This is a genomic window from Streptomyces sp. CBMA152, assembly GCF_014596475.1.
Lineage (GTDB): Bacteria > Actinomycetota > Actinomycetes > Streptomycetales > Streptomycetaceae > Streptomyces.
On record NZ_MECJ01000020.1, the window covers coordinates 1 to 57508 of the forward strand.

49 protein-coding genes and 7 pseudogenes are annotated in these 57508 nt (G+C 69.0%); 23 read left to right on the forward strand and 33 right to left on the reverse strand.

Going from position 1 to position 57508, the window contains the following annotated elements; genetic code table 11:
* Positions 1-153: 153 nt before the first annotated feature.
* From BG418_RS18465 to BG418_RS18480, 4 genes are all read left to right on the forward strand, one after another.
* Entirely contained in the window at positions 154-795 is a 642-nt protein-coding gene (locus BG418_RS18465) for a DUF2867 domain-containing protein (protein WP_188275015.1), read from the forward strand.
* A gap of 67 nt (positions 796-862) precedes the next feature.
* The gene (locus BG418_RS18470; protein WP_188275016.1) at positions 863-1480 is read left to right on the forward strand and encodes a DUF2867 domain-containing protein; all 618 of its coding nucleotides are present in this window, start codon (positions 863-865) and stop codon (positions 1478-1480) included.
* Entirely contained in the window at positions 1464-1925 is a 462-nt protein-coding gene (locus tag BG418_RS18475) for a DUF6463 family protein (RefSeq protein ID WP_223185063.1), read from the forward strand. Before BG418_RS18470 ends, BG418_RS18475 begins: the two co-directional genes overlap by 17 nt.
* Positions 1926-1965: 40 nt before the next feature.
* A complete protein-coding gene (locus BG418_RS18480) occupies positions 1966-2994 on the forward strand; it encodes a hypothetical protein (protein WP_188275017.1) in 1029 nt (342 codons plus the stop codon).
* A gap of 88 nt (positions 2995-3082) precedes the next feature.
* Here BG418_RS18480 and BG418_RS18485 read toward each other — a convergent pair whose 3' ends face one another.
* On the reverse strand, positions 3083-3751 hold the full coding sequence (locus BG418_RS18485) for a ubiquinone/menaquinone biosynthesis methyltransferase (RefSeq protein WP_317453690.1): 669 nt from the start codon (positions 3749-3751) through the stop codon (positions 3083-3085).
* A 137-nt stretch (positions 3752-3888) separates the two neighbouring features.
* Positions 3889-4365 (reverse strand): hypothetical protein, encoded by a 477-nt coding sequence (locus BG418_RS18490; protein WP_188275019.1) that lies wholly within the window; start codon positions 4363-4365, stop codon positions 3889-3891.
* A gap of 118 nt (positions 4366-4483) precedes the next feature.
* Here BG418_RS18490 and BG418_RS18495 point away from each other — a divergent pair, with 118 nt between their 5' ends.
* Complete coding sequence (locus BG418_RS18495) at positions 4484-4771, forward strand: hypothetical protein (protein WP_188275020.1); 288 nt, start codon at positions 4484-4486, stop codon at positions 4769-4771.
* Here the strand turns inward: BG418_RS18495 and BG418_RS41225 are convergent.
* From BG418_RS41225 to BG418_RS18520, 6 genes and pseudogenes are all read right to left on the reverse strand, one after another.
* Positions 4766-5143: a DUF6463 family protein gene (locus BG418_RS41225; protein WP_223185066.1), complete on the reverse strand. Its 378-nt coding sequence runs from the start codon at positions 5141-5143 to the stop codon at positions 4766-4768. The two genes, BG418_RS18495 and BG418_RS41225, sit on opposite strands and share 6 nt — an antisense overlap.
* 107 nt (positions 5144-5250) lie before the next feature.
* A complete protein-coding gene (locus BG418_RS40920; RefSeq protein WP_317453691.1) occupies positions 5251-6480 on the reverse strand; it encodes a hypothetical protein in 1230 nt (409 codons plus the stop codon).
* Positions 6481-7469: 989 nt separating this feature from the next.
* Positions 7470-8039: a hypothetical protein gene (locus BG418_RS18505; protein WP_188275021.1), complete on the reverse strand. Its 570-nt coding sequence runs from the start codon at positions 8037-8039 to the stop codon at positions 7470-7472.
* Positions 8040-8320: 281 nt separating this feature from the next.
* Positions 8321-10123, reverse strand: a complete 1803-nt coding sequence (locus tag BG418_RS18510) for a ricin-type beta-trefoil lectin domain protein (RefSeq protein WP_188275022.1) — start codon at positions 10121-10123, stop codon at positions 8321-8323.
* Between the two features lie 1161 nt (positions 10124-11284).
* Positions 11285-12019, reverse strand: a pseudogene (locus BG418_RS18515) (DUF1365 domain-containing protein).
* Positions 12016-13028, reverse strand: a pseudogene (locus BG418_RS18520) (NAD(P)/FAD-dependent oxidoreductase); the annotation flags it as partial. The pseudogenes BG418_RS18520 and BG418_RS18515, both read right to left, overlap by 4 nt.
* Positions 13029-13295: 267 nt before the next feature.
* Here BG418_RS18520 and BG418_RS18525 point away from each other — a divergent pair.
* From BG418_RS18525 to BG418_RS18545, 5 genes are all read left to right on the forward strand, one after another.
* Positions 13296-14867: an SDR family oxidoreductase gene (locus tag BG418_RS18525; RefSeq protein WP_188275023.1), complete on the forward strand. Its 1572-nt coding sequence runs from the start codon at positions 13296-13298 to the stop codon at positions 14865-14867.
* A 32-nt stretch (positions 14868-14899) separates the two neighbouring features.
* Complete coding sequence (locus BG418_RS18530; protein ID WP_188275024.1) at positions 14900-16303, forward strand: deoxyribodipyrimidine photo-lyase; 1404 nt, start codon at positions 14900-14902, stop codon at positions 16301-16303.
* 814 nt (positions 16304-17117) lie between these two features.
* Positions 17118-17348 (forward strand): hypothetical protein, encoded by a 231-nt coding sequence (locus BG418_RS18535; RefSeq protein ID WP_188275025.1) that lies wholly within the window; start codon positions 17118-17120, stop codon positions 17346-17348.
* 500 nt (positions 17349-17848) lie between these two features.
* Complete coding sequence (locus BG418_RS18540; protein ID WP_188275026.1) at positions 17849-18256, forward strand: CGNR zinc finger domain-containing protein; 408 nt, start codon at positions 17849-17851, stop codon at positions 18254-18256.
* 133 nt (positions 18257-18389) lie between these two features.
* Complete coding sequence (locus BG418_RS18545; RefSeq protein WP_398999334.1) at positions 18390-18929, forward strand: GNAT family N-acetyltransferase; 540 nt, start codon at positions 18390-18392, stop codon at positions 18927-18929.
* A 535-nt stretch (positions 18930-19464) separates the two neighbouring features.
* On the opposite strand, the gene BG418_RS18550 is transcribed toward BG418_RS18545, so the two are convergent.
* Positions 19465-20889: an MFS transporter gene (locus tag BG418_RS18550; RefSeq protein WP_188275028.1), complete on the reverse strand. Its 1425-nt coding sequence runs from the start codon at positions 20887-20889 to the stop codon at positions 19465-19467.
* Positions 20890-21086: 197 nt separating this feature from the next.
* On the opposite strand from BG418_RS18550, the gene BG418_RS18555 reads away from it, so the two are divergent.
* Positions 21087-21653: a TetR/AcrR family transcriptional regulator gene (locus tag BG418_RS18555; protein ID WP_188275029.1), complete on the forward strand. Its 567-nt coding sequence runs from the start codon at positions 21087-21089 to the stop codon at positions 21651-21653.
* A 277-nt stretch (positions 21654-21930) separates the two neighbouring features.
* On the opposite strand, the gene BG418_RS18560 is transcribed toward BG418_RS18555, so the two are convergent.
* From BG418_RS18560 to BG418_RS18570, 3 genes are all read right to left on the reverse strand, one after another.
* A complete protein-coding gene (locus BG418_RS18560) occupies positions 21931-22440 on the reverse strand; it encodes a hypothetical protein (protein WP_188275030.1) in 510 nt (169 codons plus the stop codon).
* 563 nt (positions 22441-23003) lie between these two features.
* Positions 23004-24122 carry an acyl-CoA desaturase gene (locus tag BG418_RS18565; RefSeq protein ID WP_188275031.1) on the reverse strand — a complete coding sequence of 373 codons (1119 nt, stop codon included), beginning with the start codon at positions 24120-24122 and terminating at the stop codon, positions 23004-23006.
* A 7-nt stretch (positions 24123-24129) separates the two neighbouring features.
* Positions 24130-25185 carry a ferredoxin reductase gene (locus tag BG418_RS18570; protein WP_188275032.1) on the reverse strand — a complete coding sequence of 352 codons (1056 nt, stop codon included), beginning with the start codon at positions 25183-25185 and terminating at the stop codon, positions 24130-24132.
* 86 nt (positions 25186-25271) lie between these two features.
* Here BG418_RS18570 and BG418_RS18575 point away from each other — a divergent pair, with 86 nt between their 5' ends.
* The 4 genes from BG418_RS18575 (at position 25272) to BG418_RS18590 (ending at position 29857) form a co-directional block, all read left to right on the forward strand.
* On the forward strand, positions 25272-26411 hold the full coding sequence (locus tag BG418_RS18575) for a CdaR family transcriptional regulator (RefSeq protein WP_188275033.1): 1140 nt from the start codon (positions 25272-25274) through the stop codon (positions 26409-26411).
* A gap of 876 nt (positions 26412-27287) precedes the next feature.
* On the forward strand, positions 27288-27458 hold the full coding sequence (locus tag BG418_RS18580; protein WP_188275034.1) for a hypothetical protein: 171 nt from the start codon (positions 27288-27290) through the stop codon (positions 27456-27458).
* Positions 27459-28156: 698 nt separating this feature from the next.
* Positions 28157-28675 (forward strand): hypothetical protein, encoded by a 519-nt coding sequence (locus BG418_RS18585; RefSeq protein WP_188275035.1) that lies wholly within the window; start codon positions 28157-28159, stop codon positions 28673-28675.
* A 210-nt stretch (positions 28676-28885) separates the two neighbouring features.
* On the forward strand, positions 28886-29857 hold the full coding sequence (locus tag BG418_RS18590) for an SDR family oxidoreductase (protein WP_188275036.1): 972 nt from the start codon (positions 28886-28888) through the stop codon (positions 29855-29857).
* Here BG418_RS18590 and BG418_RS18595 read toward each other — a convergent pair.
* Both BG418_RS18595 and BG418_RS18600 read right to left on the reverse strand, forming a co-directional pair.
* Positions 29848-30876, reverse strand: a complete 1029-nt coding sequence (locus BG418_RS18595; protein ID WP_188275037.1) for a YafY family protein — start codon at positions 30874-30876, stop codon at positions 29848-29850. The genes BG418_RS18590 and BG418_RS18595 overlap by 10 nt on opposite strands.
* A 413-nt stretch (positions 30877-31289) precedes the next feature.
* A pseudogene (locus BG418_RS18600) lies at positions 31290-31496 on the reverse strand (MerR family transcriptional regulator); the annotation flags it as partial.
* Positions 31497-31598: 102 nt separating this feature from the next.
* Here BG418_RS18600 and BG418_RS18610 point away from each other — a divergent pair.
* Positions 31599-32048: a transposase gene (locus BG418_RS18610; protein WP_398999319.1), complete on the forward strand. Its 450-nt coding sequence runs from the start codon at positions 31599-31601 to the stop codon at positions 32046-32048.
* Between the two features lie 106 nt (positions 32049-32154).
* On the opposite strand, the gene BG418_RS18615 is transcribed toward BG418_RS18610, so the two are convergent.
* Positions 32155-32322: a hypothetical protein gene (locus BG418_RS18615; protein ID WP_188275039.1), complete on the reverse strand. Its 168-nt coding sequence runs from the start codon at positions 32320-32322 to the stop codon at positions 32155-32157.
* 18 nt (positions 32323-32340) lie between these two features.
* Here BG418_RS18615 and BG418_RS18620 point away from each other — a divergent pair, with 18 nt between their 5' ends.
* Positions 32341-33084: a hypothetical protein gene (locus BG418_RS18620; protein WP_188275040.1), complete on the forward strand. Its 744-nt coding sequence runs from the start codon at positions 32341-32343 to the stop codon at positions 33082-33084.
* A 24-nt stretch (positions 33085-33108) separates the two neighbouring features.
* Here BG418_RS18620 and BG418_RS18625 read toward each other — a convergent pair whose 3' ends face one another.
* Positions 33109-33576: a hypothetical protein gene (locus tag BG418_RS18625; RefSeq protein WP_188275041.1), complete on the reverse strand. Its 468-nt coding sequence runs from the start codon at positions 33574-33576 to the stop codon at positions 33109-33111.
* A 1147-nt stretch (positions 33577-34723) separates the two neighbouring features.
* Between BG418_RS18625 and BG418_RS18630 the strand changes: the two genes are divergently transcribed.
* Positions 34724-36430: an RICIN domain-containing protein gene (locus BG418_RS18630; protein WP_188275042.1), complete on the forward strand. Its 1707-nt coding sequence runs from the start codon at positions 34724-34726 to the stop codon at positions 36428-36430.
* A gap of 12 nt (positions 36431-36442) precedes the next feature.
* Here the strand turns inward: BG418_RS18630 and BG418_RS18635 are convergent.
* Positions 36443-37046: pseudogene (locus BG418_RS18635) on the reverse strand (transposase family protein); the annotation flags it as partial.
* A 72-nt stretch (positions 37047-37118) separates the two neighbouring features.
* Here BG418_RS18635 and BG418_RS18640 point away from each other — a divergent pair.
* A complete protein-coding gene (locus tag BG418_RS18640; RefSeq protein ID WP_188275043.1) occupies positions 37119-37502 on the forward strand; it encodes a hypothetical protein in 384 nt (127 codons plus the stop codon).
* A 97-nt stretch (positions 37503-37599) separates the two neighbouring features.
* Here the strand turns inward: BG418_RS18640 and BG418_RS18645 are convergent, their stop codons facing one another.
* Positions 37600-38199, reverse strand: coding sequence for a YdcF family protein (locus tag BG418_RS18645; protein WP_188275044.1), 600 nt, complete (start codon positions 38197-38199; stop codon positions 37600-37602).
* A gap of 188 nt (positions 38200-38387) precedes the next feature.
* Here BG418_RS18645 and BG418_RS18650 point away from each other — a divergent pair.
* A pseudogene (locus BG418_RS18650) lies at positions 38388-39490 on the forward strand (transposase); the annotation flags it as partial.
* 27 nt (positions 39491-39517) lie between these two features.
* On the opposite strand, the gene BG418_RS18655 reads toward BG418_RS18650, so the two are convergent.
* The 4 genes and pseudogenes from BG418_RS18655 to BG418_RS18670 form a co-directional block, all read right to left on the reverse strand.
* Positions 39518-40270, reverse strand: coding sequence for a DNA alkylation repair protein (locus BG418_RS18655; protein WP_317453693.1), 753 nt, complete (start codon positions 40268-40270; stop codon positions 39518-39520).
* Positions 40267-40686, reverse strand: coding sequence for an SRPBCC family protein (locus tag BG418_RS18660; protein ID WP_188275045.1), 420 nt, complete (start codon positions 40684-40686; stop codon positions 40267-40269). Before BG418_RS18660 ends, BG418_RS18655 begins: the two co-directional genes overlap by 4 nt.
* A gap of 11 nt (positions 40687-40697) precedes the next feature.
* A complete protein-coding gene (locus BG418_RS18665; protein ID WP_188275046.1) occupies positions 40698-41159 on the reverse strand; it encodes a MarR family winged helix-turn-helix transcriptional regulator in 462 nt (153 codons plus the stop codon).
* 76 nt (positions 41160-41235) lie between these two features.
* Positions 41236-41950, reverse strand: a pseudogene (locus BG418_RS18670) (IS5 family transposase); the annotation flags it as partial.
* A 240-nt stretch (positions 41951-42190) separates the two neighbouring features.
* Here BG418_RS18670 and BG418_RS18675 point away from each other — a divergent pair.
* Positions 42191-42436, forward strand: a complete 246-nt coding sequence (locus tag BG418_RS18675) for a hypothetical protein (protein ID WP_188275061.1) — start codon at positions 42191-42193, stop codon at positions 42434-42436.
* A 16-nt stretch (positions 42437-42452) separates the two neighbouring features.
* Here BG418_RS18675 and BG418_RS18680 read toward each other — a convergent pair whose 3' ends face one another.
* The 8 genes and pseudogenes from BG418_RS18680 to BG418_RS18720 form a co-directional block, all read right to left on the reverse strand.
* On the reverse strand, positions 42453-42869 hold the full coding sequence (locus BG418_RS18680; RefSeq protein WP_188275047.1) for a hypothetical protein: 417 nt from the start codon (positions 42867-42869) through the stop codon (positions 42453-42455).
* Positions 42870-42891: 22 nt separating this feature from the next.
* Positions 42892-43926, reverse strand: a pseudogene (locus BG418_RS39975) (IS110 family transposase); the annotation flags it as partial.
* Positions 43927-44178: 252 nt separating this feature from the next.
* Positions 44179-45093: an SDR family NAD(P)-dependent oxidoreductase gene (locus BG418_RS18695; RefSeq protein WP_223185070.1), complete on the reverse strand. Its 915-nt coding sequence runs from the start codon at positions 45091-45093 to the stop codon at positions 44179-44181.
* A 184-nt stretch (positions 45094-45277) separates the two neighbouring features.
* Positions 45278-47245, reverse strand: coding sequence for a potassium transporter Kup (locus BG418_RS18700; protein WP_188275050.1), 1968 nt, complete (start codon positions 47243-47245; stop codon positions 45278-45280).
* 123 nt (positions 47246-47368) lie between these two features.
* Complete coding sequence (locus BG418_RS18705) at positions 47369-48436, reverse strand: vWA domain-containing protein (protein ID WP_188275051.1); 1068 nt, start codon at positions 48434-48436, stop codon at positions 47369-47371.
* Positions 48437-48512: 76 nt separating this feature from the next.
* Positions 48513-48884 (reverse strand): hypothetical protein, encoded by a 372-nt coding sequence (locus tag BG418_RS18710; RefSeq protein ID WP_188275052.1) that lies wholly within the window; start codon positions 48882-48884, stop codon positions 48513-48515.
* A gap of 557 nt (positions 48885-49441) precedes the next feature.
* On the reverse strand, positions 49442-50128 hold the full coding sequence (locus BG418_RS18715) for a recombinase family protein (protein WP_223185071.1): 687 nt from the start codon (positions 50126-50128) through the stop codon (positions 49442-49444).
* A 51-nt stretch (positions 50129-50179) separates the two neighbouring features.
* Positions 50180-50887 carry a TetR/AcrR family transcriptional regulator gene (locus BG418_RS18720; protein ID WP_188275053.1) on the reverse strand — a complete coding sequence of 236 codons (708 nt, stop codon included), beginning with the start codon at positions 50885-50887 and terminating at the stop codon, positions 50180-50182.
* Positions 50888-51126: 239 nt separating this feature from the next.
* Between BG418_RS18720 and BG418_RS18725 the strand changes: the two genes are divergently transcribed.
* Both BG418_RS18725 and BG418_RS18730 read left to right on the forward strand, forming a co-directional pair.
* Complete coding sequence (locus BG418_RS18725; RefSeq protein ID WP_188275054.1) at positions 51127-51714, forward strand: flavodoxin family protein; 588 nt, start codon at positions 51127-51129, stop codon at positions 51712-51714.
* Between the two features lie 51 nt (positions 51715-51765).
* Entirely contained in the window at positions 51766-52755 is a 990-nt protein-coding gene (locus tag BG418_RS18730) for an aldo/keto reductase (RefSeq protein ID WP_188275055.1), read from the forward strand.
* Between the two features lie 153 nt (positions 52756-52908).
* On the opposite strand, the gene BG418_RS18735 is transcribed toward BG418_RS18730, so the two are convergent.
* The 3 genes from BG418_RS18735 to BG418_RS39980 all read right to left on the reverse strand — a co-directional run.
* Complete coding sequence (locus BG418_RS18735; RefSeq protein ID WP_188275056.1) at positions 52909-55881, reverse strand: Tn3 family transposase; 2973 nt, start codon at positions 55879-55881, stop codon at positions 52909-52911.
* 794 nt (positions 55882-56675) lie between these two features.
* Entirely contained in the window at positions 56676-56942 is a 267-nt protein-coding gene (locus BG418_RS18740; protein WP_188275057.1) for a hypothetical protein, read from the reverse strand.
* A 291-nt stretch (positions 56943-57233) separates the two neighbouring features.
* Positions 57234-57508 (reverse strand): hypothetical protein (locus BG418_RS39980; RefSeq protein ID WP_223185072.1); only part of this gene is annotated, 275 nt, incomplete at its 5' end.

Below are 57508 nucleotides of genomic sequence, written 5' to 3' on the forward strand. Positions count from 1 at the left end.
CGCACGGTCAGCACGCCACTGCCGACGCCGCCCCTCGGGAACATCGCTGGTCTTCAGAGCCCAGTCCGCCGTGGCCACGTCGCACACCTCCGAAATCAAGGTGTTGCGACGACCAGTTGAATCCGCCCCATGCATGTCGATCGGAGTGCATCCATGCGCCTGCCGAACACGGCCCACGAGAAACAGCCCTGGCTGATCCACCAGATCGCTCCCGACTTCCGGTTGGAGGATGTCTGGGCCCTGCCGACCCCCGGCGGCCCGGACGGCTTCACGACTTTGGTGTCGATGCTTCAGGACGGCGACTTCCAGCAGGACGCCCCGCCGGTCGCGCGCATGCTGTGGCAGCTGCGCTGGAAGCTCGGCGCCGCTTTGGGCCTGGACCGGGACCGGGGCGGACTCGACACCCGGGTGCGGTCCTTGCGCCACCGCCTGCCTCCGACGCTGTCTGAAGCGGCCGCCATCCACCCCGGCGACGGTCGGTCGCCGTTCACCTTCCTCTACCAGTCGGGCAATGAACGTGCCGCAGAGATCGCCAACCGGACCATGCACGGAGTGGTGCACCTGGGCTGGGTCCCCGACGAGCAGGGCGGCTGGCGCGGCCAGATGGCCGTCCTGGTGAAACCGAACGGCCGTCTCGGGACCGCCTACATGGCCGCCATCAGGCCTTTCAGGCACCAGGTCGTCTGCCCCGCCCTCATGCGCTCCTGGGAGCGCCGCTGGCAGCGCCGGTGGGAGCGCGACACCCGCCTGGCGCCGACCGGACAGCACGACGCCCCGGCGGCCGTTCAGCCTTGACCAAGGAGGTCTCAAACATGGTGGTCCACCCATCCGACTCTCCATCTCGCCGCAGGGGTGACGCGATATGAGAATGCCCATCGAGGCCCACACCTCGCGTCCCTGGCTCATCCACGAGATCGCACCGGATTTCCGGATCGAGGACGTCTGGTCGTTCCGCACTCCCGGCGCCGGACCGGACGACTTCCCCGTGATGCTGGCCGCGCTGGAGGCCAGCAACCGGCCCGGGAAGACGACCTGGCCGACCCGGTTCCTGTTCGCGGTGCGCTGGAAACTCGGCGCGGTGTTCGGCTGGGACAAACCGCAGGCCGGCCTGGACGCCGCCGTGACGTCCCTGCGGGATCGCCTTCCGGAGGACCTGCGCCGCTGCCCTGGACACAAGGATCCCAACATCCCGTTCACGCCGGTGTACCAGACCCATGACGAGTGCGTGGAGGAGATGGCCAACTCCACCGCCCACATCGTGTGCCACCTGGGCTGGGTCGCGACCGACGACGGCGGCTACGAACTCCGGATGGCCGCCCTGACCAAACCCGGCGGCCGGCTCGGCCGGTTCTATCTGGCCTTCATCAAACCCTTCCGCTACCTGGTCATCTACCCAGCCCTGACCCGGCGCTGGGAGAGAGCCTGGCTCGACCGCGACCGCGACCTGGACAAGAAGGTGCACCATGACCGCGAAAGCTGACCCAGGGCCGTCCCGGAACCGGCAGCTGATCACCTGGGCCGGATGGCTCCTGGTGACATTCGGAACAGCGCACACAGTGCTCGCGCTGACCATCGAGCACGCCGCGAGCCACGCCGGCGACTGGTTCAGCGGGAAGCTGTGGGGCTCCGACCTGGCCGCGATGAGCCCGGCCGGAAGCGCATATTGGCTGACCTACAACAGTTTCGGCCCGCCGATGGTCATCATCGGCTTGACCATCATGTGGCTGAACCGTCGCGGCATCGCCCCGCCGCCGTTCATCGCCTGGGCCCTGCTGACCTGGACGGTTGGCGGCACGGCGCTCGCCGGGTTCGCACCCCCGCTCGACCTGGCCGCGGAGATCCTCCTGCTCGTCGCCGCCCACCGCGCCAAGCAGGCGCCGCGGACGGATCCGGTCCACCACGCTGCCGGACCACAAGGATCCTGATGGTAGAAGCATGACAAGGGAAGAAATGACTTCACACCCCATGAAGCCTTCGGCAGGACCCGATGCGGACTTCGTGACGGAGCAGGCCCCTCCGATCAGTCGCCTGCGCGTCATCGCCTGCTACGGCACCATCGCGGCAACGTTCCCCTACCTCGCCCTCAAACTCGCCTGGGCCGCCGGCAGTCACATCGGCGTCAAGGGCGACGCGATGGAGAACCCGACGATGGTCGGGGCGAATCTCGCGACACTGGGCATGGACGCCGCCGCCGCGACGCTGGCGCTCGCGCTCATCAGGCCCTGGGGCCGCCGGATCCCGGCCTGGCTGCTGGTCTTCCCACTGTGGGTCGCCACCGGATTCATCGGGCCGATCCTCATCGGCGCCCCGCTGTCCGGCCTGGTGGCGGCGATGACCGGGACCGCGGGCGGCGAGCCGCGGCACGACCCGGCAGACGACATCGCCGGCTGGGTGTTCGGGATCGTCTACACCGGCTTCATTCTGCAGGGGATCGGCCTCGCGATCGGGTTCTTCCTCTACGCGCGCTCTCGCTGGGCCCCGGCATTCCGGCTGCAGCTCGGGGATCTGCCCATGGGCCCGACGTTCGCCGTGCAGAAGATCACGATCGTCGGCGTCGCGGCCTTCAGCCTGCTCCCCGCCGGGATCCACTTGTACTGGGCGGCCGGCGGCACGGGACTGCGGCCGGACCTGGACCAGACATGGCAGGTACGGCTGGTCATGGAAGGCGTGTTCGCGCTGCTGCCACTGACCGGGACCGCCGCCATGCTGATCCTGGCCGGCAGCCGAGATGCACGGTCGGCGCACACGACGCTCGCCGCAGCCTGGCTGGGCACCGGTGCGCTCTTCTCATGGGGCTTCTGGTGGATGGTCTGCGCCTCCTTGAAGGTGCCGTTGTCGGAGGGCAAGGACATGCGCGGCCTGGGCCTGGTCGGCGGGATGATGACGCTGGCCGGAGCGGTGCTGGCGTCGGGGCTGGCGCAAACCGTGGCCACGGCGCTCGCGACACGTGCACAGACTTCGAGGACTGAGATGACTACCGCCGAGTCGTCGTAGCAGGGTGCCTCCGTCGGGCCGCACGCCCCTTCGTAGGGCGTGAGGCCGTGCGGCGTCGGTCGCATGCGAGCGCTGTCGCCGCCGTTCGTCACGCCGTCTTGGTGGCCCACATGATGACGTTGGTGCCGAAGAACGTCTTACGCCACCCGATGTCCTCGAAACCGAGCCCGTGCAGCACCTCGGCGATGCGCTGCGGCGACATGAACTCCCGCGTGCTGGATTCGAGATAGGCGTAGGACGTGCGGTCGCGCGCCACGACCTGTCCCAGCAGCGGAACGATGACACGCATTCCCCACTGCACGACCGGCTTCACCGGGCCGCTCGGGGGGCACGTTTCGAGGATCACGAGGCGGCCGCCGGATTTGAGGACCCGGCGCTGTTCGCTGAGCGCTCGGTCCAAGTCCTCGACGTTCCTGAGGAGGTAGCCCTCGGTGATCCCGTCGAAGGACTCGTCTTCGAAGGGCAGACAGGCCGCGTCGGCATGCTGCCAGCGCACCGCGGCGGCCCCGGGTTTGGCTTTCGCCCGGCGCAGCATCTCCTGCGAGAAGTCCAGGCCGGTCACCGTGGCGGCGGGGTACCTGCGAGCGGCCTCCAGAGCGATCGCGCCCGTCCCCGTCGCCAGATCCAACAGCTTCCCGCCTCCGTGCGGCGCGACGAGAACGGCCACCTCCCGGCACCATTTCTCATGACGGCCGAGCGTCATGACGAAGTTCATCCGGTCGTAGTACCCGGCGATCTTCTGGAAGATCCCATGCACTTCGGAGTCCTTGCCACGACGCGTTTGGGAACTCATCACCTGTTCTGCCCTTCTCTGCTGGAACGGCTTCTGTCGGATCGTCCGGGAAAGGCGACACGACTCCCGACGGCTTCGGGCTGAGCCGTAGACTCGAACGCTCAGTGGTCACTGCTGTCCGGATCCCGGCTCGGATGCATGAGTGGGGAATCCATGCGGTCGACATGATCCGAGAACATCCACCTCGATAGCTTGGCCCGGATCTTCAGCGACCGATTCCTGGGCCGTGGCGCGCCGTTCTCATCGGTGTCCGGCTGGAGTTCCAGCGGCTTCTGCACCTCATGCGCGGTCAGCCGGTACCGTTCGCCTGCGGATAGCGGCTCATGGACCTCAGTGAACTTGCCTCCCACCGAGACCGTGATGATGCCGGTCTCACGACCGTGGAGGACCTTTTCCTGGTCGCGATGTTGCAGGCCGAGGGCGATGCGCTTGGTGCACCAGAACGCGATGACCGGGTCGACGGAGGCCAGGACACGCAGCGTCCAGCTGAGGGTCTCCGCTGAGAGGTGGAAACGGGTCGCGATCAGGTTGTTGCCGCCGGCGAGCCACAGGACGCCGTAGAAGGTGATGCCGGCCACGCCGATCGCGGTGCGGGCCGGGCGGCTGCGTGGGCGGTCCAGCAGGTGGTGCTCCCGCTTGTCGCCGGTGACCCACTGAGGCCTGATCGGGCCGCTGGCGATGTCGGTGGATATCTCGGTGAAGCAGCACCGCAACCGGTACCTGGCGGTGTACGAACTCTCCTTGGAAGCCACCCGCTGCCCCGCCCTGCAGCAGACCTTCGACGCCATGAAGAGCTCGGCGGTCGACTTCACCCATGAGCAGCACCAAGCCCTCGGGCTGACCACATCGGGGGCTGACGTGGAAACCCTGATCACCCTGTTCGGCGGTGCACTGTTCACTCTGATCACCGGCCAGGCCGGCGAAGCCGACGGTGCTCCGTGCACCGCACTGGCCCGCACCATGGTCGCCGGCATCGGATCATGACCCGGCGGGGCGCGCGGACCGACAAACTCCCACCAAGAGCAGAACGGATGCGGCTGTCGCCAGCGGCGCGGGGGACGGCTCCACGCTGACCGTACAGACGACAGTCCAGGGGAGCAGCACCCAGGGGAGGAAGACCGGCGGCGTTATGCCACGTCGATCCATCCACGTCACCAAGAGGCCGCTGACGAACAGCGGCAGACCGAAGCCGGCCGGGCTGCCCCAGAAGGCATTGGCCGCGCGGGTGTCCTCCCACCAGTGGCCCCAAAGCCGCAAGAACAGCCAATCCCCGAAGTGGGTCCGGCTGAGCAGCAGTCCGACGAGAAGGTGTACGGCGCCGATGAACGCCAGAGGCCGGCCAGCCCCTTTGATCATGCGAGTAACCTCCTGTCGCAGGGTTCATCGTTGGTTGTGGAGTTTCGGATGGGCGATTTGTGCAGGCCGACGAGGAATGCTGCGATCGTGAGCCACGCCTTGAGGACTCAGGCGCGATGGCGCCGGTAGTAGGAGAAGGTGACGGCCGCGAGCAGCGGGCCCCAGAGCACCAGGGGCTGATAGCAGACTCCGACGATGTCGCGCCAGGGTCCCTGGAACGCCGGGTGGTGCTCGTGGGACCACCACAACGCGAAGCCGCTCCAGATGGCCATGAGAGCCAGTGAGCCGAGCGCGGCGGGAATGACGGCCGCCAGCGGGTGAACACGTCGTCCTCCGATGAACGGTATCCAGCGTGGTACGACCTCGCCCCACGGCCGGACCAGTCCAAGGGTGAGCAGGGCCAGGGCCTCGGAGACCACGCTGAGGCCGATGACGGCGACACTGCCCCAGCCCGGGATCTGGAACGACCGGTGAAGTGCGGCATCGCTGTAGCCGACAGGCAGGCCGAACCCGAGAGCTATCCGCCACAGGCCCGAGGGCACGGCGGTGAGGGCGGCCGCGTGGGCGGCACGGACGGCCCACCGGGGAGCCGGGAGCGGAGTGCTCCGGAAGGCGGCCTTGCGCTCGTGATCTCCGTCGTGTCCGGCACCGGGATCGGCCGGAGGGACCGTCGTCGAACCAGTGGGCTCGCCGACGGCAAGCCACGTCCGCCGTCCGCGCCGGTCGGCGGTACGGCCTCCGTATGTCAGGGTCCGACGCTGGTAGGACAGCGAACAGACGCCGAGGGACAGGCCGATCGCGAAGAAGTTGACGAACCCGATGACGAACACCGTGGGAGACAGACCGGCCAGGTGCGCCGTGGACAGACCGCCGGTGGCCATGACGACAAGGCCGAGACCTCCATATGGCGTGAGGGTCGCTGCGACCGCCCAGCCGGGAGCCAGCAACAGCCACCGCGGAACCCGTCGGCCCCGGAGCCCCGGCACCCAGCGCGGGAAGACCTGACCCCACGGCCGGACGAGCGCGGCGAGCAAGGTGACGGCCAGCAGGATGCCGATCGCGGTGAAGTCGAGGCCGTGCCGCTCCATCCACACCAGGAAGCGAGGGGCTCCGTTCTTGGTGAACTCGTCGGCAAGGTCCATCCCGGCGGGCTTCCCCGCGGTGCCGCCCCAGGCCCAGTAGACCTTCATCGCGACATACGGGAGGGCTCCGAGGGAGCCGGCGACCGCCACCCACGTGGCCGCAGGTCCCGCAGCGAGGATGGTGGCGTCGGTCCCCGCCAGCGCCCGCCCACGTCTTGCCGGTGTCCGGCGGTCACCGGTGTTCAGCACGGCCATGGCCCACCCCTTCCGGAAGTATTAGAGAGATCGATCCAATTAATATAGAGGGTACTCTCCATTTGGCTGGACGGGGACGCGGGACCCCTCCTGGCTTGGACGCCGGCAGGCGGCGGCCCTATGCGGGCCCCGAGGACTTCGCCGGTGCGGTCGAGGCCGGTCGCCGGAGTGTGAGCCAGATGGTGACCGGTAACAGGGCACCCGTCGCAACCCCGGCTGCGGGGTATGCAGGTTTCGGGTCGAACACGGCCCGGTCTGACCGCTTCGTGCACCGCGCGTGGTGGCGAGAGATCCCATCACGGCGAAGCCGAGGACGGCTTGCCGGGAGGTGCCGACGGTTGCGGAGGCCAGCCCCGTGCGGGAGCGGAGCATGGCGGTCATAGCGATGCCGGTGAGCAGCGTGTTGGCCAGGCTCGCGCCGAGCAGCGGATAGACGGGTTCGGTGAACACCTGGTCGGCGTGGCCGTCGACAGGACCAGCAATGCCGAGGCGCGGTCAAGGTGGTCGCGGCGGTCAGCAGGACGGGCCGCACCCGAGGCGTGGCGCCAGGCGCCCGGCGGCAATGCGGCCCAAGGCCAGACTCTTGATGATCTTGGGTGAGCTCTCGGACCCCGTTCGCACTCGAACGGGGGAGTGACCCCTTTCTGAGACTTGCATGGTGCGAAGATCCGAGCTCATGACGGACCCTCAAGACCCTTCCGTATCCGGCTGGTCGGACGCGGACGACATCGAACGCCGTCCCTGCCCGAAGTGAGAGGCGCAGCCGGGCTTGCCGTGCCGCTCGCGCTCCGGCGCGGTCGCCTCCGCCTACCGCGCCGGCCGCTGCACCAAGGTGCCCCGGCTCGCCAAACCCCTACGGGTGCCGACCCCCGGCGACTCCAGGTCGTAAGCCCCCTCCGCAGTGGGGCAGGCCGAACTGTTCTGATCCTTCGGCACGGCGCTTCTGCTCAGGCCCGCGCATTCTTTGGTCGACGTACCCGGCCACGGCATCAGCCGACGTGGAAATCGATGCTGATCACATACCAGGCATCCTTGATCCTGGCGGACTCCGTCTTGACGTCCAGCTGTCCTTGCTTGATCCCGGTGGAGTTGGAAAGGATGACCTTCTCAAGAGTCTGTCCGTCGATGGTGATCTTGTCGGCGGGGACTACCGCCGTGCCGCTGGTTTCCGGTACTCGGGCGACTTCCACCTTCGGGTTGTCCGTGGGCGGCTTGGGCGTGAACGCCATGCGGAACCTTCCGAGATTCTCCCGCATTTGACGCATCTCGGGCGTAGTGCTGTTGTACCCCGACGAGGTGCCGACCTGAGCGGCCGAGGGAGCCGTGGCCGGTTTTGCCATAATCAGGCACGCCTGCTCCAGCTGGCTCTTGATGACCGCAGTGACCCACGAGGCAACCGCTTCCTCGGCTGTTGACTGACGGGGCTCCGAGGCGGCCGCCGTCGGTTTGCCTGCGGTCGGCTTGCTCGCGGTCGGCTTTTTGTCCGCGGCGGAGTCCGTGCCCGTCGAGCACCCCGTGACAACCGCGACCGTCACCACCAGTGCGGCTCCGGCGATCAAGCGGACAGTCCTCCTGCTGTAGCTCCGTGACCACATTCTGGGAGTCCTTCCCGGAGGCATCCGATGAACGATGCCGCCCCGAAGAATGTGCCCCCCCACGACGCCACATCAACAAGGGAGACGCGATGGGCAGCCGTGCGGTTCGACCTCACAGCACTGACGCGCACTTCACGCCGACCACCACCACGCCCGGACACCGGACGAGGGGTGGGCGCTCGTACCAGGCCATGGGGCGGGCCGACTGGGCCGGTCGTGCGGTGGTCCAGGCGGCCCGGCGGGGTTCAGGGACTGACCGTGTTCCAGCGTTCGGCGGGGATGTCCTGGCATGTGTAGAGGTTGACGCGGCCGCGGTCGCCGTCGGGGGCCAGCAGGCACAGGTGGTTGGCTTCGTTGCGGTAGCGGATGGATCCGTCCGGGTATGCCTCGGCGAGCCAGCGCTGGCCGGCTGCGGCGACGCCGCGGGCGTCGTCACACCCATACAGCAGGGCGGCCGTCTGCGTGTTGGCGTTCACGTCCTGGCTGCCCAGGCATTGGTTGTTGCCGCTGAGGCTCTGGATGCGGACCAGGTTGTCGTCCCGGCTGATTCGCTGGATGTTCCAGCCGAAGTCCTGCTTCTCGTAGAACAGCCAGTAGATCCACCATGATCGGGGCGGCGTGGGTGCGGTGTAGACGAAGGTTCCGGGGACGTTGCCGGCCCGGCGCAGCCGGCCGCCGAGGAAGGAGGATTCCAGGCGGATGTTGTCACCGGTGGTCTGCCAGCCGGCGGGCGGGGAGGCGGCGTTGTCCCACCACAGCTGGCCGGCGTCCTGAGTGCACGGCGCGGCGCTCACCGCGGCGCCGTTCGGGGTGAGGCAGAGGCCGGGGGCGGCCACGTTCCGCCAGCGTTGCGGTCCGCCGTTGTCGTCGTTCCAGGCCGGCGGATCGTCGAGGTGAGCAATGGTCCACTGCGCTCGCGGGTCGTCGCACCGTCCGGTGACGATCGGGGTGGACACGGCTCGGCGGGCGCTGGGCGCGATCGCGATGCAGTCACCCGTGCCGGTGTTCTGCAGGTAGTGGGTGAGCGCATCGGTGGTGAACATCTGGAAGGTCTGGCTGCTGTTGTAGCGGGCCTGGCCGATCGTGATCGTACGGTTCGGATTCTCCTGCAGCAGACCGCCGGTCGGGGCGGCCAGCACGCTGTGGAAGACGTGGGAGGGGAGCGGCGCGCGAACCGGCGGCGGGGTGCGGGCGAACTCGACGGGCACATGGTCGGATCCGCCGCCCCGGGGAACGGTCGCGGCGAACCCGCCTGGCACGCCGCGCGTGATCGCGTAGTCCAGCTCGCTCGGAGTGTCGCCGCCGATGTACGTCGGCTGACCCGTGCGCAGCAGGGCCTCATCCGCGCGCAGATGCAGCGACTGGTTGCGGGCCTCGTCGTCGGAGCGGTTCAGGATGTTCACGTTGAAGTCGCCGGCCAGCACCCAGTTCCGGCCGTCGGTGGCGGCGAAGTCGCGGACCCGGCCGAGCAGTCCTTGCACGTCTTCACCGCGGGCGTGGGTGTTCCAGTACCAGGTGCTGCCGAACCGCAGACCGAGCAGGGGACGCGCCCGGTAGCGGTTGTTGGGAGCGTTCGGGTCCGGGTTGTAGGCCGGGTTCTCCAGCACCCGGACGTCATCGGCCGGCGTGTCGGTGACGAACGCCAGGTTCATCTGGCCGCCGTCCCACGTGTCCAGGTCCGTACCGGCGACCCGGCGCGGGTCGGTCTGCAGGAAGTACACGTAGCGGTTGCTGCCGTTCGGGCCGCCCGCCCAGGTCACCCGCTGCACGGAACTGGGCTGCGGGGCACGATTGGGAGTGAGCCGGATCTGGCGGAACTCGTTGCGGTCGTTGTCGTGCGCCGGCAACGGCGGCCCGGCACCCGCCTCCTGCAGCGCCACCAACTGGTTGGTCGCGGCCAGCGGCGCCACCTCCGACGTCCACCGTGAACCGTTGTCGGAGCCGTGCATGTTGTACGTGGCAAACGGTGAAGTGCCATCGCCATTCACGGCCCGCGCGGTGCCGGTGGCCGTGACGACTCCCGCACAGGCCAGCAGGAATGCCGTCACGAGGGACACGAGCGGGCGTAAGCGCCGGGCTCCGCCCGGCGGGCGTGCGTCGCCGCCGGTGCGCCAAAGAAGCCGATGAGCGTGCATCAACGTTCCCTTCGGTCGGGACACTTGAGAGCACCAAAGGATCCACGGCCGATCGGAGCCGACGCGCGGGCCCGGCGCCCAGGCGATCCAGGACGCCATTGGGGAGAACGGCTCCGGCCCAGCAGTGGTTCGCCGTTTTCCCGCCAACCCCCGCGCCCCGACGGACATCAGCCATCCACTGGCGGACCTGCGAGAACAGGGGTGCAACGGGCCACCGCCGATCATGGCGGCACTTCTGCCGCCCGGCACATTTTCCGCGTCGGCGCGTGACCTGACCAGGCGATTACGTCACCCAAGTCCGAGTCCGCCAGTGCGGAACCGCCCTGTCCACATTGCCACCGCGCGCAGTGCGACGGCTGAGTCTGCCCGGAGGACCGCAAGTCACCGGAGCGGGCCGCCGCCATCGCTGGGCTGATCGACGCCGGGCTCCAGGCCTTCATCGACGGCGACATCGCGTTGCAGGCGGTGCTGTTGGCGTCGGACCAGCCGTGGCCGCTGCCGCGGCTTCGATTCACGCCGCGTTACGCAGGTCTTGTGGCCAGCTGGCAATCCCTGAACTGCGGGAGGAGCCCACTTTCGCAGTGATGCGGAGGTGGGCTTTCGGTTGTTTCGGGGCGTGGTGGTCGCATTGTGGTCGCGGACCAGGCCCTGGGGGTGCGGAGGCGGAGGGCGAACTGGCCGCCGGGGCAGGGGAGTGGAGCTTTGCGAGCCAGCGGCGGATGGGGCCGTGGTGGTCTCGGTGTGGTCGCGGCCAGCGGCGCCAGCAGTCACGGATCCGGTGGCGAGTGTGTCGTGCTTGCTCGCGTTCGGCGGCGTGGAGTGTGGTCTGGATGGCGTCGACGGCTTCGTGGGGGGCCTCGTGGGTGAGGTGGGCGTAGACGTTGGCGGTCATCGAGAGCGTTTGAGTGCCGCAGCGTCTTCGATACGACGATGAGCGGGACGTTCGCAGTGATGCTGAGGGTGGCGGCGAGGCGGTCCGGGCGCGGGAGGCGGCCGGCGGCGCGGCGACGTCGGGCCAGCGCCCCGGGTCCACAGCGGTGTGCGTCGCGGGGGCGGTGCGGTCCTCGCCAGTTCTCATGAAGCGTTCTCCGGGGTGCGGTGGCCGGGGCGGGGCTGCACGGGCAGCCCGCGCAGGTACAGACGGATGCCGTGCAGCCGGATGGCCGCGGACACGGCGAGCGTGGACCAGGGGCTGCGCAGGGCGAGGCGCAGCAAGGTCGTCGTACGGGCGTCGCGGCGGGTGCCGCGGACGGTCGCGGTGAAGGGCCTGCCGCCGTCGCGCTCCAGGTGCACGGTGAGGTCGACGCGCTCACCGGGGGCCGGCAGCTGCATGCGGTAGCGGCCGTCGACGGGGAAGAACGGCGAGACGTAGAACTCCTTGTCCGTCACCGCGACGCCCGAACCGTCCGGCCGCAGCAGGTAGTTGTGGCGTCCGCCGTACGTGTTGTGGACCTCGGCGACGACGCAGCGCAGGGCGCCGTCGGGGCTGTGGTACCAGCAGAGGGTGAGCGGGTTGAACACGTACCCGAAGACGCGTGCGTGGGTGAGCATCGTGACCGGGCCGCCCGCCAGGTCGATTCCGTGCGTGGCGAGGAAGGCGTCGAGGCCCGCACGCAGGGAGCGCCTCTCGCCGGTGAAGTGGTCGCGCGCATCGAAGCGCGCCAACGGCCTCAGCAGCGGCGGGAGGTCGGGAAGATGGCCAGGGTCGATGAGCTACATGTAGGTGCGGTGGCGCAGCACGTACCGCCGCGGCGCGGTGCGTACGTGGGTGATCGCGACGCGGTACAGGGCGGGGGCGGCGCTCGTCACCAGCGCACCCCCAGGGCCGCAGCGGCCAGGGCCCCGGAGCGGCAGCCGTTCTCGTGGAAGCCCCAGCCGTGGTAGGCGCGGCGAACGCCATTACGGCGGTGCTCAGTTCGGGCGGCCGCTGCTGGGCGGCGACCGATTCCGGTGTGTAGACGGGGTGTTCGTAGACCATGAGCGCGCGGATTCGGGCGGGGGCGACGCGGTCCGCGCCGCCGAGCGTCACCACGTACGTCTCGGGGGCGTCCAGGCGCTGGAGGCGGTTCATGTCATAGCTGACCCGCACCTGGCCGGGGCCCGCCGTGCAGGACGGCATCAGGTAGTTCCAACAGGAGCGGGCGCCCCGCGAGCGCGGCAGTACGCCGGTGTCGGTGTGCAGCAGCGTGGTGTTGCGGGAGTACCGGAAGGCGCCGAGGACCTCCTTCTCCAGCGGGGTGGCGTCGGCCAGCAGCCTCAGGGCCTGGTCCGGGTGCGTGGCGACGACCACACCGTCATACGCCGATGTGGCGCCGTCGCCGGTGACGATGCTGACGCCGTCGGTGTGCCGCCGCAGGGCGCGCACCGGTGTCGCGACGCGCACTGCGGGCAGGCGCCGGGCGACCTGCCGGACGTAGCTGCGCGAGCCCCCGGTCACGGTGCGCCAGGTTGGGGACCCGCCGACCGACAGCATCCCGTGGTGTTCCAGGAAGCGGAACAGATACCCGGCCGGGTAGCGCTGTGCGGTGGCCGCGTCGCAGGACCAGACCGCCGACACCAGCGGGGTCGTGAAGTGCGCCCGGAAATAGGGCGAGAACCCCTCTCGGTCCAGGAACTCCCCCAGGCCGAGCGCCGCTTCGCTGCCATGTGCGAGCAGTCGCCGGGCGGCCCGGTGGAAGGCGGGCACCTGGGCAAGCAGCCGCAGATAGTCCGGGCGCAGCGCGAGCAGTCCGGCGGGGCCGCGGGCGCCCGCGTACTCCAGGCCGCAGCCCTCGCACCGCACCGACATGCTCATCTCCGACTCCTGCGTGGCGACGCCCCCCCCCGCCGTACGGATTGGTCTCGCACACGAAAGAGTGACCCACGCAATTCACGGTCAATCACAAGGGGAACATCGTGTGCGGGGAGGTGCAGACCTCCAACGCCACCGTCCACATCGTCAATTAGCGTCCTGATGCCCCCAGAGCCGACGGCCAGGATGCAAGGGCCCGGGGCGCGCCACGCACTTGGTGCCCCCAGGGGGCTATGCGCCGTGAGAACTTATGGGGCGAGGCGGGGCGGCGTCAGCACGATGGAAGGCACGAACATGGGTCCTGAGCGTCAGCCGACCCAACAGTCCTTGAACTGCCTGGTGTCTGGCGCCTCCGGCTACATCGGAGGTCGCCTGGTGCCAGAACTCCTGGAATCAGGCCACCGCGTGCGGTGCATGGCCCGCTCGCCCGGGAAGCTCCGTGACCACCCCTGGGCGGAAAACGTCGAGGTGGTGGCGGGTGACGTCACCGACGAGGCTTCCGTAGCGGAGGCGATGCGCGGAATCGATGTCGCCTACTATCTGGTGCATGCTCTCGGCTCCGGTGCCGGATTCGAGGAGACCGACCGCTGTGCGGCCCGCATCTTCGCCCAGCAGGCGCAGGCTGCGGGGGTGCGGCGGATCGTCTATCTGGGCGCACTCACGCCACGCGGTGTATCGGAGGCACAGCTGTCCCCGCACCTTCGTTCCCGCGCCGAGGTAGGTCGGATCTTCCTGGACGCGCCGGTGCCGGCCACCGTGCTGCGGGCCGCAGTCGTGATCGGCTCGGGATCGGCCTCATTCGAGATGCTGCGCTACCTGACCGAACGGTTGCCGGTCATGGTCACTCCCAGCTGGGTGCACACCCGTACCCAGCCCATCGGCATCCGTGATGTGCTGCGCTACCTGGTCGGCTCGGCCACAATGCCGCCCGAAGTCGACCGGGCCTTCGACATCGGTGGCCCCGATGTCATGACCTACCAGCAGATGATGCGCGGCTACGCCGACGTAGCCCGGCTGCGAAAGCGGATCATCATGCCGGTTCCGGTCCTCACCCCAAGACTTTCCAGCCACTGGGTCGCACTGATCACCCCGGTGCCCGCCGCCATCGCCCGGCCCCTCACAGAATCGCTGCGCCACGAGGTCGTATGCCACGAACACGACATCGCGCGGTACGTGCCGGACCTGCCGGGGTGGCCACAGCCGATCGACGAGGCGCTCGCCCTGGCAGTGCTCAGGGTGCGGGAGGCGCACGTCGCCACCCGCTGGTCATCCGCCGCCCTGCCCAGCGCTCCCAGTGACCCGCTGCCCACCGACCCTGACTGGGCGGGCGGCAGCCTCTACCGGGACGAACGGGAGCTGTCGGTCGGCGTGTCCCCTGACAGGCTGTGGAAGGTGATTGAGGGCATCGGCGGAGACAACGGCTGGTACTCCCTGCCGCTCGCCTGGGCCCTACGCGGGTGGCTCGACCGCTTCGTCGGAGGCGTCGGCTTGCGACGAGGGCGCCGCGATGCGGAGCGGCTGCGGGTCGGCGACTCATTGGACTTCTGGCGGGTCGAGGAGATCGAACCTGGACACCTGCTGCGGCTGCGGGCGGAGATGCGCATGCCAGGACTGGCGTGGCTGGAGATGTACGCCGAGATGGGCACCGATGGCCGCACCTGCTACCGGCAGCGAGCCCTGTTCTACCCCCGCGGCCTCCTCGGGCACGCCTACTGGTGGACCGTGTTCCCGTTCCACAACGTCGTCTTCGGCGGCATGGCCCGCAACATCACCCAGACCGCCGCCAAAGGGAAGAGCGCACGCCCGAGCAAGCACCGGTCCGAGACCCACCGGCGGCAGTGCACCGGGCGGGCAAAGCGCCCGTGACCTCACAACACCAACCACCCAGGAGTTGCTCCATGACGGTCGCGGTCGTCCTGTTCACCTCGGATCTGCGTCTGCACGATCATCCACCGCTGCGCGCCGCCCTCGCGGCCGCGGACGAGGTTGTGCCGCTCTTTGTCCGGGATCCGGGCATCCACGCCGCGGGCTTCGACGCGCCCAACCGCAGCGCATTCCTCGCCGACTGCCTCGCCGACCTGGACGGGTCGCTGCGCGCACGCGGGGGGCGCCTCGTGGTGCGCACCGGACCGGTGGCCGAAGAGGTCTGCAACGTCGTCACCCAGTGCCGGGCGGCGCAGGTGCACATGGCCGCCCACGTCACCGGCTACGCCCAGCGACGGGAGGAGCGCCTGCGTGATGCCCTCGCCGGGTGCGGTGCTGCCCTGCACGTACACGACGGTGTGGTCACTGCCGTCGCCCCCGGTGCCGCGACCCCTGCGGGCTCCGACCACTACGCGGTGTTCACGCCCTTCTTCCGCCGTTGGTCGCAGGAGAGGCTGCGGGAGGTCTGCCCGGTGCCCCGCACGGTGCGGGTGCCCGACGCCGTGCGCGGGGAACCCCTGCCGGACCGCGGCGCGCTGTCCGGCCTCTCCCCGGGCCTTCCGCGCGGCGGCGAAACAGCAGGGCGCGAGCGATTCTCCCGGTGGGCCAGGTCGAGCCTGTCCGGGTACGAAGACGGCCACGACGATCTTGCGGGCGACAGCACCTCGCGCCTCTCGCCATATCTGCACTTCGGGGCGCTCTCGCCGGTCGAAGTCGTCCAGCGGGCCCGCGCCCGAAACTGCGCCGGGGCTGAGGCGTTCGTACGCCAGATGTGCTGGCGCGACTTCCACCACCAGGTCCTCGCGGCCCGGCCGAGGACATCCTTCGAGGACTACCGCTCCCGGCACGACCGTTGGCGGACCGAAGACGAGGCGGCCGACGACATCACCGCGTGGAAGGCAGGACGTACCGGCTATCCCGTTGTCGACGCGGCGATGCGCCAACTGCGCCACGAGGGCTGGATGCACAACCGGGGACGGCTGCTGGTGGCGAGTTTCCTCACCAAGACGCTCTACGTGGACTGGCGGATCGGCGCCCGGCACTTCTTGGATCTGCTCGTCGACGGCGACATCGCCAACAACCAGCTCAACTGGCAGTGGGCCGCCGGCACCGGCACCGACACCCGTCCCCACCGTGTCCTCAATCCCGTCCGGCAAGGCAAACGCTATGACCCCAGCGGCGCCTACGTACGCCGTTGGGTGCCTGAGTTGAAGAACGTGGACGGCCAGGACGTGCACGAACCCTGGCGACTCCCGAAGGGCGTAAGGGATGGCCTCGGCTACCCGGCCCCGCTGATCGATCTCGCTGACGGGCTGGCACGTTTCAAACGCGCCCGCGACCGAGACCAACAAGAATCGAATGCCCTGGCTCCTTGGTGACCGGCTCGGTCCCTCATAGTGGATCACCACACCAGATGCACCCCACACCCCGGGCGCGCCTTCGAGGGGTCGGACAACGCGGCCTCGCGCCTGTGGTGGCCGGGGGTGCACGGTGACGAGCATCGAGCACGTCGCGACGCTGGCGACGTTCTGGGCGGTGGCGTTCCACGCATCCGCCCTGGACGGAGTCGCCCGCAATTCGGCGCTGCCGACACCGCTGCTACTGCGCCTGCTCGCCTTCGAGGGGGACGGTGACCGTCCGCCACTCTGTTCGTGTCACGAATCGACCACAGCGCCTTTACGAGGAGCGCACAGCAGCTACATTCCCCCTCTCTGAAATCAGCAACCAAGGCGGCAACATGAGCCAGCGCCTGCCCAGTTGGGCATCACCGCACCAGCCCGAGGAGGAAAACGCGCCGCGGAAGAAGCGCGGCGCCAAAAGGATCGTCGGGTTCTGGCTCCTCAGCGCGGTCGGCCTGTTCATCCTGCTCGGCATCATCGGAGCGTTAACCGGCACTGGCAGCAGCAAGACTGACGCCAAGACCAGCCCGGACACGAGCAGCATCGCCCCGTCCAAGGTGCCAGCCACCGCTCCCGTAAAGACCAAGGCCCCACCAAAGCCGCCCCTTCTGTCACGCTCAGCGTCACCAGTACGCCCGCAGCTAGGCTGGCCACCGCCGAGGCGCGGAAGAAAGCCGCCGCGATCCTGGAGCAGGAAGACCAGGACTTCCGAGACTTCCTCGCCCAGGGTGAGAAGGCCGTCGGCACCTCGGACTGGCCGGCCTGGGACCAGAAGGCGATCGCTGGCCTGGACATGAAGCAGACCGCGTTCAGCAAGGCAGATGCGTACTTCACTGCCGGCGATGAGCCGACTGATCTGCTGGAGGCGTGGCGGTGGGACAACGGGGACGCCGATGCGGCGATCATGCGGTTCGCGGGGACCGGGCCCGAGATGGACGCGCAGAGCCGGAAGAACGCCGCTGACTGCCTGGCCGCGCTGGCGAAGGCCGACAAAGATGCTGAGAAGATCGCCAACAGCAGCTGAACCTGAGGGCATCCGAACTGGCGGGCCGAAGCTCAAGCGGCCTGGGAAGTACGCCAGAAGTCACGGCCACCGTGCACACCGGGGCGTAGGTAGCCATGTGCCGGGGCGGGTGGGAGGCGGGAACTGCGTCTGGGGGCTGACCGGGCCGGATTCACGCCTCGTCTGGGTGATCCGTGGCGGGGCTGACCGGCGCACCTTCCGGGGGCCAGTAGCGTCGGCTCGTGATGGGGCATCTCGGTGACGCCGGATCAGTCGGCCGCGGGCCGGTGCAAGATCGGCCTCAACCTCATCGAGGCCCAGATGGGCCGTCACCAACGCGGCGGAATCGCCGCCGAAGACGGCACGTTCGTAGAGGAGTTGAGTCCGCATGATGCGCTCGTCCACAGTCATTTGGCGATCGTAGCCACTCGGCCACGACATCACACCGACAAGCCAGCAAACCACAGCACCCGGAGGCGGAGTCGGCTCTGTCCGGGGGACCTGACGGTGTGGGCGCCGGCGTGACCTCGCAGCCCTCACCCTGCGCCGCAGACGTACGGGAGGCCGCCGCGGATATCGCCAGCATCCCGGACATCAAGGATGAGGACAGCGCCGCCGAGGCGATGAACACCCCGCTCGACCGGTATCCCGCCCAGCCTCGACTGGTGCGCCTGCCGGAACGCCGCTGGTCACTCCACACCCCGGCTCCCCACGACGCGCAGCCATCTGTATGGCCGCTGTCCACTGCCGCGCTCGCCCTGACGCTCTGGCTCAGCGAACGCGGCTACTGCGCACGGGGTCGCTGTGCCGCCCCCGGATGCGACCGCTACTTCATCGACACGGGACGTCGCGCCTCGCAGTGCTACGGCTCGACCCGCTGCGCAACTCGGGTCTCAGTCGTCGCCCCCCCCCGCAACCGGAGCCACTGATCGGCGCATTGCATTCGCCGTCTGGCCGCGGTCCGTCCCGGGCGCAGCTGGGGCTGAACCGGGGTCAGAGCGTGCGGTGAAGTGCCCGGTGAGGATGACGCAGAGCGCATGTGTGATCCAGAATGACCGGGTGATCACGCTTGAGACTCCCCGTCTGATCTTGCGTCGCTGGCGCGAGGAAGACATTGTGCCGATGGCCGCCGTCAATGCCGACCCCGAGGTCATGCGGTGGATCCGCGACGGCAGCGTCCGTGACGAACAGCAGACTCGCGACGGGGTCCAGGCATGGGAGAAGGAGTGGGAGTCACAGGGATTCGGCATGTTCGCCGTGCAGATCCGGTCCACTGGCGAGCTGGCCGGGTTCACCGGCCTTGCGGTGCCCACCTACTTCCCTGAGGTACTGCCGGCGGTCGAGGTCGGCTGGCGGCTGGGACGGTCCCACTGGGGGCAGGGCCTGGCCACCGAGGCCGCTGCCGCCGCTGTCCGGTTCGGGTTCAAGGAGCGAGGCCTGGAGCGGATCGTCAGCATCACTCAAGTGGGCAACAAGGCCTCCGAACGGATCATGACCAAACTGGGGATGCATCCGGTCTGTGAGACCGTCAATCCCGCCTACGGTCGGCGAGTGCGCATGTTCGCGTTGTCATCGGACCAGTACGCCGTAGCCACTGGTTGATCGCGGCAGTGAGCACGGCGGCTCGTAGCCGACCGCGTGGTTGTCGGCCCTGGAGGCCACGGCTCGATGCCGGTTGCGGCCCGGGGGTGATCGCAGTGTCGGCGGCGCCGAGCGAGGGCGTCCAGCATGTCAGACGAATGCGCTGGTCCCGCGTAGGGGTACGGAGCCGGCGCATGGTTCAACCGGCAGACGAAGGCGCCTTCAGCCACTTGCCGGTTCCGCCTCAACGAGCTGGGCGCAGGGGCCGGACGGGAAGGCGTTGTTGACTCCGATCCCCGCGATGATCTGGGAGCCGTTGCGGGCGATACAAGCGCGCCGGTGACGTCCCTCAGGTCCGGCAGCCCCGTCACGATCTTCTGTATCTGATCAGCCACGGCCCCGAGCCTACGCATCCGACGGCCCCAGCTCATCTCATAAACGGTCATTTCATAAACGGTCATTTGTGAGAGGCGCGGGGCATCATCTTGCCGACCGGGAGGCGTCCCGCCGGGGGATCATCCGGCGGGACGCCTCCCGGCCAAGCTCGGTGTCGCTGTCAACGGCTGTTCACGGGTGCCTTGTTCGAGGTGGTGACCGCACCTGGATCAGCGGCACGTCGCGGCACCGTGGAGCCTTCCGAGGGCCTGGACCTTGTCAGCCACAGGCCGGTGAACACGGCGGTGGCCAAGGTGACGACGCCGGCCGCGACGAAGGCGCTGTTGAGGCCGGTCTCGAAGGAGGCACCGCCGGACTGCCGGGTGCGGACGATGGCTCCGAGTACCGCCACGCCGAGCACCGCGCCGATCTGGCGAGTGGTGCTGCTGATGCCTGATGCGAGGCCGCCTTCCTGGGGGCTGACCGCTTGGATGGCGGCCCCTGTCAGCGGGGACATGGTCAGGGCGAAGCCGATGCCGGCGAGTGCGAGCCGCCACCACACGTTCCCGTAGCCGGTGTCGGCGTGCACCATACCGAGCGCCAGCAGTCCCAGACCGGCCAAGGCCAGGCCGGTGGTGACCACGATCCGGAAGCCGTACCGGGCGGCGAGCCGGCCCGCGTACGGGCTGACGATCACCATGGCGAGGGATACCGGCAGGGTCTGCAGGCCTGCGCGCAGGATCGAGCTGCCCTGGACGTATACGAAGAACTGGGAGAAGAAGAACGACGAACCCATGAGCGCGAACCCCACCACGATCACGGCGGTGTTGGACACGGTGAACAGGCGCTGCCGGAACAGCCGCAGCGGCAGCATCGGAGCGGCACGACGCGCTTCGACGGCGACGAAGGCGGCGAGGAGGATCACCGCGGCGGCGAAGCTGCCCAGGATCACCGGCGACGTCCAGCCGCGGGCACCACCCTCGATCAGTCCGTAGGTCAGTGTCCCCACCGCCAGAACGGACAGCACCGTCCCCGGGATGTCGATCGCGGGGGCGCCCGGATTGCGGGTCTCTTCAAGGCTGCGCAGACCGACCAGCAGAAGGACCACGCCGAAGGGCAGATTGACCAGGAAGATGGCAGGCCAGCCGAAGGCGTCCGTCAGCACGCCGCCTGCCACGGGGCCTGCGGCCAGACCGATTCCGCTGAATCCGGCCCACAGCCCGATCGCCTTGACTCGTTCCTGCGGTACGGGATAGGCGGCGGCGAGCAGGGCGAGCGAGGCAGGGCTCAGCGCCGCGGCCCCGATGCCCTGCAGCACCCGGCCGGCGACCAGCCAGCCGAGCGAGGGGGCGAGGCTGCACACCACCGACGCGGCGGTGAACACGGCCACGCCGGTCAGGTACACCCGCTTGCGGCCGAACCGGTCGGCGAAGATACCGCCGGACAGCAACAGCATGGCGACCAGCAGTACGTACGCGTCGACGATCCATTGCAGGCCGGTCAACTGAGTGTGCAGCCGGTGCTGCATATCAGGCAGCGCCGCTCCAACGATCGTGTTGTCGAGCAGGACCATGAATTGGCCGAGGCAGGTCACCGTGAGCAGCACGGCCCGATTCGATCGACTGCCTACGGCCGCAAGCGATTCAGTGATGGGGATTCCTCTCAACTGCCAGTTGCTCCCCGCCAACGGTTGACGCGGGTGGCGGTACACCTGAGCGCTCTAACGCATCCAGTGACTGCGTTAGAGGACCATAGGGAGGGTTGCCTCACAAACGCAAGTCATGACTGCGTTAAGGTGGGAGCATGAACGAGCGACAGCCAGCCCGGCGACCCGGCGGGCGCAGCGCCCGCGTCGGCGCGCAGGTGCACCAGGCCGTGACCGACCTGATCAATGAGCGCGGCTACGGCAACTTCACCGTCGGCGAGGTCGCAGCGCGCGCCGGCGTGGCCGACAGCAGCATCTACCGCCGGTGGGGCAGCCTGGAAACCCTGCTCACCGACGTGGCGCTCACCCGCCTCAACGCGCAGTCGCCGATGCCCGACACCGGGAGCCTGGCCGGCGACCTGCGCGCTTACGCGGCCCAGGTCGCCCGCGAGATCAGCGGACCCGACGGTCTGCTGGTGGTGCGCCTGGCCGTCGCCCTGTCGAGCAGCGGTCAGCAGGGCCTACAGGCGCGTGACGACCTCCGCGACGAACGCACCCGGCAACTGCAGTCCATGCTCGATCGCGCCCGCGAACGTGGCGAACACGCACCCGATGCGCTCGGCGTGCTGGACCACATCCTGGCCCCGATGTACATCCGCGTCCTGTTCGGCATGGGCCCGCTCACCCCGGACTACGTCGACGGGCTGGTCGACCGCTTGCTGTGACCTCAACCCGGTCCCCGGGATCAGCTCTCGGACGCGGTGGCAGGGCTCCGCAGTGCCCTGCCACCGTGAGGTGCTCCATTACGTGCCGTCCCACATCAGGCATCCGGCCCTCGGCCGGCTCTGTCAGCGGCCAGTCGGAATTCCCCGCGTACGGCCAGTTGCTGCATGTACGTTCCGTCACGACTGTGCGACCTGATCTGGAGCTCGGAGGGTCGCATGGTCACCTGCCACGACGACACGGCGAGGCTGGCCGCCGCGGTTCCATCGTGTCGCCGGGTCAGATCCATCCGGCGGTCTTGAGGACACTGGCCGCGACGGCCGAGGGCGGCACCTCGGTGGTGTCGATGGTGAAGTCCGCGATGGCGGCCTGATCGATGATCTGGTGGAGTTGGCCGGCCCGTTCCAGGTGCCAGGGCAGGGACTCGGGGTCGTTGGCGGCCTCATGACGGAGCCTGAGCCGGGTGTGCACGGCAGGCAGGTCCGCGATCAGGCGGCAGACCTGGAGCGGCATGCCGATCGCGGCCTGGTAGCCGTCGAGGTCGGCCGTGTTCTCAGCGACCCCGGCCAGCACGAACCGCCGCACGCCGACGTCGAGGTAGTTGGCGGTCAGGCCGCGCAGGTTGCGCAGCAGCAGGCGGAAGTTGAACGGGTCCTCGTCAGGTGCTGGCCACGACTGGTTGAGGCGGTCCAGGTCCATGACCGCGTGCGGCACACTGGCCTCAGCCAGAAGGTCGCCGACCAGGTCGGCGACCGAGGTCTTGCCGACACCGACGGTGCCCGTGATCAAGAGCGCACGCGGCTCAGTTCCGCTCGCATATTCATGGTGGCCCATCAGCACTCGCCCTACTTCTTACTGCTTGAGTCGATCTGCGCATTATGGCGGTTGCGAGAACTCCGGGCACCAGGATTTTTGTGTACTCACCACTAAGAAGAACCAGTAGTTGAGGTCAGACGCGGAGCCATTGTAGTGACACTCGGTGACCGCGGGTGGCCAGTTACCTCCCCAGCAACTGGCCACCCGCGGGGAATTCCACGTGGCCGCTGTCACGGCTCAGGGCGGCCTGTCCGAAGCCGTCGGCCGGTGGGCCGTCGCCGCGGATCGGAGTACGGATCAGGCTGGGGTAAGGCGTCGTATGCCCGACCACGGCAGGTCAGCGCACTACATCACCGCGCCGGGGGCCGTGTGCTGCGCTTCTGGCGCACGTCCAGGCAGCGCAGCCGGACACCGGGCTGCCTCGGATCATCCCGTAGTACGGTCTCATGTCGCGGCCGCCTACCGTCCGCAATGGATCTCACCGAACCCGGCGGTGCCGCCGGGTCCGGCCGAAAGATCTGAACCAATACCGAGAATCAGGCCGCGACGAGCTCCTGCTCGCGGTCCGGCGTTTTGACCTTGGGCTTCTTGTTCGGCAGCGAGAGCCGGAAGACCTTGCGCCACGCGGAGAACACCTGCTTGGGCAGCGGCCCGGTGACGTACTCCAGCTCGTACTTTTCGAACAGCGCGCGCACCTTCACCGCGACCTCGGCGTACCGGTTGCTCGGCAGGTCCGGGAACAGGTGGTGCTCGATCTGGTGCGACAGGTTGCCGGTCATGAAGTGCATGGCCCTGCTGCCGCTGATGTTCGCCGAGCCCATCATCTGGCGCAGGTACCACTGGCCGCGCGTCTCGCCCTTGATCGACCGGCGCTCGAAGACCTGTACGCCCTCGGGGAAGTGCCCGCACATGATCACCGAGTGGGACCAGAGGTTGCGGACCAGGTTCGCGGTGAACGTGGCGGCGAGCGTGGGGAGGAACGACGGGCCCGACAGCAGCGGGTGGATCACGTAGTCCTTGAGCACCTGCTTGCGGATCTTGCGGCCCACGGCCTTGGCCCGCGCGCGGAACTCCGGGTTCCTGCGGCGGCTCTTGTGCAGGTTCTTGCCGAGCTCCAGGTCGTACGCTGCGATGCCGTACTCGAAGAAGCAGGCGTTGATGAAGTTCCACAGCGGCTGGCCGAGGTGGAACGGGTGCCACTTCTGGTCCTCGTCGACGCGCATGATGCCGTAGCCGAGGTCGTTGTCCTTGCCGATCACGTTGGTGTACGTGTGGTGCAGCTCGTTGTGGGAGTGCTTCCACTGGTCGGCCGGCGAGACGTGATCCCACTCCCAGGTGGTGGAGTGGATCTTCGGGTCGCGCATCCAGTCCCACTGGCCGTGCAGGATGTTGTGGCCGATCTCCATGTTGTCCATGATCTTCGCCACGGACAGGCCGGCGGTGCCGAGTAGCCACGCGGGCGGGAAGATCGAGAACAGCAGGACGCCTCTGCTGGCCAGTTCGAGCCCCCGCTGCGCCGAGATGACCTTGCGGATGTAGGCGGCGTCCTGCGCGCCGCGGCCGGCGATCACCTCGTCGCGGATCGCGTCCAGCTCGCGGCCGAGCTCCTCGATCTGCTCCGCGGTCAGGTGGGCGGTGGGGTCGATGGCGGTCAAGGTGCTCCTACCGTTCGATGTCGCAGGGGCCCGCCGCGGCGGACACGCAGGTCTGAATGAGGACGCCCGGCTCGGCCTCGGTGATCTCGCCGGTGCGCAGGTCGCGGACGGCGCCCGCCTTGAGCGGCGTGACGCAGCCGAAGCAGATGCCCATGCGGCACCCGGAGGGCATGAGCACGCCGGCCTCCTCGCCGATGTCCAGCAACGGCGTGGCGCCGTCCGCGTCGACGGTCTTGCCGGTGGCGCTGAACGTGACCTCGCCGCCGTCGCCGGTGGCGACGACGCTGGGGCGGAAGCGTTCGGTGTGCAGGCGCTCTGGTACGCCGTGCTCGCTCCAGTGCTTCTCGGCGGCGTCGAGCAGGCCAGCGGGCCCGCAGGCCCAGGTCTCGCGCTCGGCCCAGTCGGGCACGAGTTCGTCGAGACGGGCGATGTCGAGCATGCCGTCCCTGTCGGTGTGCACCTCGGTGAGGCGCAGCTTCTCGTCCGCGACCAGGTCGTGCAGTTCGTTGCGGAAGATCACGTCTTGCGGCTGTGGTGCGCAGTGGACCATGACGACGTCGTCGAACTCGGTGTCGCGCAGCATGCCCATCGCAGGCGTGATGCCGCTGCCGGCCGTCAGATAGAGCACCTTGGCGGGCTTGGCCTGCGGCAGCACGAAGTCACCGGTCGCCTGGTCGAGCTGGATCAGCGTGCCCGGTGTCGCCCCGCGGACCAGGTGGTTGCTGACCTTGCCGTCCGGGATCGCCTTCACGGTGATCGTGACGCGGCCGTCCGGGCGGTCTGTCGGCGAGGTGAGGGAGTAGGCACGCCACAGGCGCACCCCGTCGACGTCGACCCCGATCCGCACGTACTGACCGGCCGTGTGGCCGCGCCAGCCCCGTCCCGGCCTGATCACGATGGTCGCGGCGTCACCCGTCTCGGGATGCACGGCCTCGATGCGCCCACGCAGGTCGGTGCCCGCCCGCAGCGGGCTTACCAGGTCGAGGTAGTCCGACGGCAGCAGCGGCGTCGTGACCATCTCCAGCAGTTTCCACGCCCTGCTGCGGAGGGCTGCACTCGTCATGGCTTCAGCTTGCTGCGTCTCTGGGCGTAAAGTCCTGACCGCAGAACGTAAATCTGGTCGGCTGAATTGTTCGCAGGGAACAAGACGTGAGTCATGCAATGCGGAGGGTCAGCGAGCTGGCTCTGGATGAGACGACGGTCACCGCACTTCGGGGCGCGCTGAAGACGACCGCCGACGAGGTCGTCCAGGCGATCATCGATGAGGTCCCGCCCTACGCCAACGCCCTTTCGGGCCGCATGGGCGGCACCATCCGCCGAGCCGTCCGCACCGCCCTGGGGCACTACCTGGACCTCGCGAGCGGGAACGCCACAGGCGGCGACGCCGGTGACGCGGCCTACGAGCTGGGCCGCGGCGAGGTGCGCGACGGCCGTTCGATGGACGCCCTGCTCAGCGCCTACCGCGTCGGCGCCCGCGTGGCCTGGCGATGCCTGGCAGCGGGCGCCGTACCCGCAGGTCTGCCCGCCGCCGAGGTCGCCAAGTTCGCCGAGCTGACCTTCGCCTACATCGACGAGCTCTCCGCCGCGAGCGCCGCGGGCCATGCCGACGAACTGGCCGCCCGGGGCAGGGCCCACGAGCGCCACCTGGAACACCTGGCCCGCGACCTCCTCTCCGGTGCGAGCCCGGACGTGCTGCTGGCCTCCGCTCAACGGGCCGGGTGGCAGCCCCCGGTCTCGCTGACTGCGGTCCTGCTGCCCGCCGACCAGGCCCGGCCTGCCTACCGCACGCTCGACCCGGGCACCCTCGTCCTCGACGATCAGCCGGACGCCACCGGTGTGCTGCTCGTCCCCGATGCCGACCGGTCACACCTCTTGCGGCAGCTGACCGACCGCACCGCCGTGGTCGGCCCGGCACGGCCATGGACTCGTGCGTCCGCTTCGTACGCACGAGCCGTACGCGCGCGCTTGCTCTCCTCCGAGATTCGCGACACCGAGGACCACCTGCCCGAGCTGGTGCTGAGCGCCGACGCGGACGCGTTCGCAGACCTGCGCGCGCGAGCCCTCGCACCGCTCAGGACCTTGCCTGCCGCGACCGCACGGCGGCTGGAGGAGACGTTGCGGGCGTGGCTGCTGCACCAGGGCAGGCGGGACGAGGTGGCGGCGGCGTTGTTCGTCCATCCTCAGACGGTCCGGTACCGGATGTCGCAGCTTCGGGAGCTGTTTCCGGATCTCGGATCGCCACACCGGGTCCTTGAGCTGACGCTGGCGGTCGGTCTTCGGGGCAGCTGACGCGTACTTCGGCCGTCCGCGAGCGCGTCCGCGAGTGCGACTTTTCGAGTTTCCTGACACCGCTGTCCCGTCGCAAGCGGTCTGGTCTGCACGCAGGGCCGCGGTCTGCGTCGACGCAGCGGCAGTGGCCCCGGGTAAGCGGGCTTCCGCAACCGGCCGCGGTCGCGTACGAGGCCGAAGGGGATCTGGGCGAGCTTCCGGCGCAGGCGGGGGTCCATCCGTGGTCTTCTCTCGTTCGCTCCCGAAGCCTGGCGGCCAGGGACCTGTGCCCACCACCGAGTGGAAGCGGTGCCTCGTGGAGTGCATGGCCGCTGCGCCTGGGAGGCACTCCGCTGGGCTCCGCCCATGTCAGAGCCCGCTTGCAGCCCTCGCCTGTAGGCGCTTCTCAACAACCTGTCGGGGTAAGGGCTCAGCTGCTCAACCAAGTACGAGCTCGTGTGCCCAGCGGACGGCACTCGTCGCAAAGCCCAGGCCTACTATCTGTGCCGAGTGGGTCGGGGCGAGCTGCTTGGGGCGACCGGGCGGCGGAATCTTTCGCGGTGCGCCATCGGCGCGGCGGTTGGGGGTCGACTGGTCAGGCGAGTGCCGCGAGGGCCAGGGCAGGCGTCGACCCGCCATCACCCTCACCTGATGATTCGGCGGCGGTGCCCCTGCGCGCCCTGAACGCAGGGGCACCGGCACCGCTCAGACCGTCCCCTACTGACCCGCTGTCCGAGCGGCACCCTGACGTGCGACCGATCTATCGGACAGACGGCACCCGCCGATCGGTGGGTGGTCAACTCCCTTGGCAAGTAATACGCTTCGCGCAAACCTGAGCCCGACTCATTCACGGGGGAACTGATGAGGCTTCGCGCTTCTGCCATGTTCGGTGCCGGTTTGCTCGTCGCTATTTTGCTCTCCGCTAGCGGCGGGGGCAGCAGCGCCGACACCGCTCGTGCCGCGCAGGACGGACCCAAGTACTTCAACGTCAGCACGGACGCGTCCGCGACGGAGTACGGCCTTCTGGCCACCCCGGACGCGACGGCCATCGAGTACGGCCTCCTGTAGGCCACCACCCTGAGTGCGAGGCCAGGGGGACCCTGCTCGTCCTGGCCTCGCCGCTCACCATCGCCTGGGTTGCCGCGGGCTCCGCCTACGGCCAGGACCCCCACCCCCGGCGCTTCCTCGAAGCACCGGCTCTTCCACGCCGTCGCCGGGCCAAGTACCAGCCACGGATCTTGAGGACGGCGTGGCGCTGGTGCGTCCGCAGCGGGCGCCGATGAGCAGGCGGCGGGCGCCTTTGACTGCACCGGTAGCGATCGGCCACCCTGCAGCGAGTGCGGAGACCGCCTGGCCGCAGACCAGCTCGATCACGGCCTGGTCGCCTTCCGCTTGCCTGACGGGCCGCACGCCACCACCACCGCCCTGACGAGGCATCAGCCAATTGCACTCCAAGAGATGCCCCTGACCAGGTCATATGGAGAACTGGAGTACTCACCCGCTCCGCCGACCACCGCCAGCACCATACATGAGTGCCCCCCTTGTGCGACGCGGCCCAAGCTGCGAGTGGCGGGGCACTCATGTGAGGCCATGTCTTGGCGGTGGCTACCGGCGGGGACAACGTCGCCAAGGTGATGTGGGACGCCCGCAGTGTTGCCCAGTTCCTGAGCCTGGGGGGAGGGAGGAGCGCCACAACACACCTGTGCGAAACTCCTGCGAGGGTGGTTCCAGGGGGAGGATTTGTGCGTCCGATAAGGGTGGGGTTGGTGGCTGTCGCGGCAGCGGTCGCAGTGGCAGGGCTGTGCGGCGTTTTTGATCCGCCGAGGTCTTCCCCGCCCACTACCGACGACCTTGCTCCTCGCGCGCGTGCCCAGCGGTACGAGGAGCAGAAGAAGATCACCGCCAACATGAACTGGGCGGTCAAGCAGGAGTTCATGGCGGCAGGGCTCGACGTCGACGACGACCTGTTCCTGGCCAACCCGGTGAAGGCCACCTGCTCGCTCCACTTGCGCGTCATGTTCGACGAGGCGAAACGGCCCCGGCTGGCGAAGGCGTATGCCGCGCTGGAGGCGGACGGCTGGCGACCTGCCGCCGGCACGGCTCCGGGCACGCCCAAATACCGCAAGGACAACTCCGCCACCGACAAGTCGAAGTACGCCAACGACAGGTGGCAGCTGACCGTCAGCCGCGAGCACGACTTCGACGAGCCCGGCAGCGACGTGGATTCCGACAGGCCGGGCACGTACCTCAACATCGTGGTCGACAACTGCACCCAGCAGACCTGAGCCACAGCGCGCCCCACACCACGATGGTCCACGTTGTGACGACTTGGGTGCGGATCCGGGCTCGGGTGCGCCGATGCTCCGCACAACACCCCCTCGTCAACCACCTTCCGGCACCGGCCAAGCGAGCCGGTACCTGCCGCTGGCGAAGGGCAGAGAACACCCGGAAAAGGGTGACGTGATCTGTCACCTTTGGCGTGGACGATGAACGATATGAGTAAGGACATCTCCCGCCAGGACGTTACCCAGAAGGCTGCCCAGGAGGGCTCGCTCACGGGCCGGATCGTGCTCGTGGCCGGGGCCACGCGCGGTGCCGGGCGTGCCCAGGCCGTCGAGCTCGGCCGCGCCGGGGCCGTCGTCTACGTCACCGGACGCACCACCCGTACGCAGGCGAGCGAGGTCGGCCGTACTACGGAGACCATCGAGGAGACCGCGGAACTCGTCACCGCGGCCGGCGGTACGGGCATCGCCGTCCCCACCGACCACCTCGACGAGAGCCAAGTCCGCGCCCTCGTCCGGAAGATCGACCAGGAGCAGGGCCGGCTCGACGTCCTGGTCAACGACCTCTGGGGCGGCGAGCACCTCCTCGCCGCCTCGGTATTCGGCAAGAAGAGCTGGGAAACCCCGCTCGCCGACGGCCTGCGCATCCTGGACCTCGGAGCCCGCTCGCACGTGATTACGGCGGCGCTCATGCTGCCGCTCCTGATCCGCTCGGACGCCCCGTTGCACGTGGAGGTCACCGACGGCACCGCGGTCTTCAATCGCCGCTACCGCGAGAACATGTACTACGACCTCGCCAAGAACGCCCCGATCCGGCTCGCTTTCGGGCTGGGCCAGGAGCTCGCGGAGTACGGGGGCACGGCGGTCGCCGTTTCGCCGGGGTTCCTGCGCTCGGAGCAGATGCTCGCCCACTTCGGCGTGGCCGAGGAGAACTGGCGGGACGCCGTCGCGCAGGAACCGACCTTCGCGATCGCCGAGTCCCCGTACTACCTCGCCCGCACGGTCGTGGCCCTGGCCGCCGACCCGGACCGGGCCGGGCGCTGGAACGGCAAGTCCACCTCCAGCGCGGAACTCGCCAAGGCCTACGGTGTACAGGACGTGGACGGCAGCCAGCCGGACGCCTGGACATACATCGAGGATGTCGTCCACGGCAGGAAGGACGCTTCGGCGGACGACTACCGCTGATCCTCCGGTTGCCTCCCGTACAGGGCGGCGAGGGCCAGGGCGCGCTCGCGGAAGCGGGTGCGCAGGCCCGCCGGGGCCAGCACCTCCACGTCCGCGCCCAGGCTGGCCAACTGGTGGAAGGCGACGTCCTGCGACTCCGTCGGCAGGTCGAGCGTGACCAGACCGGCGGCATCCGGCCCGCTCGCACCGGCCAGCGCCTCCTCGACGGCGGCCGCGTCCGCCACGGCGGGCAGTCGGCGCAGACCCTGCTCCGTCAGGCGCACGGTGACGGTCGTGCGCAACAGCGTCCGGGCGAACCCGGCCGCGTGGGTTTCCCAGTACGCGGCCAGGTCGAAAGCCGCATCGCGTACGAACGGTTCCTCCGTGGCTGGAGTGAGTGCTGCGACGCGGTCGGCGCGGTAGGTACGCCAGGTCCCGTCGCGGTCCGCGCCCTCGCCCGGGATCCGGCCCACGAGATACCAGACGCCCGCCTTCAGGACGAGCCCGTACGGCTCCACCACACGGGAGATCGTGGAAGGCTGCGCGCTGTCGCGGCCCGGCCGCGCGTAGGACAGCTCGACGGTGCGGTCGGACCACACGGCGCGGGCCAGCTCCGGCAGCAGCTGCGGTGTGGACGGCTCCCGGAACCAGGCGGGCGCATCGAGGTGGAACCGGCGTACTGACGACTCGGCCGCCGCCCGCACCGACGGGAGCAGACTGGCCGTCAGCTTCAGACGTGCGGCATCCGCCGCGTCCGACAACCCCAGGTCCTGTAGGGCCGTAGGCAGACCGGACAGGAACAACGTCTCCGCCTCGGTGGGGTGCAGAGTGGTGAGCCGGGTCCGGTAGCCCGGCGCCAGGGAGTAGCCGCCCACCCGGCCGCGCTCGGACCGGACCGGAATGCCGGCCTCCTGCAACGCCTGGACATCGCGGATCACGGTGCGCTCGGAGACGTCCAGCTCGCGGGCGAGCGAGGCGGCGGTCAGGCCGGGGTTCAACTGGAGGAGGAGGGCCATACGCATCAGCCGGGCAGCGCGCATGGTCCCATGATCGGTGACCCGGTGACCCGGTGACCCGGTGACCCGGTGACCCGGTGACCCGGTGACCCGGTGACCCGGTGACCCGGTGACCCGGTGACCCGGTGACCCGGTGACCCGGTGACCCGGTGACCCGGTGACCGGCCTCGTGGCACAACCAAGGGCATACAGCCCGCAGCCTGCGACGGGCTTTCATGGCTCTGCGCGGTGAAAGCGGCCCGGACTCGTTGGCAACGGCCAAGTGGGGAGGGGCTTTTTGGTGTACGGAGTCGCTGACAAGCCTCCGTAGAGCGCTCAGTGCCCGACGTGGTGCATCCTGGCATTCGGGTCGAGAGGCAAATGTGGTTGTGTTCCGGTCACTTGGGGTTCTGGCTGCGTCAGGCGGGGGTGAGTGCGGCGTCGTTCTCGTCGCCCGTGAGGCAGGGCAGGACCTGGGCGATCACCGCCGTGGAGAGGTCGGCGGTCAGCAGGCAGCGGATGCGGCGTACCGATTCCACGTCGGCCTCGCTGAACACCCGGTAGCCGCTTGGGAGTCTTTTCGGTGCGAGCAGGCCCTGCTGCTCGTAGTAGCGCAGCAGCCGCTCGTGAACGCCGGTGCGCGTGACCATGTCCTTCATCCGCATGCACGACCTGCTTCCTTGGCCGCTTGACTCTGACATTGGTGTCGGAGTTCAGCGTGCGGACTACGGGCTGCCAGGGGGCAGTTCACCGGGAAGGGAGCGGTGATGTCCAGACACTCGACGGCTGTGGTGCTCGGCGGTGGCGGGTTGGCCGGCATCGGCTGGACCACGGGGGTGCTCGCCGCGCTGGAGGAACAGGAGGTCCTCCGCCTGGGTTCGGCCGACCGCGCGTACTCCTCCCGCCGCAACCGGCGCTACCTGCGCAGGCGCCAGGTCAAGCACACCATCCCCGAACGGAGATCCCAGCAGGCCAACCGCTGGCGCCGGGGCGGCCGGGGCGGCCGTCCCGGCGGCTTCGACCATGAACGGTACGCGCGCAGGAACGAGGTGGAACGCACCATCCCGGCGCTCAAGGGATTTCGTGCCGTGGCCACCCGCTACGAGACGCAGGCATATGTCTTTCACGGCACGATCCCCCCCCGCCAGTCTGTCCCCAGCCGTCCACGACAACACGCTCCACCTCGTGAACTCCCTGTTCATGTGGCCACGGCATGACGTCTTCGACGGCACCACCTGGACTGAAAAGGAGCTTCGTCAGCGAGAACGACCGCTCGCGCCGCAGTGACGCCCTGGCCTCCTTCGACGGCAAATTCCACGCCGCCTACCCGTCCACCGAAAGCGACCAGCTGCGCCACACCACGTGGAGCGCGACCGACGGCTGGGCCGAGGCCACCAACCTTGCGGGCCGCGACTCCAACAACACCCGGCCCTGCTCGTCGCCAAGGACGGCCCCGAAGGCCAGCAGAGCGAGGCCCTGCTGCTGGTGCACGGAGGCATTGAGCGGTGCGTGGAGCCTGAGCCGCCCGCCCCGCGCACCACGAAACAGGTCATCGACCAAGGCAAGGCCGTGTACGGACCGTGGAAGAGCGACGAGGGCTGGGGCGGCCGGCCCCGGCTGCGCCACCGCACCGCCATCACCCCCGGCCGGCGCAACGGCAAGCAGGTCCTCACCCTGGGGTGGGAGGCCAAAGCCGAGTACTGCTGGGGCTTCTGGTACTACGACGACGACCGCGGCTGCCCGGAGCCCGCGCACGTAGGCAAGGTCCAGCTCCGGCTCAGGGACAGCCGCGGCGCCGCGCCCCACGGACGGGCCTTCGACTTCACCCCGGGCATCCCCGACGGCTCCGGCTACCTCCGCTTCGACGCTGTCATCGACCGGCCCGAGGCAGGCACCTACACCCTGTCCAGCCGGTCTGGCATCGAGAAGACCCGCGGTTACTACGACGACGCGAGCTACCGAACGCTGGTAACACCCCACCCGGACACAACGACGACAATCCTGACCGCTGGACCGAATTCACCATTAACACGCAATCCAAGGCCACCATCACCCTCAGCTGACGGCACACAGGCCGGTGCCCTGAGCCCCAGGGCACCGGCACAGGACCCTCCACCAGCCCGGAACAGCCGGGACGAGCAGCACCCCGACGCTCCACCGACCTATCGGACATCCTCTAGCCCAGTCATACGATGGGCGTCATCCCTGTCGACAGGGATGACGCCCATAGCGTTTCAAGGGGGCAGGCTGTAGCCGCCGTCGGCGTGGTCGCGAAGGTCAGAAGATGATGCGCGGACTCTGCACGTTCATGTAGTACTGCACTCCGGAGCCGAAATCAGCCCAGAAGCCGACCTGCACCACCACCTGCCTACCGGTCTTGGGAAGGTCTATCGAGGGGTAGTTGTAGTAGTTGTTCCCGGAGAAGGCGGGGAGCCAGTGGCCGGTGCGCTTGTCGTAGCACCCGAAGTCGTACAGCCACTTCCCGGTGTCCGCGTCCACGAGCTGGGCACACGGGTCGGAGGGGAAGGTGTTGTTGGCTCCGATTCCCGCGATGATCTGGGAGCCGTTGCGGGCGATGCAGGCGTCTATGTTGGCGCCGCCCCAGTTCGCCCAGGAGTGGTTCGGCGTGTAGTCGGACCGGCAAGCAAATCCGCTCTCCGTTGCGGAAGCGGAGGGAGCCACCGTCACGATGCTGGCCAGGGCTGCCCCGAGCGCGGCCGATGTGGCGAGAATGCGTTTGAACATGACGTCTCCTCTGTTCACGGACATGCCCCCGCAGCCTGCACCTGGGGGTCGGCCCATAGGGGCTGTGCGGGCTGGTGGGATTGTTTCTTGGCGGGTCGTGGCCCGTTTGTGACGTGCTCGTCTCCCGCGGTCCGACACTGCCGGGACGCTGAGTTGTCCGTGCGGCCCTGGAGTGATCCATGCAGGTCAGCTCGGAGAAGGGGCCGGACAAGTAGAGTTGTCCGCGGACAGCAGACGGTTGGGCATGCACAGATTGCACGGCCGTGGTGCTCTCACGAGGCTTAACCGAGTGCGGTGCACGACCAGTTCGTGCACCGGTTCCATCGGGAGGAACCGCCCGCAGGGAGATCGCGGTGCGCCTGGCCACGGCAGTCTGTGGCTGGCCAGAAGCTTCGCCCCCCCCCGCACGTGCGGGGGGTACGGTCGGGTGTGCCCCGGCGTTCCGCTTGCGCGGGTCTTGAGAAGATCGGATCCCGTCCTCAGTACGAGGCGAAGCGGAACAGCTGAGTTGGGGTACTGGCCGTTCTGGTCCTGGCATCCGAAGTGGCGCAGGCCGATGTTGCTGCCGTCCACACACAGCCCCGTGGTCCCGCTCGTCACCCGGCGGGTGTAGACGGTCTGGACGCCTTCGGTCTTCGCGGCACCGGGTCCGAGCGAGGACGTCGGTGCTCGCCGCCGCCTTGGGCGCGGACGTCGAAGCGGACGACGGCGTTCCCGTGGCGGCCATCGAGGTGCCGGCCCCGACGAGCCTCAGAGCGGACGCCGTGAAGACCGCGGCCGTGATCCGGGTCAGCCGTCCTGCGAGCGTGGTCGTTTTGTTCAACGTCCCTCCTGCGGAGTCCAGTCGGCGTAGCTGCCGGGCCGGTGACGAGTGGGTCGCACGCGGGTCGTTTGCGCGATGCAATCGAGCCAACGGCAGGCCATGCGCTGGACGGCACCGTAGAACGGGTGTTCCCTGGTGGCGTTCCGCGTCCCGACACTGCCGGGCGGCGGAGTCGGCCGCGCGGCCCCGAGGTGTTCCGCGCAGGTCAGCACGGGGGAAGGGGCCGGACAAGCGGGGTTGTCCGCGGACAACTGGGGGACCGGTATGCGTAGAACAGGACGACCGCAAGGAGCACCGAAGGGCGCGACGCGAGCAGCGGATGCCTTGGCCGGTTTCCTGGGGGACCTCACGGCCGAGCTGACGGTCCGTGAGCTCGCCCAGCGGTACGGCGGCGGCAAGACGATGTGGAGCGACTACCGCAGTGGCGCCCGGATCATTCCTCTGGGCAGGCTCAATTCCGTGGTAAGGGACCGGGTACGCGACGGCCGCGGACGCGAGACGCTGCTCCAGCGGGCACACCGGCTGCACGAGGCGGCGCTTGTCGCCGAGGCGGAATCGGGGCCGGGCCTCAAACCCGACGAGGCCCTGCAGCGTGCCGAGGCGGATCTCGCCGAGGCCGAAGGGCTCGTACGGAGCCTGCTCTCCCTCGTGGGCAGACTGCTCGACGACCAAGACGGGTCGCGGGCCACCGCGCCGGAGCGGGAGCGGCGGCCCGGTGCACCCGAGCCGGCCGACTATTCGCCACCGGCGCCCGCGCCGGACGCGGCGCAGGGCCCCGAGCCGGTGGCGGACGGCCTCATGGACCGGGCGCTGCGGCAGTTGGAGGCCGTACGGTCCCTCCACTGCGGTGCCCGCCAGATCCTGGGCCGGGCGCGGGCTGAGAGCCGGGGCGCCCTGCCCGCCGGGTCCACGGCGTCGGTGACAGCCGGCACCGATCTGGTGCTGGCGCTGGCGCGGACGGCCGACGCGCTGGCCGGCACCGGGCACGAAGTGGAGTGTCTCTGGCGGGAGCACCGGGCGGCGGACGGCCGGCCTTTGCAGGGTGTTGTGCTGGAGCGGACGGACCGTCCTTCTGCGCTGCGGGTCATCGCTCAGACGGCCTTGCCGCCCCTGCCGTATGACACCTCGCCCCCGGTGCCGGTGCCGGTGCCGGTGACGGCGGGTACGGCCGGGCAGCTCGTTGTCGCTGCCCCGCACCATCGCCCGGTCCGCTCGTCCCTGGCCATGACCGCCGTCCTCGCCGTGTTCACCGTCCTGGCCGTCGCGGTGTCCGCGGCGACGGCCGTGGTCGTCGTAGAACGGGAGCGGCCGGCCGGGCCTGCGTCCGTCTCGCGGGAAGTCCAGCCCTACCTGGTGCAGGTCCAGCCGCCGTCGGGCGCCACCGCGCAAGCGACGACGCCGGTCACGACGCCGCCCGCTAGCCCTTCCTCCATTCCTGCGCCCCCACGGGCCGCGACACCGACCCCGGTCACGACGCCGCCCGCGCAGGGGGGCGGGTTGGTGAAGCGGCCCTCGCCGCCGCCCGTGGCCGCGCCTGCCCCCACCGACACGAAGCCGCTTCCCACGTCCACGCCGCAGGTTCCGGATGCCCCCGACGGCCTGTTCCGGCTGGCGAATGCCGGAAGCCACCTGTGCTTGGCCACTCCGGCCGGCAGCCCGGCCCCTGCGGCCGGCATGATCCAGACCGGCTGTGGTGAGAGCCCCGAGCAGCAGTGGCACCTCACCCGCGAGTCGTCCGGCCCGTCCGCCGCTGTCTATTCCATCCGTAATCGGTTCAGCGGCCTGTGTCTGTCGGTCGAGGGAGCCAGGGTCGAGAACGGCATCCCCGTCACCCACTATCTGTGCGGCGACCGGCAGGGCCTGTTCCCCGACCAGTTCTGGACGCTGCGTTACCGAAGCGCCTTCCGCGCCTGGCAACTGGTCAACGTCAACAGCGGCAAATGCGCTGGTTCCCCGGCGGGTTCGTGGGACAACGAGCCGGTACTCCAGCAGGACTGCCGTGACGATCCTTGGCTCATGTGGCAGACGTGAGCAGGGCGGAGGCCTCCAATTGGGCAGGTCTTCGCCCTTGTGTCGGCGGTGGGGCATAACGAGTGCGGTGCCGGGATAGCCGCCGTCAGCGATCGTGAGGGTCTTGCCGACGGCGGCCGTGGCGCCGGATTCCTCCCACGCCTTGCAGTCGTTACGGTTCCCGGCGAGCGGCTGGCCGACCACGACGACCAGGCAGGTGTCGGCGTCGATGACGACCTGGTGGTTGGTGGAGTACCGGTAGTTCTTCGACTGCTCGGCGATGGTGTGGTCGCGGGTGGGGACCAGGGTGCCGTCCACGATGAGCACGGCGTCCTTGGCGAACCGCTCGCGGGGCCGGAGCGCGAGCATCGGCCCGAGGTGGTCGATAATGCGGTCCGCTGCCGACTTCGACACCCCGAACAGCAGGGCGAGCTGCCGCATCGTCAGGTTCGTGCGCCAGCACGCCGCGACCAGCAGTGCCCGATCCTCCAGCGGAAGGCTCCACGGCCGGCCCCTTGCGGACCGCGTCCGCACCCTCGCGACGTAGAATTGTCACCAGCTTCCCGAAGGCGCGCGGGCTCAGCCCGGTGAACGGGGCTATCCAGGACGGCTCCGACGCCGTGATCACACCAGCCACACCAAGATCATCCCAGTTGCCCACGCTGTCCCATGTCCTCGATCCTGTGTGCTCGGCAAGCAGGGAGGGCACATGGGGCTGGTTCTTTTCCCGGGAGACGGAGACAACAGCAGTCCGGATGTCTCCTGGTCCTACAGCGGCTTCGCCGCGTTCCGGCGGCGTCTGGCCGAGACCGAGGGGTTCGTGCTATCCGAGATGTGGGGCTTCGGCGGCAAGCGCCCGTGGAGCGACGTGTCAACCGCTCTGGAGCCACTCCTCGATCATCCGGACGACGGCGGTGACGACCTCTCGCCTGCCGAGTGCGCGCCGGTCCTCGTCCGGCTGGAAGCAATCACCGACCAATGGGCACGGGAGGGCGGCGGCCAACTCCTCCAGCAGCACATCGAGGACGCCCGCCAGCTGGCGGGCGTCCTGCGGCTCCGTATCGAGAAGGACGTCCCGCTGGCCTTCCTCTGACGCCCACCGACCACGGAACCCATTTACGAGACAACTCTTAACTTGTTCCTTAACCCTCTGTCGTCACACAGCGCTATAGACGGTCGCTGTCTTGGAGCTACAGCGAGACCTTCCGTTCGTCGGCCGTGAGTCCGCGGAGTGTCCAAAGTCCGTGCAGAGCCAGCAGCGGTTTGAGGACCGTCCACTCGCCGAGGCGGTAGTCATTCGCGCGCACCAGCTTCTCTGCAAGATCAGGGCGCTGTCGTCGCAAGTACGCGCGGGCCTTGAGCGCGTGAGCTGGCTGGGAGGCGATCTTGATGCGGTCGACGTCCTCAAGCAGTGGGATGACGTTCGTGACGTTCTCCCATGTCGTCGCGCTTTGATCTTCGAGGAGCACGGTGCCGTCGAAGTTGAGCGCCGACTTCGCGTAGTCAGCCATCACCTGGGCTTCCGTGGCGGCACTGCTGATCGCACCGCCGCTGAAGATCACACGGGTGCTGTGCGCACTGTCAGCGGCGATGGAGCGAATGCCAGCATGGACTCGCCATCGGTTGATGAAGTTCGCCGTCGCCTGGGGGTTCCGGTAGCCCAACACGACCACGGCCTCGGCAGCGCCCCCGCGGTTCCCCACGAGAGCTCGGGACCAGCGCCAGTTCAACCAATCGCCCCAGGCCAGGGCTGCAGCCCCAGCTATTGCCAGTCCTGTCTTTCGCCTCATGCGGCGACTCTAGGGCGCCTCGGTATGGCAGTTCCGCTCGCCTGGGGACGTCCGCGGTGGGCTTTTCCTTGCGGTCAGGCCTGGCCGCGTGGTCACTCTTTGGAGTGACCGCAGGGTACGGAGGAGGCCTTCCTCGTGATCCTGAACTCTGCGACGAGATCCAAGGGTTGACGAGGAAGGCCGTGGGGGTGAGTGTGCTGGTGTGTGCCGGCGAGCGGGAGGCGTTCGCGGAGCTGTCACGCTTTCGGACGGCCTTCTACGGGTGTCTGTCCGCGCAGGCGGATGCGTTCTTCGAACTGGCTGACGCGCTGCTGTGCGCGGACGGGCCGGTGCGGACGCCGGTGGAGCTGTCGCTGCTTGCCGAGCACCAGCGCGGCTACGGTGCTCCGTACGGAGCCTTGAACCACGGCCGCCTCGACGCTGATGCCTTGCGTGACCGGCTGATACCCCTGCCGTTGCCGCGGTTCGGCGGGCGGATCGTGCTCACCGTGGACGTTTCCCCGTGGCTGCGCTCGGACGCGGCCTGCTCGCCGGAGCGGCTGTTCTGCCTGGTCCACGGCCGTAACGGCCGCTCATCGGACCATGTGGTGCCAGGCTGGCCGTACTCGTTCGTTGCTGCACCGACTCCGGACCGCACCTCGTGGACCGCGGTGCTGGACGCGGTCCGCCTCGGGCCCGCCGACGACGCCGCGGCCGTCACGGCTGATCAGCTCCGGCAGGTCGTGGAGCGGCTGATCGGGGCCGGGCAGTGGCGGCCAGGGGACCGGGACGTGCTGATCGTGATGGACGCCGGCTACGACGTGATGCGCCTGACCTGGCTCCTGTCCGACTTGCCCGTCGAGCTGGCCGGCGCCTGCGCTCCGACCGTGTCCTGCGGCTGCCGAAGCCGCCGCGCATCTACGACCCGAAGGGCGGCGGCCGCCGAAGCACGGACCGGAGTTCCGCCTGACGAAGCCGGAGACCTGGCCGGAGCCCGCGGTGGTGACCGTGAACGACACGCCCCGCTACGGCAAGGCCGAGGCCCGTGCGTGGGACCGGGTCCACCCCAAGGCTCACCCACCGCTCGGCCTGGATCGGCCTGGACGGCGAACTCCCCCTGGTCGAGGGCACGCTGATCCGCCTCAAGGTCGACCACCTCCCCGGCGACCGCGACGCGCCGCCGGTCTGGCTGTGGTCCTCCGCGACCGGCATCAGCGAGGCCGACGTCGACTTCGTCTGGTCCCGCTACCTGCGAAGATTCGATCTTGAACACACATTTCGTCTGTTCAAGCAGTCCCTGGGTTGGACCCGTCGCCCCGCCCCCCGCGCGGGAACAAGGTCAGTGGCCGTGGGTGCGGCGGTAGGCGTTGATCAGGCGGGTCCGGTCGGTGTCGTGAAGGTGGCGGACCGCTTCGCGCAGGGTGACGCCGGAGATGCGGTCGATGCGGCTCTCCACCCATGCCGTCACGAAGTGGTAGTCGCGGCGGCTGGTTTCACGCAGTACCCAGCCGATGGCTTTCCTGATGAAGAATTCGGATTCTTCCAGCATGGCGTCGGCGTATCGGCTCAGCCGCTTCAGGTCGGCTGCGTCGGCGCGGATGCCGGGGAGCAGGGCAAGGAGGGCTGTGCGGCGGAGCCAGAAGTCCTGGTCGATGGCCCAGCGGTCGAGGACGGTCCCGGCCGTTTCCTTGTGCTGGAGGGTGATGGCACCGGCGCCGTGGACGGCGAGGGTGTCCACCAAGGCCCAGGTGCGGGCGGCTCGCAGCATCGCTTCCACTGTCACGAGGTCGGCGGGGGAGAGGAGGTCTGTGTGGCGGGTGAGGAGGTGGACGGCTGCCTGCCGGTGTTCGCAGACATCGCTGGTCCACAGCAGATCGGCCAGGGCCAGGACGTCCGACCGGGTGAGCGAACGCAGGTTGCGGCTTGTGGTGTTGACGGCGCGGCGCAGGTACGGGATGGGGACACCGAGGTGGACGAGGTCGCTGTGGAGGTAGTCACGGTCCCAGGCGGCGCGCTGTCGTGTGCCGAGGCGGGCGAGCTGCTCGGTGAGCTGGTCGGCCGCCTCGGCAAGTCGTGCGTGGGGCAGGCTCACGCGCCGGTTTCCAGGATGCGCTTGAGGGTGGCGAGTTCGGTGTCGACCAGGGCGATCTGCTCGTCGAAGTAGGCATCGGTGAAGGCCGGCGGCTGGAAGAACGTAATCATGAATTCAGTGCCGGTGCCGTTGGCCACGACACGGGCAGGGACCTGCCAGGACGCCTGGTCATCGAGGTAGTCGTGGTCGAGGATTCCGAGTTCGGCGTTGCCGCGGATGCGGAGCCTGGCAGGGCCTTGCGGGGTGGCCATCAGCCACCAGTCCGGCTCGTCGGTAGGCTCGATGGCCTTGATGTTGACGATCGCCCAGGCGGGCCAGTTGGCCGCGTCGGCGAGGAAGGCGTAGACGTCGGGGACGGGGCGCTCGATGGTGACGGTCTTGGTGACCGAGCGTGCGGTGGTGGGGGTGGTGCTCACGGTGGTGCCTTTCACGGGGTGGGTGGTGCGGGGGGCTCTGGGTGGGCTTCCCCGACGAGGTGGCGTATCCAGGACTCCAGCTGTCGGCGCTGGTCCGGTTCCAGGGCGGCGAAGAAGTGGGCGTCGTTGCGGTCGGCGATCTCTGCCAGCCTGGGCGCCAGGTCGCGGCCGGCGTCGGTGAGTGTCAGCCGCACGGTGCGGCGGGAGGCAGGATCCGGTTCTCGGGTCGCCAGGCCCTTGGCGGATAGGCGGTCGACCAGGCGGGAGACAGCGCCGGCATCGATGCCCATATACCGGGCCACCTCGCGGGTGGTGGTGGCGTCGCCTCGGTGCAGGGTGATCAGGACCGCCCATTGGGAGACGGTCACGTCGTGCTTGGCGAGTTCCCGTTCGAAGCGGCCGTGGACTTCGTCGGAGAGCCGGCGAAGCCAGTAGCCGAGGTGGTCGCGCAAGCCGCTGGTGGAAGATGTCACTCCTCCAGGGTGAGTGCCGCGACAACAGTTGTCAAGACAACACTTACGGGTGCCTTGGATCCCGCCTTTTCCCGGTGATGTACCGCTGGACGGTGTTGCGCTGCTTGTAGGCATCCGCATCGAAGGCGGGCGGGCGCCCACCTTGGCGGCGCCGCCGTAGACGGTGGCCGATCTGGTCCGAGGGCTGCGGGATGACCGCGCGGGTCTGTCGGCGTCGGGGGTGACTGCGGATCGCGCGGGATGAGTAGGCGCGGTCGGCCAGGACCATGGTGGGGCGGGTCCGGGGTCGGCCGCTGCCGGTTCTCGGCACGCGAATGCGGGCCATGACCGTCTCGAAGGCGGGCGCATCACCGGCCTGACCCGCGGTGACGGCCAGAGCCAGGGGCCGCGCATGGCCATCTGCGGCCAGATGGATCTCAGCCCGCCGCGGGAGCGCCCGAGTGCGTGGTCGGCCGACTCGTTGCGGCGCAGGGCCCCCTTTTGAGCGCTCCGGCGCCATGCTGATGAGCCCGGACAACGGTGGAGTCGACCGACACGGTCCAGCCGATGTCGGCGACGGCATCGGCTGCCGCCAGCAGGGCGGCGAGGATCTTCTCCCACGTGCCGTCGACGGCCCACCTGATCAACCGTTTGTGAGCAGTCTTGAACGGGCCGGGTTCCTCGGGGAGGTCCCGCCAGGGCGAGCTGGCGCGGTACATCCAGGTGATGGCCTCGAACGTGCGGCGGAGGTCGGCCCACCGCCGTCCGCGGACGAGATCGGCCGGCATCAGCGGTTCGATCCGATCCCACATCGCATCAGTGATCACTAATCGGACAGCCGCATCCCATCAACTGGTGGGCCCGCCAAAGAGACGCGGTCTAGGCGCTGGGGCTGTCGGGGCGCGTTGCTTCTGCTGTGTGCAGGAGCGGTGTGAAGACGGACGTGCCCCGGGGCAGCACGAGTTCGGTGCGCTACCGGTGGGCGATGCTGCTGGCCCCGGCCGGCGGGAACCGGGTGCCTGATCCGCGCTACCCGACCCGACGGCCAACGTATGCCGAAGACGTATAGGCCACACGGCGCGACGGAAGCGAGCTGCGGGGCCGCGAAGCCCTGCGCGAGCTGTACGCGGGACGGTTCACCAAGAAGCGCCGCCGCGCCGAGATCATCGGACGGCTCACCCGAGGGCGACCGGGCCGTCGACCACGAGGTCGCCCACGGCCTGGCCGACGAGCCGATCCGCGTCCTCGTCGCCCACCGAGCGCGGGACCGACTGAGCGACCGAGTCACCTTCCTGTGAAAGCTTGGTTCGGCTCTCACCGGGTCCGGTTCACGGTCGGCAGCGGGTGCGGTGGGGAGGCCGGGTGCGCCGACGGGGCGCCGCCCGCCTCGCGGGACTCCGGCAGCCACATGGCCAGGATCGGGCTGGTGCGGTCGAAGACCTTGATGGCGGTCACGCAGGCCGGAAGGAGACCGCCCAGGCTTTCGCTCGCGGCCAGGCCGGCGACTGCCTTCTCCGTGCCCGCCTCCGGCGCTGCCCCGGCCGGACGCGCTGCCACCGTCACCAGTCCCACGTGTCGCCCCTCCAGCTGATGCAGCAGCCACGTGCTGGACAGACCCACCTCCCGTGCGGCGTCCCGCAGATGGGGCCAGGTGCGGGCCAGGAGTTCCGGCACGTCGGCTTCGGCTCCCTCGCCACCCGCCGTGACCGTCCAGCGCTCGAAACGGTTCACGTGGTGCGAGGTCGAGGCAGAAGCGGGCGGCGATCTGGGCGGAGAGGTAGCAGACGCGCAGGAGCCGGCGGTGGTAGCGGTGCGGTCGGCGCATGTTGCCGCTGATCCGGCCCGAGTCCCGTGGAACCGGAGCGAGGCCGGCGACTCCGGCAAGTCGCCCCGCACTGCCGAACGCATTCATGTCCCCGCCGGTGCAGGCGATGAACTCCGCCCCCAGCAACGGGCCCATGCCAGGCATGCTGACGATCACTTCGGCGTCGCGATATTCACGGAAACGAGCCGCGATCTGCGCGTCGATGCCGACGATCTCCTCGTCAAGCGCCAGCACCGTCCTGGCCAGCGTGTTGACCACGGCTGCGGCCGTGGTCTCCCCGGACACGGCGGTGTGCTGGGCCTGGGCCGCGGCCACCGCCGTGTCCGCCAGGACCTGGGCGCCACGTACCTTGCGGTTCTTCAACCAGGTCGCCAGCCGGCTCGGACCGATCCGGCGCAGGGTGGCCGGGGTCTGGTACCCGGTCAGGAGAACGAGGGCACCCTTGGATGCCGCATAGTCGAACGCCCGCTCCAGAGCGGGAAAGTACTCCAGCAGCTGAGCCCGCAGACGGTTGATGGCCCGGGTGCGGTCGGCCGCGAGGTCGTAGCGACGGGCGGTGAGGATCTTCAAGTCCACGGCGATCTCGTCCTAGTCCTGCAAGGGCTGCAGGTCACGGCGCATGCGTCCCTGGTCGGCGATGACGTAGGCGTCTTTGGCGTCGGTCTTGCCCTCGCCTCGGTAGCTGCGGGAAGCATGGTGGACCGTGCGGCCGGGGATGTAGAGAAGCCTCTGATCGTGGCCTGCGAGCAGCGCGATCAGCAGGGCGGCTCCGCCCGCGTTCAGGTCGACGGCCCACGTCACCGGGTCGCTCTCGGCCAGTGCCAGGACGTCGGCTATCAGCTCCAGCAGCTCGGCCTCGTTGTTCGGTACGCGGCGCGAGAGCACCTTCGTCCCGTCCGTGTCGATCACCGTGCAGTGGTGCGCGGCCTTGCCGGTGTCTACCCCCGCCCAGAACTCGGGCACCGAGCCTCCCTCATCGATCGGTTGTCTGGCCCTGCAGACGACCACGCCGACGTGTCCTTTCGAAGCGATCTCTGTTCGCTCATCCCGATGAGTGGCCGTGTCGTCGCGGGGCACCGGGCGGCCAGTCAGTCAAAGCCACACGTACGGCATGAGCGCTTCCAGCCACAAGCCCCTGGGTCTCCCGATCGTACGAAGGACCGAAACCAACCCGCCAACACGGTAAGGAGCGCTTCAGGTGGCGAGTTGAGTGCTTCAGATGGCGGCGTCAGGCGCGACGCCGGTCAGCTCCGCGCTCGCCTCCCACAGCCGACGTGCCGTTTTGGCGTCCTCCAGCTGGGCCCACAGCCGCTCGTGGTGCGGCCGACCCCGCAGTCCGAAGACGCGCGGGCCCCACAGCTCACCCCCGGCGATCTGGGGGTCGAGCGCGGCCTGGACCGCGGGCCGGGCACCCGCATGCTTGCCTTGGAGCACAAGTGCGGCGGCCGCCCCGAGCAGCGCCGCCCCGGCCTTCCGTACGTGGACCGGCGGCCGCGACGGGGTGAGCGAGTCCAGCGCACCGCCAGGATGGACCACCACGCTCGACACCGTGCTGCCCGCGGCCCGCAGCCGGCGGTCGAGTTCCAGGCCGAAGTACATCTGGGCCAGCTTCGACCGGCCGTAGGTGCGCTTGGCCCGATAGCCGGTCCGGGACTGCAGATCGTCCAGGTCGAGCCGCTCGGACTTGGCAGCGAAGCTGCCGACGGTCACGATGCGGGCGCTCGGCGCGGCTTCCAGAAGCGGCAGCAGCCAGTGGGTGAGCGCGAAGTGCCCGAGGTGGTTCGTTCCGAAATGCACCTCATTGCCGTCCCGCGTCTCCCTCCGCTCCAGCCCTTCGCGGAGGACGCCGGCGTTGTGGACCACCGCGTCGAGGCGCTCCACCTCCAGGGATTCCGCGGTTCCCCGCAGCGAGCCGAGGTCGGCGAGGTCCAGGCCCACCGAACGCACCCGCGCACCGGGCACCCGCGCACGGATCGCGTCCATGGCGACCTCGGCCCGCTCGGCGCTCCGGCTGCCCAGCACCACCGTGGCGCCGGTACCGGCTAGCTGCTCGGCGGTGAAATACCCGATACCTGCGTTGCCGCCGGTGACCAGATACACGCGGTCAGCGGCGGAAGGGATCTGAGACATGGCGGGAACTCCCGTGAGGTGCGACGGTGGCTCCCGGTGGAGCAACCTGGCGCCCACGCTGCCACTGGCCTCCGACATTTCACCGATATCCGTCCGACAGGGCGGAGCCGACCGCGCTCCACGCGCAGCCCTCGCAATGGATGTCCGAATGCCATGCGGTGCCGGGGATCTCCGACCGGCGCGCCTACACCTCGATGTGCGAGCCCATGATGACCGTGCGGTCGCGGGGAAGGCCGAAGTACTCGGCGGCGTCGGCGGTGATGTAGGACGTGGCGATGAACAGCCGCTTGCGCCAGGGCGCCATCGTCGGTGCCTTCCCGCGCCGGAGTTCGATTTTTGACAGGAAGTAGGACGCCTGGTCGAGCTGCAATGTTCCTTCGGTCTGGGCCGGGGTGAGCATCGCCAGTGTGCCGGGCACGTCGGGTGTCTCCATGTAGCCGAACCGGGCGGTGACGTAGATGATCCCGTCATCGGCGTAGCCCAGGTCGTCGACGGCGAGCCGTTCGCCGGCCGGGACGCGGGGCACGGTCTGGGTCTCGATGGAGAGGATCACGACCTGGTCGTGACGTACATGGTTGTGTTCGACGTTGGCCCGCATGGCCAGGGGTGCGGTCTGCTTGCCCCGGTTGAGGAAGACGGCCGTCCCGGGGATCCGGAGCGTCGCCACTTCGCCACTGCGGAGGTGGTCGATGAACTCGGGCAGCGGGCCCTCGTGGTGTGCTCGTTGCGCGGTGACGAGTTCGCGTCCGCGCTGCCAGGTCGTCATGACGGTGAACGCGGTCAGACCGATCAGCAGCGGCAGCCACGCGCCGTGGACGAGCTTGGTCATGTTGGCCGCCACGAACAGCAGGTCCACGAAGAGCAGCACGCTTGCGCCGATGGCGACCAGCCACTTGGGCGTGCCCCACTTCGCGCGGGCGACGTAGAAGAACAGCAGGGTGGTGATGGTGATGGTGCCGGTCACCGCCATGCCGAATGCGAAGGCCAGTGCGGCGGAGCTGCGGAAGGCGAAGACCAGGGTGAGGACCGAGACCATGAGCAGCCAGTTGATCCAGGGGACGTAGATCTGGCCGATGGTGGACTCGGAGGTGTGCGCGATCCGCAGCCTCGGCAGGTAGCCGAGCTGGGCTGCCTGGGAGGCGACCGAGTAGGCGCCGGTGATCACCGCCTGGGAGGCGATCACGGTGGCCGCCGTGGCCAGCACGATCATCGGCCACCGGCCCCATTCGGGCACCAGCAGGAAGAACGGGCTGCTGATGTTCTTCGGGTCGGCGAGGATCAGTGCACCCTGGCCGAGGTAGCTCAGGACGCAGGCCGGGAAGACGAGGAACAGCCAGCCGCGGGTGATCGACCGGCGGCCGAAGTGCCCCATGTCGGCGTACAGCGCCTCGGCGCCGGTGACTGCGAGCACGACCGCGGCCAGGGCGAAGAAGGCGGTGCCGAAATGGCCGACCAGAAAGCCCAGGGCGTACGTCGGCGACAGCGCCCTCAGGATCTCGGGACGGTCGACGATGCCGGCCACGCCGCTCGCGCCGATCGCCGTGAACCAGACGATCATCACCGGCCCGAACACCCGGCCCACCGCCGCGGTTCCCCTGCGCTGGACCAGGAACAACACGATGATGATCACTGCGGTGATCGGCACGACCGCGCTGTCCAGCGACGGCTCGACGACCTTGAGCCCTTCGACCGCGGACAGGACCGAGATCGCCGGAGTGATCATGCTGTCGCCGAAGAACAACGACGCGCCGAAGATACCCAGCGCGGCCAGCACAGTCGTCGCTCGTCGGCCCCGCGAGCCCCACCGCCGTACGAGGGTGATCAGCGCCATGATGCCGCCCTCGCCGTCGTTGTCGGCGCGCATCGCCAGCAGGACATAGGTGACCGTAACGATGATCACCACCGACCAGAACACGAGCGAGACCACGCCGTACACGTTCTGCGTGGTCACCGGAACGGGGTGCGGGTCACTCGGGTTGAACACGGTCTGCAGGGTGTAGATCGGGCTCGTCCCGATGTCACCGAAGACCACGCCCAGAGCACCGATCACCACCGCGAGACGCAGCGAGTCGTGCGCGCTCGGACCACGAGCCTCCGGCGGCCGCGAGGCTGATCCGCCGTCGGATGCGGTTCCGTGCCGGTGATCGGCCATAGCCATCCTCCTCCGCGCAGCCTGCTCTGTCGCAGACCAGGTGCATTACGGCGGACGATACCCAGCCCCTGCACAACCGTTCGCAGGCACGCGCCGCTATGTTCGAACGACGCGGTGCGGTTCTCAAGGCGTGTTCGGATCCTCACAGCGGACGGGCATCCGCAGCCGGGTGAGTGTCTGGCCGTCACCTGCCGGGGGAAGCAGGACGATGTCCAGTTCCGCCGCCGTGAGCTCGCCTCCGGTCCGCAGCGGCGGCAGGTCCAGGCACAGGTGGTAGTCGTGCGACGCGCCGTCCTGGAGGCCGACGGGATACTCGACGATGTGGGGGCCGAGTGGATGCCCGCGGCCGGACAGGTCCTCCACGGCAGGCGCGATCTGTTTGAGGAAGCGTACCCGGGTGCCGTCCGGTGTCGTGATCCGCAGGGCGAGGTCGTGGGGGAGGGTCTGGCGGGTCCGGTCGATGAGCGAGGTCAGTTGGGGGCCGAGGCTCGGGGGTGTGAGGGCGGTGTCCGAACTGCCGCCCAGCGCCGAGGAGATGGACGTGAGCTGGGCCACCGACCAGTCGTCACCGATGCCGCGGATGTGGCAGGTGAACCGGCCGGCGCACGCGCTGAGAGCGGCCGTCCGTTCGTCGTCGTCCTCGGCCCGGGCTGTCAGGTCGGTCAGGAGCACGGCGGTGCGCACCGCGCCGGTGTGGGCGGCGAACAGTTGGTCGGCGAGGCGTATCCAGCGGCCGAAGGCGGCGTCCTCGACAGGTTCGAGGCGGGCCAGGGCGGCGCGTGCCTCGGCCTTGGTCGTCGTGCTCGCCCGGACCAGGCGCATGGTGTCGGGGTAGAGCATCCGGGCGTACTCCGAGCCTGCGACGACGGCGAAGGAGATCCCCTCGTCGAGGCCGTCGACGGCTGTTGCGACGGTCCGGGTCACGGCGCGGAAGTCCGCTTCGGGCAGTCGTGTCGACAGGCCGAGCAGGAAGACGAGCGTGTTCGGGGCCGCGCTCGTCGTGTGCGGGGCGGCGTCCGCGCCCGTCATCGTCACGATCGCATGGGCCTCGGTGGCGCCAGGGGCGAGGTACTCGTTCTGGTAAAGGGTGAGGCTGAGCCCGGACGTGACGGCAGCTGGACGGGTGAGGGCCGGTGCCCTTGGGTCGGGGGCGGAGGGCACCGAAGGGTTGGTGCCGCGTCTGAGCGGCACTTCCAGACGGTACCGGTCGGCGATGTACCTTCCGTCGACGTTCACGCTTCTCCCGTTCCGCCTCGCCGTAGCACGCTCAGGCGTCGTACGCGACGGGCAGTGTCAGCTCGTACGGGAACTCCTCGGCGTTCCGCAGGAAGGTGATCCGGAGGCGGAGTCCGCGGGCCTCGGCGGGGACGCCCGGCTGCCCGGCGATCGTTCCGCTGGTGTAGCTGCCGTCGGGGGCCGAGCCGAACGCGCCGCCCCAGTCCGTGTACTCGTTGCCCAGGTCGTCCTCGGCCTCCAGGGCGAGGAGGATCGGGCTCGTCCCGTCCGGTGTCTCGGGGAGGGCGGGGGTGAGGAAGTACCTGATGGCGAAGGAGTCCGGTTCAAGGGCCAAGGCGCGGAGCGTCAGCTCGTGGCTGCCGCCGAGGACCGGGAGGGAGGTCGGCAGGGCGTTGCTGGCCATGGTGGGATCACGCGCTTCCGGGCTCGGGGACCTGACAGGGGTGCAGCGGTCGGCGTCGGCCATCACCGCCTGCGCGGGCGTGATCGCAGTCTTCCCGGGGGCGCCCGGGCGCCGCAACGCCTGGCGCGTCAGAGATGCGCCAAAGGCGATACGGCGGCGGGCGGTTGGACGTCAGGTCTTGTGGGCCGGAATGTCCTCCCTGCGGGGTGCGGTCGGTTCGCCGCGGCGAACCGAGCCGGGGGCGCGGGCGGCGGGGTGGTCGGCGTGAGCGGCTGAGGTGAGTTGCCAGGGGACGCTGGTGACCATCACGCCGGGGGTGAACAGCAGGCGGCTCTTGAGCCAGAGGGCGGGAAGCCTTGCCTCTGGCCTTACCCAATCCACAGGGCTGGTTCTGCATCGGCTTCACCGATGAGGTTCGCCCTGGCCAGGTGGTCACCCGCCGGTTGGTCGATCGGGACGTCGTCGCGTATCGCACGCAGAGCGGCTTGCTGCGCGTAGTCGGCTGATCCCAGATTTCCGTGAAGCCGGTCATGCTTCTGCGCGCCGGTGACGGTCTGTCACCGAGAGCGCGATGCTTGTCGAGTGTGAGGGCCCCCGACTCCCAGCTCTGTCCCCAGGGGCAAAGTAGCCCGCCGGTTGGTTTCAGGACTGCGGGGCGGCGGTCTTCTTGGCTGGCGGGGGACGGTCTTGGTCTTGTCGAGGTGCTCATACACCGTCGACCGTGGCACGCCGAACATGTCGGCGATCTGCTGGACGGTCTTCTCCCGCTCGTCGTAGAGACGTTGGGCGAGCGCGGCCTGGTCCTCGGTGAGCTTCGGCCGGCGTCCGCCGACCCGCCCCCGGGCCCGCGCGGAGGCGAGCCCGTCGTTCGTATTCGCCACGATCAGCTCGCGCTGGAGCTCTGCCAGTACGGACAGCATCCCGAACATGGCCCTGCCTTCAATGGTGGCGGTGTCGATGCCCTGCTCGATGACGTGCAGCCCGATACCGCGCTCGCGCAGGTCGGCGCCGAGGGTTACCAGGTGCAGGACCGAGCGGGAGAGCCGGTCGAGCCGGGTGACCTTCAAGGCGTCGCCCTCGCGCAGCAGCTGCATGACGAGGTCGAGCTTCGGGCGGGACGCCTTCGCGCCGCTGGCGACGTCGATGTGGATGTTGTCGCGGTCGACGCCGTGGCGGAGCAGTGCGTCGATCTGATGATCGGGGTTCTGGTCGGCCGTCGATGTGCGGCAGTAGCCGATGAGCATGTCGGCCGGCGAAACCGACTACGCCCACCGCCTGCGGAGTAGGCGGCCCCTTCAGTCTGCCAACTGCTGTAGCCATTCGCGCAGCAGAGCCGTCTCCGTGTCTCGCAGAGGTACCCCGGTGCTGAGGGCGGTTTCAAGTGCGGCATCGAGGGCGAGTGCGTGCGAGGCCAGGTCGGACCCGGATGAGGCGGGCGAGTCCGTGGTGACCGAGGCCATGACGGTGTCCCGCAGCCGCGCCGAAGTGGTCAGGTCCCGCTGCGAGGGCTCTTCACCGATCAGCGCCAGCGTTGCACCCGTCGTCGCCGCATGGATGACGCGGGTCGCCTGCTCCACCGGAACCCGGAGGCGCCCGGCCTCGGCCGCCCGGCCCAGCAGCCTCACCAGCAGGGCGTGCGCCTCGTCCGCGGCCGGGGGCCGGCGCCCGGGCCGCGCAGTGCCATACATGAGCACGTAAAACGCGGGGTGCCGCAGTCCGAAGTCGACGTGCAGGTCCCAGCCGCGGTAGAGGTCGGCCACCGGGTCGTCCGGGGTCAGCGCCAGTGCCTCCCGTTTCTCGGCCAGGTACATCTCGAACCCGTAGGCGGCCAGCTCGGCCAGGAGTCCGTCCTTGTCGTCGAACATCCGGTAGAGCGCGGGGGCCGTGATGCCCGCGGCTGCGGCGACCGCGCGCGTGGAGACCGCTTCGCTGCCGCCCTCCTCCAAAAGCTTGGCGGCCACCTGCAGTACCTGGCGTCGCGCGGCGCGTCGTCCCTCGTTCATGGAACAACGATATCCCATATTGCGTATCGCCGCCTTATCAGTGCTACCGTCTAGAGCGGAACGACGATCCATGCTGATGGTGGTCGGCGCCGGCCCGCGACACCTGGGCATGCCCCGCACCCCGGCCCGGGACGTCGGTCCCCACTCGTAGAGCAGTGCGGCCGACCGCCGCACCGGGCAGCTCATCGTCTGCCGGCACACCACCGAACACGCCGCATCGCGGCAGGATAGGAACACCCGTGTCCGATATCTCGATCGTCATCGCGTCGCATTCCGGCTACGGCCACACCGCGCAGATTGCCACTGCCGTCGCCGACGGCGCGCGCTCCATCGGCGGGACGCACGTCCACCGCGTGGACGTCGCCTCCCTCAGCGACGCCGACTGGGACCTGATGGACGCCGCGGACGCCATCATCTTCGGTACCCCCACCTACATGGGCACCGCGTCGGGGGCGTTCCACGCCTTCGCCGAGGCCACCACCAAGCGGTGGATGACCCGCGCCTGGAGCGACAAGCTCGCGGCGGGATTCACCAACTCCGGCTCCATGAGCGGCGACAAACTGCACACCCTGCAGTACTTGGCGCTCCTGGCGGCCCAGCACGGAATGCTCTGGGTGAGCCTGAACCTCCTGCCGGGCTGGAACACCACCACATCCAGCCCCCAGGACGACAACCGCCTCGGCTTCTACCTCGGCGCCGGCGCACAGAGCTTCAACGACACCCCCGCCGTCCACGACGCAGACCTCAACACCGCCCGCCACCTCGGCCGGCGCGTCGCCGAGCACACCCGCATCCACCGCGCCGGACTGACCGCCGCAGCGCACTGACACAACGGTTCGCCAGAAATTGCCTTCTAGTTTCTTTCCGAGGAGTGAGTCATGCAGCACCGGACACTCGGAAGGCAGGGCCTTGAGGTCTCGGCGATCGGCTACGGCGCGATGGGCCTGACGATGGCCTACGGACCCACCGACGAGGAGGCCGGCGTCGCCGCCCTCCGCCGCGCACACGACCTGGGCGTCACCTTCTTCGACACCGCCGAGATGTACGGCTGGGGCACCGGATCCAACGAGATCCTCGTCGGAAAGGCAGTCAGGGACTTCCGCGACGACGTGGTCCTGGCCACCAAGTTCGGCGTCGACATGTCGGTACCGCCCGAGCAGATCGGCGGCCCTCTCAACAGCCGGCCCGACAACATCCGCAAGGTCGCCGACAACAGCCTGCGCTACCTCGGCGTGGACCACATCGACGTCTTCTATCAGCACCGCGTCGACCCCGAGGTGCCCATCGAGGAGGTCGCAGGCACCGTCAAAGAACTGATCGACGCGGGCTGGGTGAAGTACTTCGGTCTCAGCGAGGCCGGGCCCGAGACGATCCGCAGGGCGCACGCCGTGCAGCCGGTCTCCGTCCTGCAGACCGAGTACTCCCTGTTCGAACGGGACGTCGAGCAGCTTTTCCCCACCCTGGACGAACTCGGCATCGGCTTCGTCGCCTACTCCCCCCTCGGCCGCGGGTTCATCACCGGCACCGCCAAGCCCGCCGGCCAGTACGAAGCCACGGACATCCGCAACGTCGACCCGCGCTGGCAGCCAGGCAACTTCGAGAAGAACATCGAAGCCGTCGACCGGCTCGCCGAGCTCGCGGCGGCCAAGGGTGCCACCGTCTCCCAGCTGGCCCTGGCCTGGCTCCTGACCCGGGGCGAGCACGTCGTGCCGATCCCCGGCACCCGCAGCCCGAAGCGCATCCAGGAAAACGTCGGCGCCGCCGACCTCACCCTCACCGACACCGACCTCAAGGCCATCGACGAGATCCTGCCTCAGGGAGGCTTCGGCGCCCGCTACGCCGAGGGGCACGTGCCCACCTGGATCTGAGACCCGCCCTGGGACAGATGCACTCGGACACCGACGGCGGCACACAGGCCCGGTAAGGCCCGGATCACCGGAGCCTTGCAATGCCAGCCACGGCGAGAGTGCCCGAAGCCGTTGGAGCTGGCTTCGGGCACTCTCTTCGACGGCGCCGAACACTCAGCTGGGCATCGTCGCGGTGGGCTCAGGGAAACGCGGCCGGGGCACTGTGATCGATAGCCCCAAGTCGAGCCGCTTGTCCATGTCGAGGCGGAACGTGCCGTACGGGTTGATGTTCGACCAGAACAGCGCGGTCAGCCCACGCCGGTCCTCGGCACTCAGCTTCTTCGCCCAGGCGGGCTCGGCGAGAACCTGCTGGAGCAGCAGGGTATTGATGTGCACGAGGCTCGACTGAAGGAGGTGCAGGGCGAGCATGGAGGTCTCGGCGTGCTCCTTGTCCGGGCCGGTCAGGGCGCCGTCCTTGCCGTAGTGGAGCACTGTGTTCGCGCTGTTCCAGTTCTCCACGACCTGGAGCCCACCGTGGATCTCGCGGCGCAGGCCGGGGCTGGCGAGGTAGTCGCAGGCGAAGATCGTGCGTACCGCGCGGCCGAGTTCTTCGAGCGCGGCGTAGGTGGGGTGCTTGGGGCCACCGCGAGTGAAGCGCCGCAGCACCTGCTCGGCCTCTGCCGTACCCAGGCGCAGGGCGGTGGCGTACTTGACCATCTGGTCGTACTGCTGGGCGATCAGGTCCCAGCGAATCGAGCGGGTCAGGGAGCCGCCGAGCGCCGGCCAGCCGGGCGGGTCGTCGTCGGGCCGGTACAGGCGGACGCTGCCGATGTTCTTCAGCCTCGGCAGCAGGCGGAAGTTCAGCAGCTCAGTGAAGGCGAACCCGACCACGGAGGCGCCGTGGGTGTCGACGTAGTTCGACTCGATCTCGGCGTCCGTGCAGTGCCGCAGCAGGCCCTCGATCATCGCCGCGACCTCGGACGACGAACAGGACTTCAGCTGGGAGTAGATGCAGACGTTCTTCCGCTCCACGTGCCAGTAGATCATCACGCCGTTGCCGCCGTAGCGGGCGTGGTATTCGGTCATGAAGTTCGAGGACCAGGACCCGAACTTCTTCGAGTCCGACGCGCATGCCGTGCCCTGCCCCCACCATGCGGTGTCGCGGGCCGCGAAGGTGGCGTTCACCAGTTTCGTCACGGCGGCGCGGAGGTTGTCGACGGTGATGAAGTGCCGGCGCACGTGCCGCAGCGCGGCTTCGGTCTCGCCGTGCTCGCCGGTCGCCACGATGGCGCGGATGCCCATGTTCGTACCGAGAGCGAACAGGGCGAGCAGCAGCCGACGCTGGAGGACGGCGCGGTCGATGCGCTCGTAGGCGGCGACGGAGGCGAACTCGTCGGTGAAGCCGGTGGCGAAGTCGGCGTTCTTCACCACGTCCAGGAGGTCGAGGACGCCCCAGCGTCGTACGACCTCGTCCTTGAGCGCCTGGAGGCCGGTGGGCTCGTCCAGCTTCTCCAGCTTCGGGACCGTGATCCACGGCTCGCCGTGCCGGGTGGTGACCTTCACCCCGCCCGCGGAGCCGTCCGCGAGCGCGGCCGACAGCCGGTCCAGTCCGGCCGTCATGCGCTGCTTCAGGTCCGTAATGAACGCCTGCGGGTCCATCGGCTGGCGGATCGCGGCATAGTGCACGGTGCGGGTGGCCTCGAAGTCGCCGGGCAGGTCGTCCTCCGGGTTGCGCCAGCGCAGCCCGCCCTCAATGTAGATCTCGCGGCGGCGGATCGCGTCCCGCAGCGCGACCAGGACGCACAGCTCGTACGGGATCCGCTCGACCTTGCCCTTGTCGTCGACGACCGCCTCGCGCCAGTCCTTGCGCACGACGCCCTCCATCGGCACCGCGTCACCAGCGTCGTAGAAGCGGGTCTTACCGTCGACGTCGGCGTACTTGGCCAACAGAATCAGCGCGTCCATCACCGGCCGGTAGGCGGTGTTGTTGCACCTGAAGCCCAGCATGTTCAGCAGCGACGGCAGCATCTGTCGGTAGTACGAGCTGTACGACGAGCGCAGCGTGGTGCGGACCTTGGCCTTGAAGACCTTCTCATTCGCCTTCGCCTCGGCGACCAGGTCGCGCAGCGTCTTCTCGCCGACGACCGGGTACAGGGCCGTGCGCACGATCTCGTCCGGCTTGCCGATCGCGGCGTCGGCGAGCCTGAAGAGGATGCCTTCCTTGCCGCGGACCTTCTTCAGCTCCGCCGTCAGCTGCCTCTCCACCCGGCGCTCGGCACGGGCGTTGATCTTCTGCACCAGGGCGACCAGCAGATCCACCAGGGCATCGGTGATCTCCGCCTGCCGGGACGAGCAAAGCGCCGCAAGCAGCGTGATCCGTACGTCCTCGGCGGTGTCCCTGAAGTCCGAGGGGTACATCTTGATCGCCCGCGCCCGCCACGCGGCCAGCAGCTTCTCCGAGCAGTCCGCGAACAGCCCGTCAGGCAGGCCGAGTTTCCGCACGTCGTTCAGCTTGGTGATCTCCGCCAGCAGGGAGTCCAGGCCGACCGCACCCGGGTCGCGCTTGAGCGCGGCCAGCAGGGCCGCGCCGTCCTCGTTCTCCTCGGCCACCAGCGCCAGAAGCCGGGCCACCCCCGCGCCGCCCAGGCGCTCAATGGTCCGTGCGCAGAACGCCTTCTCCGCCCGGGTCTGGGCCGCGGTGACGATGCGGTCGATGCGGCCCGGCGGCTCGATGCTCCTCTCCCGGCACTCCACCAGTAGGGCCTCGCGCAGCCGGTCCTCCACCAGCTCGACCGGGCACACCTCATCGGCGAGCCACTCGATCAGCTTTTCCTCGTCCGCCCGGGTGGCGGGCCGGAACTTCAGAGCCTCGCGGATCTGCTTGCGGTGGTTCTTCGCCGACCGGCTGGTCAGGTCGTACTTCACGAAGTCGGCGGCTGGCACCTTCACCAGTCCGGCGACGTACTCCACTGCGGACTGCGGAACCTCCTCCAAAAGATCCGGGAACCGGCCCTCCGACTCGAAGAACTTCAACATCAGTGCGAAGCCGAGCCGTGTCGATCCGCTCTTGTTCGCCACCAGGTCCCAGTCGCCGTCCACCAGCGTCCAGCTCGCCAACAGCTCTTCCGGCGACCGCTCTTGCCGCACACCCGCCCCTTCCCTCGCCTGCCCCGGGCTTCACTCGGACGGCCCAACGAGGCGCCCGAGGGCAAGGAAACCGGTCATCTGACTATCTGAAAGCTACCCGCCGGTTACTTTGCCCCTTGGGGCAGAGCTGGGAGTCCGGGGCCGAACCGGTGGGGCTGTGGTGCGCGATGCCCTGATGGCCTGTCAGTCTCTCCGGCTCCGGGAGATCGCGTCTGGTACGCACGCCCTCTCTGGTATCTGTTGCGGTATCTACTGCGCTATCCGTTGCAGTATCTGTTGCCCCGCGTCTTTCGTGTCTCGGGTATTGGGGCTGGTCACCAGGGGAGTTGGGGTGTGGTGGGGGGTCTGACATCCCCTCCACGGCCACTCGCCACGTCCCCAGAATAAGGAACGGGGAGGAATGGGGGCGGGGGTGTGCGGTCGTGGAGGGGGTCGGGGTCGGCCTTTTGGTTGCGCGTCGCCGGGGGCTCCGCGCTGCACCCGGGGGCCGTGTGAGTCGCTGTGTGCCTCTCTCCCGCGTTTTCGTCCCGCCCGGGTCTCCTCGCGGGGCAGTGTGCGAGAGGGTGTCAGATCGGCCTACAGCGCTTCGTGTTGGTGGCCGCAGCGGGCGGCGGCACACGGGTCCGGCTTCCTCAAGACCCCTTGTAGGGAAGTAGTTGGCGGCGCCCACGGCTTCCGGTGGTCCCCTTGTCCGCCAGGTCAGAGCACGCTTCTGGGGCCTGGCCGAGGGGCGCCCGGTGCGACCAGAGGCGCGACCAGAGGCGCGGCCTTCTGTGGGGCTCCCGGGCGGTCGTTCATGGGTGGTTGACGAGCTTGGTGAAGGCGTAGATGCCGCCTGCGATGGTGGCCAGTGAGGCGACGCATGCGAGGGCGGGGACGGCTGCGGGGTGTTCGAGCAGGACGTAGAAGAGGAACGTGGCGGCCAGGACGAGGACTACGACCAGCACGGCCTGGAGCTGGCGCCGCAGCGAGGCGTCCGTGGAGGCCGGCACCGGCTCGGGGGTGGGGGCCGGGGGTTGGGCCGGATCGGTCGGCGGGATCGGGTTCGGGTGGGTGGTCACGGTGGGGCCTCTCGATGGGTTGGCGGGTGGGACGAGACGTCAGACTCGGGGCCGGACCTGGTAGCCGGGCCGGGGCGCCTCGTTCAGATCAGCACGATGATGGATCGAACAGTTAGCGGTGCAAGAGGCGTTGACCTGCGACTTTCGATGGCCGGGCCGTACGGGCCCGTCTGGTGGGTGTGCGGGGACTGTGTGGTGCCGCCCGGCCCGGTCCGCCGACCCTGGGCGCGGCGCAGCGAATTTCCCCGGAACCCCTTCACCGTGAATTCACGTATGCCATGGTGGACTTCTTCAATTGAAAAGCGAGCGGGACCGTCGGACACACAATCCGCCATCAGAGAACCGGAACTGACGGAGTCCCAAATTCCAGGGAGCGCCGAAAAACGAGCCGCCCCCATTCCGCATCCAGACAAAGGAATTCGCGAAGCGAATTCCGCCAGGCCGAATCGCGGAGCGATTCGAGCCCAGGCCAACGGAGTTGGCCGTAATTCCGGCGAAGCCGGAATTTAGCCGCGCGGAGCGCGGCATCTTTTCCGTCGCGTAGCGACGGCGCGTCGTGTCTGCGG

Bases quoted from the DNA above. Each gene is read 5' to 3' on its own strand.
- BG418_RS18595 (WP_188275037.1), bottom strand. From the start codon at position 30,876: ATGCGCGCTGCCCGGCTGATGCGTATGGCCCTCCTCCTCCAGTTGAAC.
- BG418_RS18480 (WP_188275017.1), top strand. From the start codon at position 1,966: ATGAAGCCTTCGGCAGGACCCGATGCGGACTTCGTGACGGAGCAGGCC.
- BG418_RS18525 (WP_188275023.1), top strand. From the start codon at position 13,296: ATGGGTCCTGAGCGTCAGCCGACCCAACAGTCCTTGAACTGCCTGGTG.
- BG418_RS18570 (WP_188275032.1), bottom strand. From the start codon at position 25,185: ATGACGAGTGCAGCCCTCCGCAGCAGGGCGTGGAAACTGCTGGAGATG.
- BG418_RS18610 (WP_398999319.1), top strand. From the start codon at position 31,599: ATGTCCAGACACTCGACGGCTGTGGTGCTCGGCGGTGGCGGGTTGGCC.
- BG418_RS18675 (WP_188275061.1), top strand. From the start codon at position 42,191: ATGCCGAAGACGTATAGGCCACACGGCGCGACGGAAGCGAGCTGCGGG.
- BG418_RS18640 (WP_188275043.1), top strand. From the start codon at position 37,119: ATGGGGCTGGTTCTTTTCCCGGGAGACGGAGACAACAGCAGTCCGGAT.
- BG418_RS18720 (WP_188275053.1), bottom strand. From the start codon at position 50,887: ATGAACGAGGGACGACGCGCCGCGCGACGCCAGGTACTGCAGGTGGCC.
- BG418_RS18590 (WP_188275036.1), top strand. From the start codon at position 28,886: ATGAGTAAGGACATCTCCCGCCAGGACGTTACCCAGAAGGCTGCCCAG.
- BG418_RS18475 (WP_223185063.1), top strand. From the start codon at position 1,464: ATGACCGCGAAAGCTGACCCAGGGCCGTCCCGGAACCGGCAGCTGATC.
- BG418_RS18535 (WP_188275025.1), top strand. From the start codon at position 17,118: ATGAAGCAGACCGCGTTCAGCAAGGCAGATGCGTACTTCACTGCCGGC.
- BG418_RS18555 (WP_188275029.1), top strand. From the start codon at position 21,087: ATGAACGAGCGACAGCCAGCCCGGCGACCCGGCGGGCGCAGCGCCCGC.
- BG418_RS18645 (WP_188275044.1), bottom strand. From the start codon at position 38,199: ATGAGGCGAAAGACAGGACTGGCAATAGCTGGGGCTGCAGCCCTGGCC.
- BG418_RS41225 (WP_223185066.1), bottom strand. From the start codon at position 5,143: ATGATCAAAGGGGCTGGCCGGCCTCTGGCGTTCATCGGCGCCGTACAC.
- BG418_RS40920 (WP_317453691.1), bottom strand. From the start codon at position 6,480: ATGGCCGTGCTGAACACCGGTGACCGCCGGACACCGGCAAGACGTGGG.
- BG418_RS18710 (WP_188275052.1), bottom strand. From the start codon at position 48,884: ATGGCCAGCAACGCCCTGCCGACCTCCCTCCCGGTCCTCGGCGGCAGC.
- BG418_RS18695 (WP_223185070.1), bottom strand. From the start codon at position 45,093: ATGTCTCAGATCCCTTCCGCCGCTGACCGCGTGTATCTGGTCACCGGC.
- BG418_RS18625 (WP_188275041.1), bottom strand. From the start codon at position 33,576: ATGTTCAAACGCATTCTCGCCACATCGGCCGCGCTCGGGGCAGCCCTG.
- BG418_RS18530 (WP_188275024.1), top strand. From the start codon at position 14,900: ATGACGGTCGCGGTCGTCCTGTTCACCTCGGATCTGCGTCTGCACGAT.
- BG418_RS18730 (WP_188275055.1), top strand. From the start codon at position 51,766: ATGCAGCACCGGACACTCGGAAGGCAGGGCCTTGAGGTCTCGGCGATC.
- BG418_RS18700 (WP_188275050.1), bottom strand. From the start codon at position 47,245: ATGGCCGATCACCGGCACGGAACCGCATCCGACGGCGGATCAGCCTCG.
- BG418_RS18465 (WP_188275015.1), top strand. From the start codon at position 154: ATGCGCCTGCCGAACACGGCCCACGAGAAACAGCCCTGGCTGATCCAC.
- BG418_RS18715 (WP_223185071.1), bottom strand. From the start codon at position 50,128: ATGCTCATCGGCTACTGCCGCACATCGACGGCCGACCAGAACCCCGAT.
- BG418_RS18470 (WP_188275016.1), top strand. From the start codon at position 863: ATGAGAATGCCCATCGAGGCCCACACCTCGCGTCCCTGGCTCATCCAC.